Source organism: Mesorhizobium sp. M0894, assembly GCF_040319725.1.
Taxonomy (GTDB): Bacteria; Pseudomonadota; Alphaproteobacteria; order Rhizobiales; family Rhizobiaceae; genus Mesorhizobium.
This window is the reverse complement of record NZ_JAMYOG010000006.1, coordinates 1-56,195: the sequence shown is the minus strand read 5'-3', so window position 1 is coordinate 56,195 and position 56,195 is coordinate 1. Positions and strand designations below refer to the sequence as shown.

52 protein-coding genes are annotated in these 56,195 nt (G+C 63.3%); 22 read left to right on the top strand and 30 right to left on the bottom strand.

Going from position 1 to position 56,195, the window contains the following annotated elements:
- Window positions 1–51 precede the first annotated feature (51 nt).
- Window positions 52–1,377: a tetratricopeptide repeat protein gene (locus NKH91_RS13615; RefSeq protein WP_352847732.1), complete on the bottom strand. Its 1,326-nt coding sequence runs from the start codon at window positions 1,375–1,377 to the stop codon at window positions 52–54.
- 9 nt (window positions 1,378–1,386) lie between these two features.
- A complete protein-coding gene (locus NKH91_RS13610) occupies window positions 1,387–2,010 on the bottom strand; it encodes a LysE family translocator (RefSeq protein ID WP_352847735.1) in 624 nt (207 codons plus the stop codon).
- A 188-nt stretch (window positions 2,011–2,198) separates the two neighbouring features.
- On the opposite strand from NKH91_RS13610, the gene NKH91_RS13605 reads away from it, so the two are divergent.
- The 9 genes from NKH91_RS13605 to NKH91_RS13565 all read left to right on the top strand — a co-directional run bounded on the left by NKH91_RS13605 (window position 2,199) and on the right by NKH91_RS13565 (window position 9,595).
- On the top strand, window positions 2,199–2,963 hold the full coding sequence (locus NKH91_RS13605) for a L,D-transpeptidase (protein WP_352451607.1): 765 nt from the start codon (window positions 2,199–2,201) through the stop codon (window positions 2,961–2,963).
- 96 nt (window positions 2,964–3,059) lie between these two features.
- Window positions 3,060–4,226: a diphosphate--fructose-6-phosphate 1-phosphotransferase gene (locus tag NKH91_RS13600; protein ID WP_352451606.1), complete on the top strand. Its 1,167-nt coding sequence runs from the start codon at window positions 3,060–3,062 to the stop codon at window positions 4,224–4,226.
- Between the two features lie 16 nt (window positions 4,227–4,242).
- Window positions 4,243–4,968, top strand: a complete 726-nt coding sequence (locus NKH91_RS13595) for an MBL fold metallo-hydrolase (protein ID WP_352847737.1) — start codon at window positions 4,243–4,245, stop codon at window positions 4,966–4,968.
- A 368-nt stretch (window positions 4,969–5,336) separates the two neighbouring features.
- Window positions 5,337–6,875, top strand: a complete 1,539-nt coding sequence (locus NKH91_RS13590; protein ID WP_352847739.1) for a DegQ family serine endoprotease — start codon at window positions 5,337–5,339, stop codon at window positions 6,873–6,875.
- Window positions 6,876–7,008: 133 nt separating this feature from the next.
- Window positions 7,009–7,620: a molybdopterin-dependent oxidoreductase gene (locus NKH91_RS13585; RefSeq protein ID WP_352847741.1), complete on the top strand. Its 612-nt coding sequence runs from the start codon at window positions 7,009–7,011 to the stop codon at window positions 7,618–7,620.
- Window positions 7,617–8,363, top strand: a complete 747-nt coding sequence (locus tag NKH91_RS13580) for an FAD-binding oxidoreductase (protein ID WP_023718334.1) — start codon at window positions 7,617–7,619, stop codon at window positions 8,361–8,363. Before NKH91_RS13585 ends, NKH91_RS13580 begins: the two co-directional genes overlap by 4 nt.
- 443 nt (window positions 8,364–8,806) lie before the next feature.
- Complete coding sequence (locus NKH91_RS13575) at window positions 8,807–9,010, top strand: DUF680 domain-containing protein (RefSeq protein WP_023718335.1); 204 nt, start codon at window positions 8,807–8,809, stop codon at window positions 9,008–9,010.
- Window positions 9,011–9,081: 71 nt separating this feature from the next.
- A complete protein-coding gene (locus NKH91_RS13570; protein WP_352817130.1) occupies window positions 9,082–9,288 on the top strand; it encodes a DUF680 domain-containing protein in 207 nt (68 codons plus the stop codon).
- A gap of 67 nt (window positions 9,289–9,355) precedes the next feature.
- A complete protein-coding gene (locus NKH91_RS13565) occupies window positions 9,356–9,595 on the top strand; it encodes a DUF680 domain-containing protein (RefSeq protein ID WP_352817133.1) in 240 nt (79 codons plus the stop codon).
- 166 nt (window positions 9,596–9,761) lie between these two features.
- On the opposite strand, the gene NKH91_RS13560 is transcribed toward NKH91_RS13565, so the two are convergent.
- From NKH91_RS13560 to NKH91_RS13540, 5 genes are all read right to left on the bottom strand, one after another.
- The gene (locus NKH91_RS13560) at window positions 9,762–10,874 is read right to left on the bottom strand and encodes an ABC transporter ATP-binding protein (protein WP_352847745.1); all 1,113 of its coding nucleotides are present in this window, start codon (window positions 10,872–10,874) and stop codon (window positions 9,762–9,764) included.
- A 25-nt stretch (window positions 10,875–10,899) separates the two neighbouring features.
- Window positions 10,900–12,564 (bottom strand): beta-galactosidase BglA, encoded by a 1,665-nt coding sequence (bglA, locus tag NKH91_RS13555; RefSeq protein ID WP_352847747.1) that lies wholly within the window; start codon window positions 12,562–12,564, stop codon window positions 10,900–10,902.
- A 4-nt stretch (window positions 12,565–12,568) separates the two neighbouring features.
- Window positions 12,569–13,723 carry a carbohydrate ABC transporter permease gene (locus tag NKH91_RS13550; protein ID WP_023718340.1) on the bottom strand — a complete coding sequence of 385 codons (1,155 nt, stop codon included), beginning with the start codon at window positions 13,721–13,723 and terminating at the stop codon, window positions 12,569–12,571.
- A 1-nt stretch (window position 13,724) separates the two neighbouring features.
- Window positions 13,725–14,738: a carbohydrate ABC transporter permease gene (locus NKH91_RS13545; protein WP_352640567.1), complete on the bottom strand. Its 1,014-nt coding sequence runs from the start codon at window positions 14,736–14,738 to the stop codon at window positions 13,725–13,727.
- 227 nt (window positions 14,739–14,965) lie between these two features.
- Window positions 14,966–16,321 (bottom strand): ABC transporter substrate-binding protein, encoded by a 1,356-nt coding sequence (locus NKH91_RS13540; protein ID WP_352484360.1) that lies wholly within the window; start codon window positions 16,319–16,321, stop codon window positions 14,966–14,968.
- Window positions 16,322–16,683: 362 nt separating this feature from the next.
- Between NKH91_RS13540 and NKH91_RS13535 the strand changes: the two genes are divergently transcribed.
- Window positions 16,684–17,706: a substrate-binding domain-containing protein gene (locus tag NKH91_RS13535; RefSeq protein ID WP_352495219.1), complete on the top strand. Its 1,023-nt coding sequence runs from the start codon at window positions 16,684–16,686 to the stop codon at window positions 17,704–17,706.
- Window positions 17,707–17,783: 77 nt separating this feature from the next.
- Here the strand turns inward: NKH91_RS13535 and NKH91_RS13530 are convergent, their stop codons facing one another.
- On the bottom strand, window positions 17,784–18,692 hold the full coding sequence (locus NKH91_RS13530; RefSeq protein ID WP_352847749.1) for a LysR family transcriptional regulator: 909 nt from the start codon (window positions 18,690–18,692) through the stop codon (window positions 17,784–17,786).
- A gap of 81 nt (window positions 18,693–18,773) precedes the next feature.
- On the opposite strand from NKH91_RS13530, the gene NKH91_RS13525 reads away from it, so the two are divergent.
- On the top strand, window positions 18,774–19,268 hold the full coding sequence (locus NKH91_RS13525) for a DUF8737 domain-containing protein (RefSeq protein WP_352484362.1): 495 nt from the start codon (window positions 18,774–18,776) through the stop codon (window positions 19,266–19,268).
- A gap of 302 nt (window positions 19,269–19,570) precedes the next feature.
- Here the strand turns inward: NKH91_RS13525 and NKH91_RS13520 are convergent, their stop codons facing one another.
- The 4 genes from NKH91_RS13520 to NKH91_RS13505 all read right to left on the bottom strand — a co-directional run bounded on the left by NKH91_RS13520 (window position 19,571) and on the right by NKH91_RS13505 (window position 22,868).
- Window positions 19,571–20,008 carry a YybH family protein gene (locus tag NKH91_RS13520; protein WP_352847751.1) on the bottom strand — a complete coding sequence of 146 codons (438 nt, stop codon included), beginning with the start codon at window positions 20,006–20,008 and terminating at the stop codon, window positions 19,571–19,573.
- A 184-nt stretch (window positions 20,009–20,192) separates the two neighbouring features.
- Window positions 20,193–21,650, bottom strand: coding sequence for a S8 family serine peptidase (locus NKH91_RS13515; RefSeq protein ID WP_352847754.1), 1,458 nt, complete (start codon window positions 21,648–21,650; stop codon window positions 20,193–20,195).
- Window positions 21,640–22,308, bottom strand: a complete 669-nt coding sequence (locus NKH91_RS13510; protein ID WP_352484363.1) for an anti-sigma factor — start codon at window positions 22,306–22,308, stop codon at window positions 21,640–21,642. The genes NKH91_RS13515 and NKH91_RS13510 overlap by 11 nt, the downstream gene beginning before the upstream one ends.
- The gene (locus NKH91_RS13505; protein ID WP_352484364.1) at window positions 22,305–22,868 is read right to left on the bottom strand and encodes a sigma-70 family RNA polymerase sigma factor; all 564 of its coding nucleotides are present in this window, start codon (window positions 22,866–22,868) and stop codon (window positions 22,305–22,307) included. The genes NKH91_RS13510 and NKH91_RS13505 overlap by 4 nt, the downstream gene beginning before the upstream one ends.
- A 192-nt stretch (window positions 22,869–23,060) precedes the next feature.
- Between NKH91_RS13505 and NKH91_RS13500 the strand changes: the two genes are divergently transcribed.
- Together NKH91_RS13500 and NKH91_RS13495 are read left to right on the top strand one after the other, a co-directional pair.
- On the top strand, window positions 23,061–23,477 hold the full coding sequence (locus NKH91_RS13500; RefSeq protein WP_031193706.1) for an NUDIX hydrolase: 417 nt from the start codon (window positions 23,061–23,063) through the stop codon (window positions 23,475–23,477).
- A gap of 602 nt (window positions 23,478–24,079) precedes the next feature.
- Window positions 24,080–25,084: a zinc-dependent alcohol dehydrogenase family protein gene (locus tag NKH91_RS13495; protein ID WP_352885426.1), complete on the top strand. Its 1,005-nt coding sequence runs from the start codon at window positions 24,080–24,082 to the stop codon at window positions 25,082–25,084.
- Between the two features lie 81 nt (window positions 25,085–25,165).
- Here NKH91_RS13495 and NKH91_RS13490 read toward each other — a convergent pair whose 3' ends face one another.
- The 10 genes from NKH91_RS13490 to puuE form a co-directional block, all read right to left on the bottom strand.
- A complete protein-coding gene (locus NKH91_RS13490) occupies window positions 25,166–26,005 on the bottom strand; it encodes an alkaline phosphatase family protein (RefSeq protein ID WP_023718089.1) in 840 nt (279 codons plus the stop codon).
- A gap of 8 nt (window positions 26,006–26,013) precedes the next feature.
- The gene (locus tag NKH91_RS13485; protein ID WP_352847758.1) at window positions 26,014–27,684 is read right to left on the bottom strand and encodes an ABC transporter ATP-binding protein; all 1,671 of its coding nucleotides are present in this window, start codon (window positions 27,682–27,684) and stop codon (window positions 26,014–26,016) included.
- Window positions 27,684–28,511, bottom strand: coding sequence for an ABC transporter permease (locus tag NKH91_RS13480; RefSeq protein WP_023718087.1), 828 nt, complete (start codon window positions 28,509–28,511; stop codon window positions 27,684–27,686). Before NKH91_RS13480 ends, NKH91_RS13485 begins: the two co-directional genes overlap by 1 nt.
- 11 nt (window positions 28,512–28,522) lie before the next feature.
- A complete protein-coding gene (locus NKH91_RS13475; RefSeq protein WP_023718086.1) occupies window positions 28,523–29,482 on the bottom strand; it encodes an ABC transporter permease in 960 nt (319 codons plus the stop codon).
- 16 nt (window positions 29,483–29,498) lie between these two features.
- Window positions 29,499–31,085 (bottom strand): ABC transporter substrate-binding protein, encoded by a 1,587-nt coding sequence (locus NKH91_RS13470; protein WP_352464554.1) that lies wholly within the window; start codon window positions 31,083–31,085, stop codon window positions 29,499–29,501.
- Window positions 31,086–31,240: 155 nt separating this feature from the next.
- A complete protein-coding gene (locus tag NKH91_RS13465) occupies window positions 31,241–33,223 on the bottom strand; it encodes a CocE/NonD family hydrolase (protein ID WP_352847761.1) in 1,983 nt (660 codons plus the stop codon).
- An 85-nt stretch (window positions 33,224–33,308) separates the two neighbouring features.
- Entirely contained in the window at window positions 33,309–33,902 is a 594-nt protein-coding gene (locus tag NKH91_RS13460) for a nucleoside deaminase (protein ID WP_352847764.1), read from the bottom strand.
- Window positions 33,902–34,405: an ureidoglycolate lyase gene (locus NKH91_RS13455; RefSeq protein WP_023718082.1), complete on the bottom strand. Its 504-nt coding sequence runs from the start codon at window positions 34,403–34,405 to the stop codon at window positions 33,902–33,904. The genes NKH91_RS13460 and NKH91_RS13455 overlap by 1 nt, the downstream gene beginning before the upstream one ends.
- Window positions 34,402–35,250 carry a bifunctional allantoicase/(S)-ureidoglycine aminohydrolase gene (locus NKH91_RS13450; RefSeq protein WP_023718081.1) on the bottom strand — a complete coding sequence of 283 codons (849 nt, stop codon included), beginning with the start codon at window positions 35,248–35,250 and terminating at the stop codon, window positions 34,402–34,404. Before NKH91_RS13450 ends, NKH91_RS13455 begins: the two co-directional genes overlap by 4 nt.
- Before the next feature lie 63 nt (window positions 35,251–35,313).
- A complete protein-coding gene (gene puuE, locus NKH91_RS13445; RefSeq protein WP_352847767.1) occupies window positions 35,314–36,747 on the bottom strand; it encodes an allantoinase PuuE in 1,434 nt (477 codons plus the stop codon).
- 173 nt (window positions 36,748–36,920) lie between these two features.
- Between puuE and uraH the strand changes: the two genes are divergently transcribed.
- From uraH to xdhC, 4 genes are all read left to right on the top strand, one after another.
- Window positions 36,921–37,295 carry a hydroxyisourate hydrolase gene (gene uraH / locus NKH91_RS13440; RefSeq protein WP_023676223.1) on the top strand — a complete coding sequence of 125 codons (375 nt, stop codon included), beginning with the start codon at window positions 36,921–36,923 and terminating at the stop codon, window positions 37,293–37,295.
- Window position 37,296: 1 nt separating this feature from the next.
- A complete protein-coding gene (gene xdhA / locus NKH91_RS13435) occupies window positions 37,297–38,778 on the top strand; it encodes a xanthine dehydrogenase small subunit (protein ID WP_352847770.1) in 1,482 nt (493 codons plus the stop codon).
- Window positions 38,778–41,129, top strand: coding sequence for a xanthine dehydrogenase molybdopterin binding subunit (gene xdhB, locus NKH91_RS13430; protein WP_352847790.1), 2,352 nt, complete (start codon window positions 38,778–38,780; stop codon window positions 41,127–41,129). The genes xdhA and xdhB overlap by 1 nt, the downstream gene beginning before the upstream one ends.
- 62 nt (window positions 41,130–41,191) lie before the next feature.
- Complete coding sequence (xdhC, locus tag NKH91_RS13425) at window positions 41,192–42,154, top strand: xanthine dehydrogenase accessory protein XdhC (protein ID WP_352548003.1); 963 nt, start codon at window positions 41,192–41,194, stop codon at window positions 42,152–42,154.
- A 9-nt stretch (window positions 42,155–42,163) separates the two neighbouring features.
- Here xdhC and dps read toward each other — a convergent pair whose 3' ends face one another.
- The 4 genes from dps to NKH91_RS13405 form a co-directional block, all read right to left on the bottom strand.
- A complete protein-coding gene (dps, locus tag NKH91_RS13420) occupies window positions 42,164–42,652 on the bottom strand; it encodes a DNA starvation/stationary phase protection protein Dps (RefSeq protein WP_023718076.1) in 489 nt (162 codons plus the stop codon).
- Window positions 42,653–42,796: 144 nt separating this feature from the next.
- Window positions 42,797–44,050, bottom strand: coding sequence for an LLM class flavin-dependent oxidoreductase (locus NKH91_RS13415; RefSeq protein ID WP_352847772.1), 1,254 nt, complete (start codon window positions 44,048–44,050; stop codon window positions 42,797–42,799).
- The gene (locus NKH91_RS13410; RefSeq protein ID WP_352547946.1) at window positions 44,047–45,054 is read right to left on the bottom strand and encodes an LLM class flavin-dependent oxidoreductase; all 1,008 of its coding nucleotides are present in this window, start codon (window positions 45,052–45,054) and stop codon (window positions 44,047–44,049) included. The genes NKH91_RS13415 and NKH91_RS13410 overlap by 4 nt, the downstream gene beginning before the upstream one ends.
- A gap of 76 nt (window positions 45,055–45,130) precedes the next feature.
- Window positions 45,131–46,051: a LysR family transcriptional regulator gene (locus tag NKH91_RS13405; RefSeq protein WP_023718073.1), complete on the bottom strand. Its 921-nt coding sequence runs from the start codon at window positions 46,049–46,051 to the stop codon at window positions 45,131–45,133.
- A 139-nt stretch (window positions 46,052–46,190) separates the two neighbouring features.
- Here NKH91_RS13405 and NKH91_RS13400 point away from each other — a divergent pair, with 139 nt between their 5' ends.
- The 4 genes from NKH91_RS13400 to NKH91_RS13385 all read left to right on the top strand — a co-directional run bounded on the left by NKH91_RS13400 (window position 46,191) and on the right by NKH91_RS13385 (window position 50,765).
- Complete coding sequence (locus NKH91_RS13400) at window positions 46,191–47,408, top strand: urate hydroxylase PuuD (RefSeq protein WP_352847775.1); 1,218 nt, start codon at window positions 46,191–46,193, stop codon at window positions 47,406–47,408.
- Window positions 47,405–48,718 (top strand): guanine deaminase, encoded by a 1,314-nt coding sequence (gene guaD / locus NKH91_RS13395; protein ID WP_023718071.1) that lies wholly within the window; start codon window positions 47,405–47,407, stop codon window positions 48,716–48,718. The genes NKH91_RS13400 and guaD overlap by 4 nt, the downstream gene beginning before the upstream one ends.
- A 75-nt stretch (window positions 48,719–48,793) precedes the next feature.
- Window positions 48,794–49,300 (top strand): heme-degrading domain-containing protein, encoded by a 507-nt coding sequence (locus NKH91_RS13390; protein WP_352885425.1) that lies wholly within the window; start codon window positions 48,794–48,796, stop codon window positions 49,298–49,300.
- A gap of 199 nt (window positions 49,301–49,499) precedes the next feature.
- Window positions 49,500–50,765, top strand: coding sequence for a glycerate kinase type-2 family protein (locus NKH91_RS13385; protein ID WP_352789371.1), 1,266 nt, complete (start codon window positions 49,500–49,502; stop codon window positions 50,763–50,765).
- Between the two features lies 1 nt (window position 50,766).
- Here NKH91_RS13385 and NKH91_RS13380 read toward each other — a convergent pair whose 3' ends face one another.
- From NKH91_RS13380 to NKH91_RS13370, 3 genes are all read right to left on the bottom strand, one after another.
- Window positions 50,767–51,489, bottom strand: a complete 723-nt coding sequence (locus NKH91_RS13380; RefSeq protein ID WP_280940411.1) for a UdgX family uracil-DNA binding protein — start codon at window positions 51,487–51,489, stop codon at window positions 50,767–50,769.
- Between the two features lie 86 nt (window positions 51,490–51,575).
- Entirely contained in the window at window positions 51,576–52,997 is a 1,422-nt protein-coding gene (locus NKH91_RS13375; protein WP_352547943.1) for a glutamine synthetase family protein, read from the bottom strand.
- Window positions 52,998–53,011: 14 nt separating this feature from the next.
- Window positions 53,012–54,394 (bottom strand): aspartate aminotransferase family protein, encoded by a 1,383-nt coding sequence (locus NKH91_RS13370; protein WP_352847778.1) that lies wholly within the window; start codon window positions 54,392–54,394, stop codon window positions 53,012–53,014.
- Between the two features lie 89 nt (window positions 54,395–54,483).
- Between NKH91_RS13370 and NKH91_RS13365 the strand changes: the two genes are divergently transcribed.
- Window positions 54,484–55,005, top strand: a complete 522-nt coding sequence (locus tag NKH91_RS13365; protein WP_352640555.1) for a hypothetical protein — start codon at window positions 54,484–54,486, stop codon at window positions 55,003–55,005.
- 4 nt (window positions 55,006–55,009) lie between these two features.
- On the opposite strand, the gene NKH91_RS13360 is transcribed toward NKH91_RS13365, so the two are convergent.
- The gene (locus NKH91_RS13360) at window positions 55,010–55,984 is read right to left on the bottom strand and encodes a WD40 repeat domain-containing protein (protein WP_352847780.1); all 975 of its coding nucleotides are present in this window, start codon (window positions 55,982–55,984) and stop codon (window positions 55,010–55,012) included.
- Window positions 55,985–56,195: the final 211 nt, after the last annotated feature.

Here is a 56,195-nt window from a genome sequence, read left to right as displayed (position 1 = left end):
CACTCGAAAAAATCTTGCCGGGGCAGTTTTTAAGGCAAGATTTAGTCTTGGTCAATTCGCCGCGAGAGCGGTTGCGCGCCGTGAAAACAGTGCCGATAGCGGGCTGTCCGGCCGTGCCAGCGCGCGTTCCGCCGCAAGCGCCCGCGCCAGCGCGCCATTACCGGAACGCAATGCCGCCTCGATCAGCGTCAGGTCGATGACGTCGCGTTGGGCGTGGCTGCCGCCGAAGCGATGGGCGATCGCCCGAATCGGCCGGATCAGGCGTATCGTCTCGGCATAATGGCCGTCGCCGAACGCCTTGATGGCGAGCGTCAGGGGATGGCCGACATCCCTGGTGAAAGCAGCGTTGTCGTCTTTGCCCTGCATCGCCTCGCGCTGCGCCTCGAGCAAGCCGCGGGCCGGCGCTTCGAGGGCGGCGCCGACAAACGCCATCATCGCGTGGGCGTCGTTGAAGGCATAGTTGCCGGCGCTGGCCTTGGGCAACCAGTTGGCGGCCAGCGCCGTCCAGCGGTCGCCGACATCGACGCCGCCGAGATGCAGCCGCCACAGGATCGCCGAGGCATCGACCATGTTGAGCGCCAGCGTCGAGCGTTCGGCATAGATCGGCCCGTCGTAGAGCGTCAGCACCTCGTCGGTCTCGCCGAGATCGTAATGGAACAGCGCCAGATGCCACCAATTGTGCACCTGCAGAAAGCTTTCCCGCGTCCACGCTTCGGGGTTGGCGCGCATCCACAGAATGCCGTCCTTCTGCCGGCTCTGCATCTCCATGACGTGGGCGACGGCATGCTGGGCCCAGCCGTCGCGCGGCTCGATATCGACCGCCGTGCGGCCAAGTTTTTCGGCGCGCGCGTAGTCGCCCATTTCCTCCAGCCCAAAGGCCTGCATGCCGAGTATGGCGTGGTAGCCCGGCATGCCGCTCTGCCAGGACGGCAGCGCGCGGCCGATGCGGTCGCGCAGCATGCGGGCGTTGCCGGTGAAGAAGTCGATCTGGTGGCCGGTCTGCAGCGCCAGCGCATCGAGCGGGAACTCGATGGCGATATCCTCCAGCACGCGGGCGGCCTCGTGCCAGCGGCCCTCCGCAAGGTGGCCAAGCGCGGCGACATGCGCCTGCTCGCGCGTCGTCGCGGCAAGCGGCAGCGCTGCCTCGTGACATGCCTTGGCCACCGCCGTCGCTTCACGCTCGGTGGCGAGGCCAAAGAGATAACCCTTGAACACATGCGCCATGACGAAGCCGGGATCTTCGGCGATTGCCCGGTCAACGGAACCGACAGGATCGCCGATGAAGCACTGCAATTCGCGCACAGCCTGGCTGTAGGACGAAAACCCGGCCTCCGTCGCGCCAGACAGCGCTAGGCCAAATGCATCCCTGACCGCCATGGCTTGTCCTCAGTTGCCCGAGCGCATCGCCACCGTGGCGATGCCGGCGCCGACCAGCAGCGTGCCGCCGGTGCGGTTGAAGATGCGGATCGCCTTGGGATTGCGCACGACGTTGCGCGCCCTTGCCGCAATCAGCGCATAACCGAAGGCATTGGCGAAGGCGAGCGCCAGGAAGGTCGTCTCGAAGATCAGCATCTGTGTCCAGAAATCCGCATGCCGGTCGACGAACTGCGGCAGGAAGGCGACAAAAAAGGTGATGCTTTTCGGATTGAGCGCGGTAACCAGCCAGGCATGTGCCGTCATCTTGGCCGATGACACCGCATCGGTGCGCGCTTCGGCCCGCAGCGCGCCGCCGGCGCGAAACAGCTTGATGCCGAGATAGATCAGATAGCCGGCGCCGATCACCTTCAGCACGGTGAATACGGTGGCCGACGCCGCCAGCAGCGCGCCGATGCCCAGCATCGACAGTGTCATTGCGGTGAGGTCGCCGAGCGCCACGCCGACTGCCATCGGCAGCGCGGTGCGCCAGCCCTGGCCGAGCGCATAGGAAACCACCAGCAGGATGGTCGGGCCCGGAATGACCAGAAGGACTGCCGAGGCGGCGGCAAATGCGGCCCAGTCTTCGAAGGACATTTTCTTCTCCTTGAGCTCAAAGAGGAGGATAAATCCTTGGCCTCGCGAAGATGTAAAGAGGCAAAAACCGAAAAAGCCCCTCGTTAACGGCAGATGGCTGGCCTTCACGCTTTTTCAACCATGATTGGTGAAAATGCCTGCTATCCGGCCGGACCGTGTTTCCCGCCGATAGCGTGGGGTTTGGGTAAATGCGTGAGTTGCCGCACGGTCTGTCGCTGCCGCATAATGGCGACGCAATCGAAACCGAGATACAGCTTTCCCGCCGCACGGTGCTGTCCGGCGCCGGTGCGCTGGCGCTGCTTGGCGTCGCCGGCTGCAGCCAGACGCTGGATCTGCCGTCGCTTCAGCTCGACGACGTCACCACCGGCTCGATCCGGCCCGTCCGCCCGAGCATCAGCGTCGACAAGAACATCACCAGCCCAGACGTGATGTACGCTTCGCTCACCGACGGTGGCTTCAATGTGCCGGAGGTGCCCTACCTCAAGGTCAAGCCGGAATTCCGCCGCCAGATTGTCGTCGATCCGACCGGCGAGCAACCCGGCACGATCGTCGTGCATTCGCAAGAGCGGCTGCTCTATCTGGTGCAGCCCGGCGGCGAAGCGATCCGTTACGGCGTCGGCATCGGCAAGGACGGATTCCGCTGGTCGGGCCGCGCCAACATCCAGTATGGCAAGGAATGGCCGGTCTGGACCCCACCGGCCGAGATGATCGCCCGCAAGCCGGAGCTGGTGAAATGGCAGAGCGGACAGCCGGGCGGCCTCGACAATCCGCTCGGCGCGCGTGCCCTCTACATCTATCAGAACGGCAGCGACACCGGCTATCGCATCCACGGCTCGCCCGAATGGCGTAGCATCGGCCAGGCGATGTCGTCGGGCTGCGTACGCCTGATCAACCAGGACATCATCGATCTCTACAGCCGCGTCTCCAAGAAGAATCCGGTCGTCGTCGTCTGACCGGCGGCTTCGCTTTCAGCGATCACTCTGCCGTTGCGCGATGCCGCAAGACAGGCGAATGTGCCTGCGATTTTCATCGCCCGGGAGACGTGAACAATGGCCGGAACTTTTGTCATCGCGCAAGGCGGCGGCCCAACCGCCGTCATCAACCAGACGGTGGTCGGCGCCGCGCTCGAAATCCGCAAGCGGCATCCCGGCGCCAAGGTGCTGGGATCCATCCACGGCGTGCGTGGCATTCGTGACGGCAATTACGTCGATCTTTCCGCCATCCCCGAGGACCGTTTGCGGCTGATCGCGGCGACGCCGAGCGCCGCGCTTGGTTCGACGCGCGACAAGCCGGATGCCGCCTATTGCGACCTCATCCTCAACGGCTTGAAGAAAGCCGGCGCCGACGCCTTCATCTACATCGGCGGCAACGACACGTCGGGCACGCAGCAGATCCTGACCGACGCCGCCGGCGGCAAGATCGCCTTCGTGCACGCGCCGAAAACCATCGACAACGATCTCGAGGAGAACGACCACACGCCCGGCTTCATGTCGGCGGCCGAGTTCGTCGCCGGGGCGTTTCTTTCGGTCGATCTCGATTTCCGTGCTTTGCCGGGCATCTATGTCGGCATCGTCATGGGGCGGCACGCCGGTTTCCTGACGGCCGCGTCCGCGGCATGGCAGCTCGATCAGGACAGCGGCCCGCATCTCGTCTACGTGCCGGAGCGGCCGTTCTCGGCGGCCGGCTTCATCGACGACGTGCGCGCCACGCTCGACCGCCACAAGCGCTGCATCGTTGCCGTCTCCGAAGGCGTCAGCACCGCCGACGGCAAGGCGCTGGTCGAAAGCCTGGTGCCGCCGGAAAGGCTGGAGCGCGACCAGCACGGCAACGTCAAGCTGTCGGGCAGCGACCTGCCGGCAGCCTTGGAGCGCGCGCTGGCCGAGGGATTGCCGGGCAAGCGGGCGCGCGTCGATGCGCTCGGCTACATGCCGCGCGGCTATGTCGGCGCCATCAGCGCGGTGGACGCGCAGGAGGCCTTCGACGCCGGCGCCTTCGCGGTCACGGTCGCCGACGAGGGCGGCGGTTCGGTGGCGCTGCAATATGACGGCAAGAAAACCGTGCTGAAGAAGGTGCCGCTGAAGAACGTCGCCGGCAAGACGCGCCATATGCCGGATGATTTCATGCTGCCCGATGTCAACCGGCTGTCCGATGCGGGGATGGCCTATCTGAAGCGGCTGGTCCCGCAAAAATACAAGGTCGGCAAGCCGTTCGTCTGATGCCGGCCTTGATCTGATGGACAACTGGTTCAGCAAAACCATCGTCGACGCAGAGACGACCATGCTGACCGAGCCCTTCGTGCATGAATTCGTGTGCGCCAATATCTGGCATTTGCGCGGCCGCGACGTCGACCTGCTGGTCGACACCGGCATGGGGATCTGCCCGCTGGCGCCGCAGATCGACACGCCGGCCGGCAAGCCGCTGCTCGTCGTCGCCACGCATATCCATCTCGATCATGTCGGCTCGCTGCACGAGTTTCCGTTGCGGGCAGGGCCGCGCCACAGCGCCGCGCAGTTCGGCAGCATGGATGAAGCGATTACCTACGCCTACATGTTCCATGATCTGGAAGGGGCTGTCTCCAGGCTGCCGGCGGAGGGCTGGAAAGCCGCCGATTACAGGATTCCGCCGGCGCCGCTGACTAGGACCCTGGACGAGGGCGATAGGGTCGACCTCGGCGACCGCCAATTCCGCGTCCTGCATCTGCCCGGCCACTCTCCTGATTCGATCGCGCTGTTCGACGAGGCCGACGGCCTGTTCTTCGCCGGCGACGCCATCTACGACGCCACGCTGATCGACGACCTGCCGGATTCGGATCGTGCCGCCTACCGCCACACGATGCAGCGGCTGCTCGAGCTGCCGATCCGCATCGGCCATGGCGGTCATGGACCGAGCTTCGACGGCAGGCGGATGCGCGAGATCGCCACCACCTATCTCCGCCGGACCGACGGGACAGCGGCATAGGAAGCCTTGGCGGGGTAGTGAGGGGGCGGCACAAATCTGAAGCGATTTGTCTTGGGTAGGCTATTTTGTTCTTGTTTTGTGCCGGCAGCTATGCTACTAATTTGGGTATGGTGCTGATTCGCCCCAACAACCCGCCGCAAGGCGGGTTTTTGTTTTCGGGTTTCGGCGCCAGCCCGGCAAGGCGGCTGCCAGCCGGAAATTAAATCTTCGTAATATTATCTGGAAACCACGATCGGCGCCCTAGATGCGGGGCTGTCGATTCGGTCGGCCGCCGTGCCAGGCGAGACAGGCAAGGCCGACACGCCGATGGAGCGTTCCGGTGACGGAACGCTGCGGCGCCCGATCAATCTCTCGCCCGGACAACGGCCATGTCACCAATCCAGACCCTTCGCAGACATCGCGTCGCCGCTTTGCTGGGCGCCGCGCTGATCGTCAGCCCCTTCGCCCTGCCTCTCGCTCCCAGGCTGAATGATGTCCTGGCGGCAACAGTGACGCCACCTGTCACCGGCATGACCGCTCCCAGCGGTTCGTTCGCTCCGGTCGTGGCGGCCGACAAACCGGCAGTGGTGACCATCACGACGGTCATGAAAGCCCAACAGCCGGACACCATGAGCGACGCCTCTCCCTTCGGCGGAAACTCGCCTTTCGACGATTATTTCCGCCATTTCTTCGATGACCAGGGACAGCCCGCCCCCAAAACACCGCCGGAGCAGGCGCCGCGCACCGAGGCCCTCGGTTCAGGCTTCATCGTCGGCGCCGACGGCACCATCGTCACCAACAATCACGTCGTCGACGGCGCCCAGTCGATCAAGGTGACGCTCGACGACGGCACCGAGCTTCCCGCCGAATTGATCGGCCATGACGCCAAGAACGATCTTGCCGTGCTCGAGGTCAAAGCCGGCAAGCCCTTGCCGACCGTCAAATGGGGCGATTCCGACAAGCTCATGCCGGGCGATCAGGTGCTCGCCTTCGGCAATCCTTTCGGCCTTGGCACCACCGTCACGGCCGGCATCGTCTCGGCGCGCGGCCGCGACCTGCACAGCGGGCCGTTTGACGATTTCATCCAGATCGACGCACCGATCAACCGGGGCAATTCCGGCGGCCCGCTGACGGATGTGAACGGCAATGTCGTCGGCATCAACACGGCGATCTTTTCGCCGAATGGCGGCAGCGTCGGCGTCGGCTTCGCCATCCCCTCGGACCAGGCGCAAAAGGTCGTCGCCAAGCTGATGAAGGGCGGCTCCATCCAGTACGGCTATCTCGGCGTCCAGATCCAGCCGGTGACGCCTGATATGGCGAGCGCCATCGGCCTCGATCACCCCGCCGGCGTGCTGGTCGCGCAGGTCAGCGACGGATCGCCGGCCGCCAAGGCCGGCATCGAGACCGGCGATGTCATTACCAGCTTCGCCGGCCAGGACATAAAAGATCCAAGGGACCTGTCACGCGCCGTCGCCGACATTGCGCCCGGCACGAGGGAAGCGCTCAATGTCTGGCGCAAGGGGAAGGGCCTGCAGATCTCCGTCGAGATCGGGCGCAACGAAGACGATATGGCGACGGGATCGGTGGCCGGCGATCAGGGTCAGCCGCCGACGGGGCAGGGCCTTCGCGCACCAACGCTCGGTCTCGGCCTGATGGACGTCACCCCGGATGTGCGCCAGGCAATGAACCTGGCAGGCAACCAGCACGGCGCACTAGTCCAGCGCGTCGACCCGAACAAGGCGGCATCGGCTTCCGGCATTCAGCCCGGCGACATCATCGTCGCCGTCGACCAGCATCCGGTGAGGAGCGCCAGGCAGGCTAACCAGGCGATTTCTCAGGCTGCCAAATCCGGCAAGAAATCGGTGCTGCTGCTTGTCGAGCGCGGCGACGCCCAGATGTTTGTCGCCGTGCCCTTTGCCAGTGGCTGAGGCACGCGCCGCGCTGCCAAGATCGACGTAGAGCACTGCCGCCAGGCCGAGCCAAGAATTTCGGTTGCCCGCGGGCGCGTCTTCGAGAAAACTGACAAGGGTCGATTGGACCTTGCGCAAACGGATATTCTCGATGGTTACCCGAGGCTTCTCTTCCGGACGAAAGCCCCCGACGGATACGAATGCACGTATCCCGCCGGGGCAGTATCTCGAGCAAGGTTTCCCGGTCCTGTCGGCCGGCCCGACGCCGCATGTGCGCACCGAGGATTGGTCGTTCACGCTTAAGCACGGGCCGCGGCCGATCAAGAAGTGGAACTGGGCCGAGTTCAATGCGCTGCCCTTGACCAAGATGACGCGCGACATCCATTGCGTGACCGCATGGACCAAGTTCGACACGGCGTGGCAGGGCGTGCTGGTCGACGACATCCTTGCCGACGCCGGCATCGAGCCGCCCACCGCCTTCACGCTGGCGCTGGGTTTCGACGGCTATTCCACCAACGTGCCGACGAAGGATATCACCGGCGGCAAGGCGATGGTGGCACTGCTTTACGAGGGCAAGCCGATCACCCCCGATCATGGCGGGCCGGCGCGGCTGCTCGTTCCACATCTCTATTTCTGGAAATCGGCCAAATGGCTGAACGGGCTGCAGTTCACCGAGCGTGACGAGCCGGGTTTCTGGGAGTTGCGAGGCTATCATATCTATGGCGACCCGTGGCGCGAGCAGCGCTACACGAACGATCCATGAGCGACGCACCGGCGGCGCAGTCGCCCTGGCAGACAGTCACCATCACCCGCATCCAAAAGCGCACGCCGCGCGTCACCAGCTTTTTCCTGCAGCCATCGCGGCCCTTCGCTTACCGTGCCGGACAGCATGTCGACGTCAGGCTGACGGCGCCTGACGGTTATCAGGCGCGCCGCTCCTATTCCATCGCCTCGGCGCCGGAGACCGGCGAGACCATCGAACTGGCGATTGAAAAACTCGAGGACGGCGAGGTCTCGCCGTTCTTTCACGAGATTGCGGCGGTGGGCGACGACGTCGAATTGCGCGGGCCGCTCGGCGGCCATTTCGTCTGGTCCGACAGCGATGGCGGACCGCTCCTGCTCGTCGGCGGCGGGTCGGGCGTAGTGCCGCTGATGTCGATGGTCCGTCACCGGGCGATGCGGGGGTCGCTGGTCGCCGCCGCCTTGGTATTTTCCGCGCGGGTCTGGGACGAGGTGATCTTTCGCGACGAGTTGATCGACCTCGCCGAGCGCCGGGATGGCTTCGACCTGGTGCTGACGCTGACGCGCGAGCCGGCCCGCCGTCCGGCGGATTATGCGCGGCGGATCGACGCCGCGATGATGGTGCAAGCCATGACGAGGCTGCCCGCGCCGCCGAAGCTGGCCTTCGTCTGCGGCTCGAACGCATTCGTGACGGCCGCCGCCGAGGCACTGATCGATGCCGGCGTCCCGGCGGCACTCATCCGCACCGAACGCTACGGGGTCTGATCCGGTTCTGCTTGCTCCGTTGCAGTCTTCGCTGCCCGGCATAAACGGGCCGAAAACAGGTAGAACGGCAAGGTCGCGTTTGGCTGAAATGGTTAACGATTCGACAAACAACCCCCTGCTGCTACTTTTATCGGTTTAAAAAATCGAACCGAACGGTTCGTTTCTGTTGACAATGCGTGCAGGACGCTGTGAACGCTGTCTCTCCAAGTCACCTGGCGGCCAGACCGATGCTATGGGCTATCTACTTGATGTTTAGCAATAAAATTGTGGCGAAGGGAATCTCTGGCACAATTTCAAGGTGTAGATTCTTGGTCCACACCAAACAACTTCGTGATTGGAAACTGGCCATTGGCTTTCCCACATCGGGGCTGTCCGGACGACGCGAATTCCTCCCAAGACACGCCGCTAGACGGACCGAAAACTAAGATACTGGAGTACTAAAAATGAAAAAGATCGCTCTTGCCGCCGTCGCCGTTTTGGCCATCACCGGCAGCGCCTTCGCTGGCAGCGACAACTTTGGTTCCAAGGGTGCGAACCAGCCTGCCGCTTCGGTCGACAGCTCGTACACGGCTTCCATTCAGAAGCCGGCTCATGCTGACGAGCAGCCTGTCCAGGGCGCCGACCGCAACCTCTTCGGCAACAACTAACAGCCGATCCCAGCATCAGGGCGGCGGGCATTATCCGCCGCCCGGGACCCGAGAAATTCAGGAGTATTAAAATGAAAAAGATCGTTCTTGCTGCCGCCGCCGTTCTGGCCATCACCGGCAGCGCTTTCGCCGCTAGCGACAATTATGGTTCCAACGGTGCCAACCAGCCTACTGTCTCGGTCGACACCTCCTACACGGCTTCCGTCAAGACGTCGGACCAGGCTGAAAAGCAGCCGGTCGTCCAGGGCGCCGACCGCAACCTCTTCGGCAACAACTAACAGCCGATCCCAGCATCAAAGCGGCGGGTGAGCCCGCCGCTTGATTCGAAAATCCAGGAGTACCCAAATGAAAAAGATTGTTCTTACTACCGCCGCTCTCTTGATTGCCGCCGGCAGCGCCTATGCCCGCAACGATAACGTTGGCGGGACCGACATCAACAAGCAGTCGACCGTCAACGTCGACAACACGCAGACGTATTCAGTGCGTGACAGCAATTCGCCGATCTACAAACTGCTGAATTCGTCTGGCGATGTGCCCAAGTCCGCGCCTCAGGGCGCCGACCGCAACCTCTTCGGTAACAACTAGTGTGAAACGGTTTTCCGTCCGGAATTGCGTCAAAACAAAGAGATAGAGCGGTTCGGCGTTTCCGTGAAAACGATGAACCGCTCTAACAGCCGAACTGGAATTCCAAACAAGAGCGGCGGGCCATCCCCGCCGCTCTTGTCTTTTGCATGGCGGAAAAACGCCTGCTTCAAGCCGCCTTCGCTTCTGCTTCATGGAGCGCGAAAGAGCGCCCGTCCGCGTCGAAAATATGCAGGTCGCCGGCGTCCGCCGTCAGCCGCAGCGTCGCTCCGCGCTTGACCTCGACATTGCCCGGCAGCTTGGTCACCAGCGGCAGGTCGGCGCGGCCGATGTCGACATAGACGAGTTGGACCTCGCCGAGCTGCTCGACATAATCGACCGTCCCTTCGAACAAATAGTCGGCGCCGGTGGCAATCATCAGATCCTCCGGCCGCACCCCGAAGCTCACCGCAGCGCCTTTCGCCGAGGCAGGCGTTGCGATCGGCACCGTTGCCTTGCGGCCGCCGACATGGCTGACGACGGTGGGGTTGCCGGTCCTGTCGATCGTTGCCGGCAGGATGTTCATCGCCGGCGAGCCGATGAACTGGGCGACGAACAGATTGCCGGGCCGCTTGTAGAGCTCCATCGGCGTGCCGACCTGTTCGATATGGCCTTCCTTCAGAACCACGATGCGGTCGGCCAGCGTCATCGCCTCGACCTGGTCGTGGGTGACGTAGATCATCGTTGTGGCCGGCATCGATTCCTTGAGCTTGGCGATCTCGATGCGGGTAGCGACGCGCAGCGCCGCGTCGAGGTTGGACAGCGGCTCGTCGAACAGGAAGACCTTGGGATTGCGCACGATGGCGCGGCCGATGGCGACGCGCTGGCGCTGGCCGCCCGACATCGCCTTGGGCAGACGGTCGAGATATTTGGTCAGCTGCAGGATCTCGGCCGCCTGGCGCACCCGCTTTTCGATCTCGGCCTTGCTTTCCTTGCCGATCTTCATCGAGAACGCCATGTTGTCGTAGACGGTCATGTGGGGATAGAGCGCATAGGACTGGAACACCATGGCGATGCCGCGCTTCGACGGCGGCACGTCGTTGACGATTTCGCCGTCTATCTTGAGCTCGCCCGAGGTGATCTCCTCCAGCCCGGCGATGCAGCGCAGCAAGGTCGACTTGCCGCAACCAGACGGACCGACGAAGACGATGAATTCGCCCGACTTTATGTCGAGGTCGACGCCGTGCAGAATGTTGAGATTGCCATATGATTTCTTCACTTGCCTTAGCGTGACATCGGCCATGGTACCCTCCAGTTCTTCCTTGAATTCAGTCGATACGCCCGAACCAGGCGCCGTAGCCGCCCAGGCGGATAGTGCCAGCGTCAGTCTGTCCCGAAAACCCGTGTCCCGGCAAGGGGTGCAGTGAGCGGCCGCCGAGATCGACCTCGGCCGGCTTTGCTCCGAGATTGAAGGCGCAGACGATCTGCTCGTTGCCTTCGCGGCGCGTGAAGGCGACGGTGTCGCCCTCGCTTTCGATGAACTCGATATCGCCCTTGGCCAGCGCCGGATGGGCGCGGCGGAAAGCCAGGAAGCGCCGATAGTGCTCGAGCAGCGAGCCGTCGTCGCCCTGCTGCACATTGACCGCTTGCGCAAGATGCTTGCTGGGCACCGGCAGCCAGGGCTTTGCCGTCGAGAAGCCGCCATTGCGGGCAGCGCCGTCCCAGACCATCGGCGTGCGGCAGCCATCGCGGCCCTTGAATTCCGGCCAGAAGCGGATGCCGTATGGGTCCTGCAGATCCTCGAAGCTGAGCTCGGCCTCGCTAAGCCCGAGCTCCTCGCCCTGATAGATGCAGACCGAGCCGCGCAACGACATCAGCAGCGCCGAGATGACCTTGAGGTAGGCGGTCGGGTCGGGCTCGCCGGCTGCCCAGCGCGAGGCAGGGCGCATCACGTCATGGTTGGAGAAGGCCCAGCACGACCAGCCGTCGCTGGCCACCTTGCCGAAGGTTTCCAGCACCGAGCGCACCTTTGCCGCGCTGATCTTCTCCGGCGCCAGGAAGTCGAAGGAGTAGCACATATGCACGCGCTTGCCGCCGGCCGTATAGGCCGCCACCACTTCCAGCCCACGCTGCGAATCGCCGACTTCGCCAACCGCGGCCGTCGCCGGATATTCGTCGAGCAGGGAGCGGAAGCGTTCGAGGAAGCCGAGGTTTTCAGGCCGGCTCTTGTCGTAGAGATGGTCCTGGTAGTTGTAGGGGTTGACGGCCGGCGCCGTCTGGTCGTTGCGCTGCTCGGGCGGCAGCGGCGGATTGTCTTCCAGGCCTTGGCTGTGGAAGTAGAAATTGATGGTATCGAGGCGGAAGCCATCGACGCCGCGCTCCAGCCAGAAGCGGGTGACATCGAGCAGCGCGTCCTGGACCGCGCGGCTGTGGAAGTTGAGGTCGGGCTGCTCGGCCAGGAAATTATGCAGATAATATTGCTGGCGGCTGGTGTCCCACTGCCAGGCCGAGCCGCCGAAGATCGACAGCCAGTTGTTGGGCGGCGTGCCGTCCGGCTTGGCATCCGCCCAGACATACCAGTCGGCTTTTGGATTGCTGCGGCTCGAACGGCTTTCCTTGAACCATGGATGGATGTCTGCGGTGTGCGACAGCACCTCGTCGATCATCACCTTGAGGCCAAGCCGGTGCGCCTCTGCGGTCAGCGCGTCGAAGTCGGCCAGCGTGCCGAACATCGGATCGACGTCGCAATAATCCGACACGTCGTAGCCGAAATCCTTCATCGGCGATTTGAAAAATGGCGAGATCCAGATGGCGTCGGCACCGAGCGAGGCGATGTAGGGCAGCCGGCCGATGATGCCCCTGAGGTCGCCGATGCCGTCGCTGTTCGAATCCTGATAGCTGCGCGGATAGATCTGGTAGATCACGGCACCTCGCCACCAGTCGCGATCGATCGCGAGATCGGGCTTCGGGGTCGCCTTCAAAGCGGATTGCATGATTTCAACCTCCTTTCACCGAGCCGGCAAGCAGCCCGCGGACGAAATAGCGCTGCAGCGAGAAGAACACGATCAGCGGCACGATGATGGTGACGAAGGCCGATGTCGTCAGGATCTCCCAGTCGCCGCCGCGCGAACCGAGCAACGCATTGAGCTTGGCGGTCAGCACGATCTGGTCGCCCTCGGTACCGAGGAAAACCATCGCCACCAGCAGATCGTTCCACACCCAGAGAAACTGGAAGATGGCGAACGAGGCCAGCACCGGGAACGACAATGGCAGCACGATCTTGACGAAGATCTCGAAATCGCTGGCGCCGTCGATGCGCGCCGATTCCATGATCTCGCGTGGCAGGCCGGCAATATAACTCCTCAACAGATAGATGGCGAAGGGCAGGCCGAAGCCGGTATGTGCCAGCCAGATGCCGAGATAGGTTTTCGACGGCACGCCGAAGAAACTGCCGACGCCGTTGTAGAGCTTCAACAGCGGGATCAGCGACATCTGCAGCGGCACGACCAGGAGGCCGATGATGACGGCGATGAGCAGCGCCCGGCCGGGAAAGCGCATCCACGCCAAAGCGTAGGCGGCGAACGCGGCGATCAGGATCGGGATCACGGTCGCCGGAATGGTGACGGTCAGCGAATTCATGAAGGAGCGGCCGATGCCTTCCGAAAACAGCACCGTGTCGTAGTTGTCGGTGGTGAATTTCGGCGGCGCCGACGAGGCGTAATAGACGCGCTGGCCGCGTTCGCTTTCGAAAGCCTTCGGCGAGGTCATGACGAAACTGCCGTCGGCATTGAGCTGCAGGGTCACGCCGTCGCCGAGATCGGCTGTCGTGCCGGCGGGATATTGCGTCGGTGCGGCCGACTTGACGCCGAAGGCGCTGATGTTGCGGGCAGGACCGTCGCCGAAGATATTGCCTTGCAGGACGAACTTGCCGTCCTTCTCGACCTGCGCCGAAGCGGGCGGCAGCCGTCCGGCTTCCGTCTGGCTGGAACTGGTGAACGAGTTCCACCAGCCCGAAGCGATGATCTGGTCCTTGTCGCGCAGCGACGAGACCAGGATGCCGAGCGTCGGGATCGTCCAGATCGCAACGAAGATGAAGACGGCGATATGGACGCCGAAACGGCTGACAAAGGACTTTCCGGTCGCCACGGCCATCTCAATGTCCCTCCGTCTCTTTGTTCGCCTGGCGGATGTTCCAGACCATGATCGGAATGACCGCGATCATGATGATGATGGCGATGGTGGCGCCGCGGCCGAAATCGCCGCCGCCGCGGAACATCCAGTCGAACATCAGATTGGCCAGCACCTGGCTGTTCCACTGGCCGTTGGTCATGGTCAGCACGATATCGAAAACCTTCAGCACCAGGATGGTGATGGTGGTCCAGACTACGGCGATGGTGCCCCAGATCTGCGGCACCATGATCTTCCAGAAGATCTGGAAAGGATTGGCGCCGTCGATGACGGCGGCTTCCAGCGTCTCTTCCGGAATGCCGCGCAAGGCCGACGACAGGATGACCATGGCAAAGCCGGTCTGGATCCAGATCAGGATGACCATCAGGAAGAAGTTGTTCCAGAACGGCAGCGATATCCAGACCTGCGGCTGGCCGCCGAAATACTGGATGATGGCGTTGAGCAGACCGATCTGCGTCTGGCCGTCGCCGCGATACTCGTAGATGAATTTCCAGATGACGCTGGCGCCGACGAAGGAGATGGCCAGCGGCAGGAAGATCAGGCTCTTGGCGATGGTGCCCCACCAGATCTTGTCGGTGAGCACGGCGATGATCAGCCCGAGGAAGGTGCAGGCGGCCGGCACCACTGCCAGCCAGATGATGTTGTTGAGGATCGAGTTGCGGAACTCGCGGTCGCCGAACGCCCAGTGATAGTTGGCCAAGCCGACGAAATGGCCGCCGCCGCGATCGAGGAACGACAGCCTCAGCGTCTCCACCACCGGGTAGATCAGGTAGATGGTGAGGATGATCATCGCCGGCCCGACGAACAGCCAGGGCCGGATCACCCCCTGCCGCCGCAGATTGTTAATCGCCGCCTTGCCGGAAACGCCGCGTGCCGGAAAGATCGTATCGAGTGCCTTGTTGGCGCCCCAGAAATAGGCGACGCAGCCGCCCACGCCGATGATGATGACGAATATCGCCGAAAAAATCTGAGCCGCCATGGGTCCCTCCCCCTGCGCACGGATCCGCCAGTCGAGAATGGCTTTGGCGACGGGATCATGCGCCGATTCAGTTGTCTGGAGCGCGACCAGCCGAAAAGCAGGTCACTGGGCGCGCATCATGCCGGAATGCGTTGTGCTCACGACAATCGACGCGACGCCAAGCACCGGATAAGGTCCGGGCCGTTTGAGGCCCGGACCGCATCACATTGGGAACGCAAGCCGGCCGCTTACTTGATCGCGTCCCAGCTTTTCTGGATATCGGTGGCGACGTCCTGGGCGGACTTGCCGCCGACCAGGTCGATCATGCCGGTCCAGAAGGCGCCGGCGCCGATCTTGCCCGGCATCAGGTCGGACCCATCGAAGCGGAAGGTCGAGGCGTTGGCCAGGATTTCGCCCTGCTTCTTCAGCGCGTCGCTGGCATAGGCGTCCTTGTTGACCGACTTGAACGGCGTCACGAAGCCACCCTGCGCCATCCAGATCTCATGAGCGAGCGGCAGCTTCAGGAATTCGATGAACGCGCGGGCACTCTTGCTATCCTTGGTGATCATGGCGAGCGTGCCGGCGCCCAGCACCGGAGTGCCGAGATCGGGCTTGGAGGCGTAGGGCGGGTAATAGAAGAAGTCGGCATCCTCGCCGATCTTGGTGCCTTGCGGGAAGAAGGTCGGGATGAATGATGCCTGGTGGTGCAGATAGCATTTTGGCGGCACCGAGAAGAGGCCCTTCGGGCTGTCGCGGAAATCGGTCGCCGCAACCGCCTTTGCACCGCCCTCGACCATTTTGTCGTCGGTCGCGATCTTGCCGAAAATGTCGATGGCGTTGACCACGGCCGGATCGTTGAACGGAATTTCGTTCTTCACCCATTTGTCGTAGGTCTCGGGCGTCTGGGTGCGCAGCATGATGTCTTCGACCCAGTCGGTCGCAGGCCAGCCGGTGGCGCCGCCCGAACCAAGCCCGATGCACCATGGCGTGCCGCCGTCGGCGATGATCTTCTTTTCGAGCTCGGCAAGCTCTTCCTGCGTCTTCGGCACCTTGTAGCCGGCTTCCTCGAAATTATCCGGCGAGTACCAGACTAGCGATTTCACGTCGGCCTTGTAGGGGAACGCGAAGAAACCGGGCTTGCCGTCCTTGTCCTTGAAGGTGCCGAGGTCGACCCAGGATTGGCCGGCGCCGTAATTGTCCTTGACCCAGTTGGCGGTGTCGTCGCCGAGCGGCGTCAAAAGCCCCTTCGATGCCAGATCCTGGATCAGACCCGGCTGCGGCAGCACGGCGATGTTGGGCGGGCTGCCGGCCTGCGTGTCGATGACGATCTGCTGCTCGTAATTCTCCGACGAGGAGTACTTGATCTCGGCGCCGGTGGCTTCGGAGAAATAATCGAGAACGGTGCGGACAAGCCCTTCGTCCTCGCCGCGCCACGGTCCGAAGATCGTCAGCGTCTCGCCCTTGAGGTCGACCTTCTTGAGCTCCTCGTAGTTGGCCCAGTTGAAACGGGGATCTTCGCCCGGCTTGAACTTCAGTTCGGCTTGCGCCGGCATGGCCAGGGCGAGCGTGGCAAACGCAGCGCCCAGCAGAAGCATTTTCTTCATCGGTATTCCCTCCCAGTGGTGACAAACACCGAACGAAACCTCCATTCCGTCCGCCGGCGCTGCAGGACTGTGACTCAGTCGGAAAGGAACTGCAACCTTTCGTAGAGTCTTCCAAAGCGCTTTGGTGATTTTGATCACGCCACTGAATTGATCCGGAGTCAAGAGAAAGCCAAACTAATCGATTTAATTTCTGCGGTCGAGTGCCAGCGAAAGTGCGCTGCAGCACAGTTTTCTGGCGGTGCAGCAGCAAATTCGGCTTCAAACCGGTCCGAACCGTGCGTATGGTCATTGCGCTCGGCAAGGCGGTTCGTAGCGGCCAGCTCGATTCAGATTAAAAGCGCTTTGAGGTTTGGAGGCCTCCGGTGAACCTCAAGCAGCTCTCCCACATGCTGGCGCTTTCGCAGACCACGGTGAGCCGCGCATTGAACGGCTACCCGGAAGTCAACGAGGAAACGCGCCGGCGGGTGGTCGATGCCGCCAAGCGTCACGGCTATCGCCCCAATCCGAGCGCGCGCCGGCTGGCGACCGGCAAGACCGGCATGATCGGCTATGTGCTGCCGACGGGGACGACCGTCGACATCGACCCGCATTTCGTCGAGTTCCTGTCCGGCCTCGGCGACTATGCGCGTTCGCACGAGCTCGACCTGGTGCTGTCACCGGCCGATGCCGACGACCAGGAGACGACCTACCGCCGTATTGTCGCCAACCGGCAGGTCGACGCGGTCTATATCTCGTCGCCGAGGCCGGCCGACCGCCGGGTGGCGCTGGTCAATACGCTCGGCATTCCTTTCATCGTCCATGGCCGCAGCGAAGGCTTCGATTTCGACTATCCCTTCACCGACATCGACAATGAGGGCGCCTTCCACGAGGCGGCGCGGCTTCTCGTCCAGCTCGGTCACAGGCGTCTGGCGCTGATCAATGGCGACGATCGCGAGACCTTCGCCATCCACCGCGAGCGCGGCGTTCGGCGCGCGCTAGCGGCAAGCGGCCTGGTGCTTGGTGATCAGCATGTCTGTTCCCTCACCATGACCGAGGAGAATGGCTACCGCGCTGCCCGGCGCTTGCTGGAACAAAGCGACGCGCCGACGGCGATCGCCTGCTCCAGCCTGATCATGGCGCTCGGCGTGGTGCGCGCGGTGCGCGATCTCGGCCTGACCATTCCGGGCGACCTGTCGCTGATCGCCCATGACGACGTCTTTCCCTGGCTGAAGCCGGAGAATTTTTCGGTGCCGCTGTCGACGACGCGTTCGTCGATCCGCCTGGCCGGCGCGCGCATCGCCGAACGGCTGGCGGCGCGGATTTCCGGCCTGGAGGAGGGGGCTCGCGGCGAGGTCTGGCCGGTCGACCTGGTGGTCAGGGGATCGGTCGCCGGCGCACCGGCCTAGAGGTCAAAACTCGATCACGGGCGAGGTCGACGTTGGCGGCTGTCAGCCAGCGCCAGCGTTTGCTGTGCGTCCTGATCTCAGGCCGCGGATTTGAGGTGATCGATGAAGGCGCGCAGCTTCGGCAGGACTTGGCGCTTGCCAGGATGATAGAGGAAGACACCCGGCGTCGTCGTGGCGATGCTGTCCAGCACCGACTTGAGTTTTCCTTCTTCTATCAGACCTTCGGCGAGTGGTCGCGGTGTCTGCGCCAGCCCAACGCCCCGCGTCGCAGCCCCGACCAATGTCGAATAGTCGTGCGCGATCAGCGGGCCTGAGACGATCGCTTCGATCGCGCCATTGCCGTCGACGAAGGACCAGGGCGCGATAGCGCCATTCGAGCGGCGCAAGCGTAAGCAGGCATGGTGGCGCAAGTCGTCGACACGCTCGGGACGGCCGTGGTGCTCGAGATAATCAGGGCTGCCGACGACCACGAACGAGAACGGCGCTGTCAGCCGCACCGCGACCATGTCGGCGGCGATGAGCTGGCCGAGGCGGATGCCGGCATCGAACCCGCCGGTCGCCAGATCAACCATCTGGTCGCTCACGGCGATCTCCAGTTCGATCTCAGGATAGGCTTGGCAGAACGACGCGAGCACCGGCTCCAACATCAATGGCACGATGGCGCGGGGCACAGACAGACGCAGCAGACCGGTCGGCCGTTGGCCGATATCGCGGGCAGCCTCGCCGGCCGCGACGAGCTCTTCGAATGCAGGGCCGGCACGGTCGAGGAACCGCTGGCCAGGCTCGGTTAAACCGACGCTCCGCGTCGTGCGGACGAACAGCGCCGTACCCAGGCGAGCTTCCAGCGCGCGCACCGCTTGGCTCACAGCGGACGGCGTCACGCCGAGATCGGCGGCAGCACGGCGGAAGTTGCGGCGCCTGGCGACGGCCAGGAACGCCTCGACGCCCTCCAGCGCACCATGTCGGACTGTGTAGTTCTGCTTCATAGGTTGTTGTGATTACACCGGATAGTCGAATTGCGGTAGCGGGCTTAAAGCCGCGTGAATCAACTGTTGAGAGAAGGCCAAATGTCCACGGAAATAGTGTTCCAAACCCATCTTGTTCTCGGCTATGTCGCGTGGCTGCTTTGCTTCGGCGCATACGGTTTGCCGTGGCTCAGGTCGATGGACCGGGTCGCAGCGCAACGTGCTATCGCTACGCTGCACAGCTTCCGCTTCTTCGGGCTCGTCTTCATCGTTCCGGGCGTCGTAAGCCCCAATCTGCCCGCCGATTTCGCCGTGTTTGCCGCCTACGGCGATTTCGCGACTGGCGTGCTGGCCATGCTGGCGCTGCTCACGGTGAGGATACGCCCGCTCTTCTGGCCGTTGGTCGTCGCCTTCAACGTCGTCGGGACGGTCGACCTCATCGTCGACTATTACCACGCCATTCAGATCGGGCTTCCTGCACGCGCGGGGGAACTGGGCGCCACCTACGCGATCCCGATCATCTACGTACCGCTGCTGATGATAACGCACATCGCCGCATTCTATTTTCTGGCGCGTCCTCGGCAAAACGCGACTTGAGCCGTCGTAGTCGATCCGCCTGGCCGGCGCGCATTGCCGAACGGCTGGCGTCGCGAATCTCTGGCCGGAGCAGGCCGCGCGCGGCGAGGTCTGGCCGTTCGACCAGTGGTCAGGGCATCCAGGGCCGGCGCGCCGATGTAAAGGTCAAAACTCGATCACTCCCGGCGACCGAGTTCGACCCAGAGCGGCCGTCCGACCCTGCGAGCCCGATGACGCTGGCCAACCCTTAGCAGAAAACGGACTGAAGAATAGCCGCGCTGCAGCAGCAAAGGAGATCGATCGCTTCCCCAATACCACAACCGCTATCGGCGGAGTACCGAATCGGCCGGCTGAGCCGTCGTTATCGGATCGGCATGACGATGCACAATCTTCCACAGACCATCTTCTGGGCGAAAGACGCTCGTCGCGCGTAACGCAAGAGGCGTGACATCGCTCCGACCGCCAACCTTGGACCTGAGCCGCTCCACTTCGACGATGTATGCCAGCTCAGACGTCACACACTTCGCTATGTTCTCGAAGCCGCTAGCGTCGCCGTCCCTGTAGTTCGATGCCGCCTGCTCCATCGTCTCAACGACCTGCTTCCATCCATGAGCGAAAGGGCCAAAGGGATTGCCCAGTGTTACATCGTCTCGTTGGGAAAAGAGCTTCTTCGCTGGCGCGGGGTTTCCTTTCATGAACTCATCCAGAGCCAGGTGGTATTCTTCAACTGCTTGATCGAAGCCACTGGCGTCGAGGGACACGTCATCCTCCCTGTCGTTTTTATTTCTGATCCGGATTGGCGACCACAGGTCTACATTCTGTGCGCCCGCAGCGGTGAAGCATTTTCCCTACGGCGGCGTAGTGCAGGTTGGCTTGGTCATTATAGCACGGCGTGAGACAAGTTTCGCGACAGCGTTATGAGACGGCTCGGTTCAAACACGAGACTTAGTCCTTGGCCGCCTCGGCCGCCTTGGTGTCCAGCAGCCCAAAGCCGAAATCATTGTCCCGCCCCTTGGGGCCGAGATCCTTTGCCGTGGCGGCCAGTGCTTTCTCGACCCAGTCGGCCGAACGGTCGGGCGCGGCATGCAACAGGTTGGCGACCGCGCCGGTCACGATCGCCGCTGCAAAGGACGTCCCGGTCACCACATCCGAGCCGGCGCCGCTTGGCGCCACCATCTCGACGCCGGGAGCGGAGATGAAGACGTAGGCGCCGCGATTGGCCTGCGGCATCAGCCCGTCCTTGGCATCGGTGGCCGTCACCGCGATCACGCCGTCGAAGGCGGCCGGATAACCATAGGGCGCCTTCGGCCCGTTATTGCCGGCGGCGGCGACCAGCACGATGCCGAGCGCGCGCGCATTGCGGCAGGCGATGCCGAGCAGGTCGTTCTTCGGGCCGACGAAGCTCATATTGATGATACGGACATCCTGCTCCGCCGCCCAGTCGAGCGCCGAAAGGATGACGTCCATCGTCGACTTGCCGCCCTCGAAGGCGCGGGCGTGATAGATCCTGGCGCCCGGCGCCATGCCTTTGAACGCGCCGGTGCCGGCGATCAGTCCATCGACCGAAGTACCGTGGTCGCGTGCCTTGATCGGCACGTCGGGCATGGCATCGAACTGCTCGGCGATGACACCGGAGAGCGCGGGATTGCTGTCGTCGATGCCGGTGTCGATGACGCCGACGCGGACATTCTCGCCGCTGGCTTCCTTGGCGTCGAGCGCGATGCGCTCGAACGCATAATTGACGATGCTGGCCGCCTGCTGCAGCGAATAGACGTGGTTGGCCTCACGCCGCAAAGTGCGGCCGTCGGCGGCAAGCTGCGCCAGCACGACGCCGACTGGGCGGCCATCGGGAATGCCGAAGCGCACCAGCGTGTTGCCGAGCAGCCGCGACTGCCGCTGCGAGCGTATTTCGAGGCCGAACGAGGCGGCGATCTGCTGGACCGCGCCGGCATCGCCATTGACCGTGACCAGCACCTCGTCGGGCACGAAATCGCCGATCACGGCGCGCGGCGGCTCGGTTGCGACAAGATCGGTGGGTGCTACGATCGGACCGCCCGGCGCGGCCGCCGGTATTGCCGGCAGGCCCGAAGGCGGAGCGGTCGGCGGGGCCGCGGTATTGCCGGGAGGTATCGGCGCCTCGGTGACTAGGGCAGGATTGGGGAACAAGTCGACGATCAGCGCGGGAAGAAACACGGCACTCACCGTTGAAGCCTTAGCCGGCGTTTTACCGCCGCTATCCTTCCCGTCGTCGCCGTCCTTGGCGCAGTCGGTGCCGGCGGCACTTGCCCGGTTCAGGCAGTCGATCTCCGCCTGGGTGAGGTTCGGGTCGTTGGTCTGCGCCATCGCGGACGTGGCGAAGATTGTCATCGCCGCCGTCAATCGAATGACCGCCTTAGCCGCCATCAGCCGGTTTCCTTCCCTCCAGGGCAGCTTCGGTGAAAGGCTGGGCGGCAATAAGGCCAAGCAGCTTCTGATAGTCGGCGGCGGTCTTGGCCGGAACGCCGAGGCGGAAGACACCGTCGGCGGTCGGCCCGCCGGCGATCTTCAACTGGTTCTGGTCGAGAAAAGCGACGATATCGGACAGCTTCGCATCCGGTTTGAACTTCACCAGTGCAAACGGCATTTTGGCCAGATCGTCTGCCGATCCGGCAATCTTGAAGTCGCCACCTCTGCTGCCGGTCTGGACAAAGGATTGCGCGACGACCAGGGCCAGCAGCACCGCGGCCGCGGCCCAGGCGACGCCGGCCGGCACCGCCATGAAGCGGCTCCAGGCCTGCGCCAGCCAGGGCGACGCCGCCGGCGCGCGGGCCGGGCCGGCCTCGGCGTCGAGCGCCTTGGCAAAGCGGCTGAGCGCATCGGCCGGCGGGCGGATTGCCTCGTTTGCGGCAGCAGTGCCGGAGAATTCGGCCTCGGCCTCGCCAAGCGCGGCCATCGCCGCCGGATCGCTCTCCAGCCATTCCTCGATGGCTTCCAGCTCGGCGCCTTCCAGCGAGCCGTTCAGATAAAACGGCAGCAGCATTTCCATTTCGTCGCGGCGTGACATTTTTTCAGCGGCGCTCATGGCCACCCCCTGTCGTAACCGGCGGCCTTGAGAGCTTCGCCGAGTTTCTTGCGGGCGTAGAACATCCTGGTCTTGACCGTGGCGACCGGAATACCGAGCACCTCGCCGATCTCGCTCACCGATTGCCCGTGATAATAGGCAAGGTCGATCACCGTGCGATGCTCTTCCGGCATGGCATCGATGAAGCGTCGCAAGGCAGCGGCCTTGTCTTCCTTCATCGTCACGACTTCCGGCGTGTCGGCACCGTCGGCGACCTGGGCCGCGTCATCGTCGTCGATCCAGTCTTCCTTCTTCCTGCGTAGCAGGGACAGCGCCTTGAAGCGGGCAATGCCGAGCAGCCATGTCGAGACCTCCGAGCGCCCCTCGAAGGCCGGCGCCTGCCGCCAGAGCTCGAGGAACACCTCGTTCGCGATATCGTCGGCCATCAGTTCCGATCCCGTCTGGCGTGCCACGAAGCGGTAGACCCGCGCGTGGTGGCGCATGAACAGGAGCCGCACGGCTGCACGGTCGCCCTTCGCGACCCGCTCGACGAGCGCGCGATCGGTCTCCGCGGCTGTCATCGCCGGTCGAGCCGCCTGGCTCCTGCCTGCTCTGTCGCTGATCGGCCCAAAAAGGTTCACCGCCTCCGCCGGATATTTGCGGAGGCTAACCGAAGAGCGGAGAGGTTGCCAGAGGTGCGCTTTCTCCTTCTCCCTGCGGGGGAGGGAAGACGCCGCCTTTGCAAACATCGCTGCAGCGAATACGCTCCGCAAATGATCAGGAATCCCACAGTTACGGTCGGTGCATTGCTGGTGAACCACGACCGGAAGGTCTTGATGGGTCTTCGCGCTGCCTGGAAGAGCGCGTGGCCTGGGCATTGGGACACGATCGGCGGCCGCGTTGAAGCCGGAGAGACGCTGGAAGAGGCACTCGTTCGCGAGATTCAGGAAGAAATTGGAGTGACGCCAACAGATTTCGGTTGGATGCGGTGCATTGGAGAGCGCCATCCCGAGCTCTATGGGAAGGCGTTGCACCACGTTTTCAAGGTCATCGGCTGGGAAGGCGGGGATCCAAGCAACATTTGCGAGGAACACACCGAGATCCGGTGGTTTGATGTCGAGGAACTTCAGCGCCTCCCCAATCTGGTGGATTGCGATTATCGCCGGCTCGCAAAGCTCGCCGCGACGTGACCTCCCGAAAGTACCCGTTCTCGCACGTGATCCGCCCACCGATCCTCGGCATTTCCCGTGACGCGAGGGAATCCCTAGGTGCTCAATTTCCCGCGCTTGCCATCCGCCGTCCCTTGATTCGCCTTCTCCAGCCCGCCGATCTCCACTTCGGGCATCTGTCGCTGATCGGCCCAAAAAGGGTTCACCGCCTCCGCCGGATATTTGCGGAGGCTAACCGAAGAGCGGAGAGGTTGCCAGAGTGTACCGTTCTCCCCCTTTTTAGCGATACTGTCTCGGCCGTCAGGCTCGCAATGACGGCGGCCACAAGGCGGCTCATAACCATCGGGTAAGGTGCAGTCGTTCAGCCTCGGGCGAGGCGTAATTGGACGCCATCGCCGTGCAGGGATTCCCGACAGTTTTGTAACTCAACAGTCCGCTGCCGGGCGACTAAGGTCCCGATCGCAAATGGCAATCCAGCCTGAAGAAACGAAATGTCATGACCAACAACAGCTTTGCGGCCGCGATTCTCGTGGATCAGTCGCCCATGGCGGTGTTCGCCGCGGTCAAGCGTCCACGCGAGTGGTGGGGCGCATGAAGCCTTGCGCGGTCGGAAGGAGCTTTCCATGAGATTGATTAGGCTGAAAGCGCCGGGAGGCTTGGAAAATCTCAAGCTGGTCGAGGAAGATTGCCCAGAACCAGGGCCGGGTGAGTTGCTTGTCAGGATACGAGCGTGTTCGTTGAATTTCCACGACAGTATGGTGGCGCTGGGAAAGAAACCGTGCGCCGATGGCCGTATCCCGCTGTCCGATGGCGCCGGAGAGGTGGTTGCGGTCTCAGACGATGTCCAAGAATTCAAGGTCGGAGATGCCGTCGTCAGCACCTATTGGCCCCATTGGCTGGCAGGCGAACCGACGCCAGCCAATAAGAAGGGCGAATTGGGAGATGATGTTGACGGCTATACCCGCGAGTATGTGTGCATGCCCTGGCATGCCTTCACAAGGGCACCGGCAGACTTCACGCATGTGGAGGCGGCAACGCTTACTTGTGCCGGCGTCACCGCCTGGAAAGCCCTGATGGTGTGCGGCCAGGTGAAGCCTGGTGATACGGTGCTGGTCCTTGGCACGGGAAGTGTATCGCTGTTCGCGCTGCAATTCGCAAAAATTGCAGGCGCTCGGGTTATTGCCACCTCCTCATCGGAGGAGAAGCTGGAAAAGTTAAAGCGATTTGGAGCCGACATTGTCGTCAATTACAAGGCGGTGCCGGATTGGGGCCAGAAGGCAAGGGTATTGACGGACGGACGCGGCGTCGATCATGTGATCGAGGTTGGCGGGCCCGGCACATTGGCGCAGTCGATAACAGCTTGCAGGATGGGCGGCCACATCGCACTGATCGGTGTCTTGACTGGTTTTGCCGGGCAAGTTTCGATCCCGGCCCTGTTTTCCAATCAGATCAGGATCAGCGGAATCTCGATTGGCAGCAGGGCAGACCAGAACGACATGATCCGTGCCATAGAGGCCAACCGTTTGAAGCCTGCGATCGACCGCGGTTTTCCCCTGCAGGAGATCGCCAATGCCTTCAAGCACTACGAGTCCCAAAAGCATTTTGGCAAGGTCTGTCTCGAACTTTGACTCCTGTATCTGGCCTCCATTTGGCGTCGCGCATTTCGACCGGCTTTATGTTCTCCGCAAGCAAAGCAGGCCAGGCACCAATCAGTCGAGAAATGGCTTTGCCTTCATCGTCGCCGGCACCGGCACGCCGAGGCGCGCAAGCACCGTTGGCGCGAGCTGCAGCTGATCGAGCAGCGTCTTGGCTTCCGGACCCTCGCCGGATCCGAAGTAGTAAAGTGCGAAATCCTGCATCTCCTCGTCGTGGCCGCCATGATGGCCGCGATCGGTCTGGCCATGATCGGCGGTGACGATCACCTCGTAGCCGGCCTCCCGCCAGCGCGGCAGGAAGCCGGCGAGCATGGCGTCCATTGCATAGACGGCATGATCCATCTCATGGCAGTCATGGCCGAAGCGGTGGCCCATCGAGTCCAGCGTGCAGCTGTGCAGGATGCCGTAGTCGATGCCGTAGCGCCTGGTCAGCATGGTCAAGGTAGCGAACAGGTCGACGTCGCTCGGCGTCATCTGGTTCCTGGCATTATAGCCGGTCATGGTGTGGAACCGGCCGTGGCCGATCGGCCCGCCCGGCTCGTCGAACTCCATGTCCTCGACCAGGTCGAACGGATAGGCCCGGAAGAATTCGGACCAGTAGGAATGGGTGACCGCACCCGTCTTGCCGCCGGCCCTGCTGACTTCGGAAAAAATGTCCGGCTGTTCGACGCGAAACCGGTTCTCGTTCGACAGGATACCGTGCACTTGGGGCGGCACGCCGGTGTGGATCGAGGCGTAGCAGGATGCCGAGGTCGACGGCAGGACGGAGCGCATTTTCCATACGCGGGCTTCGCCTGATTGCACCCAGCCTTCGAGATTGCCCATCAGCCGCCGCCAGTTCCGGTAAGGCACGCCGTCGAGGATGATGACCAAAAGTTTTGTCTTGAGCGCCACGGGAGTGTCTAATTTCCCGCGCTGGCCATGCGCCGTCCCTTGATCGCCTTTTCCAGCCAGCCGATCTCCATTTCGGGCACCGACGACAGCAAAAGATCGGTGTAGGCATCGAAGGGTGGCGTCAGCACGGTGCTCTTGGCGCCGTAGCGCACCACCTCGCCGCGATACATCACCGCGATTGAATCGGCGATCGACTTGACCGTGGCCAGGTCGTGGGTGATGAACAGATAGGCGACGTTTTCCTCTTTCTGCAGCCCGAGCAGCAGCTCCAGTATGCCATGGGCGACCAGCGGGTCGAGCGCCGAGGTCACCTCGTCGCAGATGATCAGCTTCGGCTTGGCGGCGAGCGAGCGGGCGATGCAGACGCGCTGCTTCTGGCCGCCCGAAAGCTCGGCCGGATAGCGGTCGATATAGCCTTTGCCCATTTCAATCTTGTCGAGCAGTTCGGCGACGCGTTTGTCGCGCTCGCGCCCGCGCATCCCAAAATAGAATTCCAGCGGCCGGCCGATGATGGTGCCGACCGTCTGGCGCGGGTTCATCGCCACATCGGCCATCTGGTAGATCATCTGCAATTGGCGCAGATCCTCTTTCGGCCGGTCGGCAAGCCGGTTGGCGAGCGGCCGCCCGTCGAAGGTGACGGTGCCTTGTTCGGGCGGCAAGAGGCCGGTGATGGCGCGCGCCAGCGTCGATTTGCCGGAGCCGGACTCGCCGACCACCGCCAGCGTCTGGCCCGGGAAAATATCGACCGAGACGTTCTTCAACACCTTGATGTGGCTGCGGCCATAGGCGGCGGTGATGTTCTTGACCGACAGGAACGGGCTCGTGCCGGGCTTCTGCTCCTGATGTTCGATCTCATGCACTGAAACCAGCGCGTTGGTGTATTCCTGGCGCGGCTCCTTGATGATCTGGCGCGTGCCGCCCCATTCGACCAGCCGGCCGTGGCGCAGCACCATGATCTCGTCCGATACCTGGGCGACGACGGCAAGATCGTGGGTGATGTAGAGCGCTGCGACATGCGTGTCGCGGATGGCATCCTTGATCGCCGCCAAGACGTCGATCTGCGTCGTCACGTCGAGCGCCGTGGTCGGCTCGTCGAAGACGATCAGGTCGGGCTCCGAGCACAGCGCCATTGCCGTCATCACGCGCTGCAGCTGACCGCCCGACACCTGGTGGGGGAAGCGCTCGCCGATGCTTTCGGGGTTCGGCAGGCTGAGCTTCTTGAACAGCGCCACGGCGCGCTTTTCGGCTTCGGCCCGCGTCGCCGTGCCGTGCAGCAGTGCTGCCTCGACCACCTGGTCCATCAGCCTGTGCGCCGGGTTGAAGGCAGCTGCCGCCGATTGCGCGACATAGCAGACCTCGCGGCCGCGCAATTTGCGGAACCCTTCGTTGCCGCCCTTCAGGATGTCGCGGCCATTGAGGATGACCTCGCCGCCGGTGATGCGCACGCCGCCGCGGCCGTAGCCCATCGACGACAGGCCGATGGTCGATTTGCCGGCGCCGGACTCGCCGATCAATCCGAGCACCTTGCCCTTTTCGAGCGTCAGCGAGACATCGTGCACCAGCACGATGTTCTTCGGCGCCTCGCCCGGCGGATATACCGTGGCCTCGATGCGCAGATTGCGGATGTCGAGCAGCACGCCGGACCTCGGTTGCCCGGGCTTAGGTTGCTTGTCAGCCATTACCCGCGTCCTCCCTTCAGGCTTGTCGTGCGGTTGAGCACCCAGTCGGCGACGAGATTGACGGAAATCGCTAGCGCTGCGATCGCCGCCGCCGGAATGAGGGCGGCGCCTATGCCGAAGACGATACCATCCTTGTTTTCCTTGACCATACCGCCCCAATCGGCGTCCGGCGGCTGTACGCCAAGCCCAAGGAAGGACAGCGTCGACAGGAACAGCACGGCATAGATGAAGCGCAGGCCGAGTTCCGAAACCAGCGGCGACAGCGCATTGGGCAGGATTTCGCGGAAGATGATCCAGCCGCTGCCTTCGCCGCGCAATTTGGCCGCCTCGACGTAATCCATGACGTTGATGTCGACGGCGACCGCCCTCGACAGGCGGTAGACGCGGGTCGAATCCAGAACGCCCATGACCAGGATCAGCGTCACCAGATTGGATGGCAGCACCGAAAGCACGACAAGGGCCATGATCAGCGTCGGGATCGACATCAGGAGATCGACGAGACGCGACAGAAGCGTGTCGAACCAGCCGCCGAAAACCGCCGCCGAGAAGCCGAGTATGGCGCCGAGCGAGAACGATAGCGCGGTCGCCAGCACCGCGATGAACAGGGTGATGCGGGCGCCATAGATCATGCGCGACAACAGATCGCGGCCCAGATTGTCGGTGCCCAGCCAATGCGCCGCCGACATCGGTTCCCAAGGGACGTCGCTGACGATCTCGGCATTGCCATGCGGCGCGATCCACGGTGCAAAAATCGCCGCCAGAACGAACAGCGCCGTCAGCACAATGCCGATCAATGCCGGGATGGGGATGCGTTTGATGACGAGCATACCCGACCCCTTCATTTCGGATGTCTAAGGCGCGGATTGGCGACTATCGCCGCTATGTCCGCGATGATGTTCAGGCTGATGTAGACGGCGGCGAAGATCAGCCCAACCGCCTGAACCACCGGCACGTCGCGCTTGGTGACGTGGTCGACGAGGTATTGTCCCATGCCTGGATAGACGAAGATCACTTCGACAACGACGACGCCGACGATGAGGTAGGCGAGATTGAGCATGACGACGTTGATGATCGGCGCAATCGCATTGGGGAAGGCATGCCTGCGGATGACGGCGAAGGCCGAAAGCCCCTTGAGTTCGGCGGTTTCGACATAGGCCGACTGCATGACATTGAGGATCGCGGCGCGCGTCATGCGCATCATATGGGCGAGCACCACCAAGGTCAGCGCCGCCGCCGGCAGTGCTATGGCCTGGATGCGCTCGCCGAACGGCATTCCGTCATAGACGGTGGAAATGGCGGGAAACCATTGATGTTGCACCGCGAAGAAAAAGACGAGCACATAGCCGACGAAGAATTCCGGGAAGGACGTCGAGGCCAGCGCCAGTCCCGAGATCAGCTTGTCGACCCAGCCATTGCGGTAGCGCACCGCGATCAGCCCGAGGATGATCGCCAGCGGCACCGCGACGACCGCCGCCCAGAAGGCGAGGAACAGCGTGTTCCACAGCCTTCCCTTGATAGAGGTTGCGATATCCTGACCGCTCGACATAGCCGTGCCGAGATCACCGGTCAGAATGCCGCCGAGCCAGCGAAAATAACGGATGTAAGCCGGATCGTTGAGCCCGAGCTGTTCGCGCAGATTGGCGAGCGACTCCGGTGTCGCCGACTGCCCGAGAATGGCTTGCGCAACATCGCCGGGCAGGATCTGGGTGCCGGCGAAGATCAGGACCGAAACGGCCAATAGAAGGATGATGCCCAGCGCAATGCGCTGGGCCACCAGTTTCACGATGGGTGAGGACATATCCGCAAGGCCGGGCTCAGGCTTCGAGCCAGCACTTCGCGAGAGCATATCCGTTCATCAACTCCTGATGCGGATCATCCACCCAGCCGGCAACCTTGGCGCCCGTCGCGTCGATGAACTGATTGAACATCGGCAGGATCAGGCCGCCCTCGTCGCGCACCATCACAGCCATGTCGTGGTACATTGCCTTGCGCTTGGCCTCGTCGAGCTCGGCGCGAGCCGCCAGCACCATCTTGTCGAAATCCGGACGCTTGAACCGTGTGTCGTTCCAGTCGGCCGTCGACAGATAGGCAGTCGAGTACATCTGGTCCTGCGTCGACCGGCCGCCCCAGTAGGAGGCGCAGAAGGGCTGCTTGTTCCAGACTTCCGACCAGTAGCCGTCGCCCGGTTCGCGCTTGATCTCCAGCTTGATGCCGGCCTTGGCCGCGCTTTGCTGGAATAGCTGTGCGGCATCGACGGCACCGGGGAAGGCGACGTCCGACGTCCGGAGCAGGACGGCACCGTCATGGCCCGACTTCTTGTAGTGGAACTTGGCCTTGTCGGGATCGTATTTGCGCTGCTCGATCTCGGTGAATAGCGGGTACGATGCATTGATCGGGAAGTCGTTGCCGAGCGAGCCATAGCCACGCAGCACCTTGTTCAGCATCTCCTCGCGGTCGATCGCCAGCTTCAGCGCCATGCGCAAATCGTTGTTGTCGAACGGCGCGGTGTTGCAGTGCATGATGAAGACGTAGTGGCCGGGTCCCGAATGGTTGCGGATGGTGACGCCGGGCACACGCTTGATCAGGTCGACGATCTTCGGCTCGACGCGGTTGATCATGTGGACCTGGCCGCCCTGCAGGGCCGCCGTACGCGCCGTGGCGTCGTTGATGACGATGATCTCGATCTGGTCGGCATGGCCCATCTTGTCGCCCTGCCAGTAGTTGGCGAAGCGCTCGCCGCCATGGCGCACGCCGGGCTCGTTGGTGGTGACCTTGTAAGGACCCGCCGAGATGCCGGCATCGGCCTTGTCCTTGCCGCCGTTCGGCTGGATGATCAGGTGATAGTCGCTAAGCAGATAGGGAAGATCGGCATTCGGCTCCTTCAGCGTCAACACCACTTCCTTGCCGCTGGCCTTGATGCTCTCGATGCCTTTCATATAGCCGAGCGCGCCGGATTTCGACTTCTCGTCCGAATGGCGTTCGAGGGTGGCGGCCACGTCCTCTGCAGTCACTTTCTTGCCGTTGTGGAACTCGACGCCGTCGCGGATCTTCAGCGTCCAGGTCTTGGCGTCGTCCGACGAGCCGATCTCCTCGGCAATGCGGTTCTCGAGCTTGCCTTCGGGAGACAGCTCGACGATCAGTTCGCCCCACATCTTGCCGAAGGCGAACGGCACCTGCGTCATGAACAGCGCCGGATCGAGGCTGTTGGTGGATTCGCCACCGACGAGGCCGGCCTTGAGCGTGCCGCCCTTGACCGGACCCGCCGCGCGGGAAGCGCTGGAAAGCAGCGAATTGGCGAAGGTTGCGGTGACGCCGAGCGCTGCCGCCCGGCCGAGAAAATCGCGACGGCTCAGCTTGCCGGACGCAACGCGCCGGCTCAGATACTCCAGTTCGTTCGACATGTTGAGTTCCTCACTCTGTTGGTCCGACCTTATGGTCGTTTTTTCTCATTTCAATCGGGAGAATAATGACCGTAAGGGAAAGGGGTAAGCAAGACCGAATGCGACATGCCGTGGCGTAAATCGTGCGTCGCAATTGGACCAATCGCTATAAGCGCTCAAAGCAGTACCCGCGGGATATTCTCCTCGAAGTCGCGCTCGAAGACCAGTTTCTCGCCTTCATAGGCTTCAATTCTGGCGCTAACCATGAAGCTTTGCGCGTCGGAGCGCATTTCGGCGAAGGTTTCGGTGCGCACCGACCATTCATTTCGCGACAGCGTCTGGGTCCAATGCGTCTTGCCCAAGGCTGACAGCGGATTGTCAGGACGGATCGCCCATGTCTCTCTGGCGATGCTCCCGTGGGCGAGGCCATGCTCCAGGTCGCGCACCTCACCGAAATCGTCGACGATAGAAAGCGTGATCATTCCGGTCTTTTCGTCGCGATCGACATGACGCTCGGAATTGGCGGCGCGGACCGTTTCGGTTGCCCAGGGCGTGGCGCCCTCGGGAGCGGGGAAGACCACTTCGTCACCTGGCGCCAGCGGGCGCAGCGGCAGCATCAATGTCGCGGCCGACAATTCCAGCCGGACAGGCTCCGGCGACGGCCAGATCATCGGCCAATAGCTGTTGGAGATGGCAACACGCAAGCGGTGGCCGGCCGGCACGCGATAGGCGCATTGGTCGAGGACCACCCGGGCGCTGACGGTTTCGCCGGGCACCAGCGCTTCGGGAAATTCGTGCGAGTTGCGATGCGTCAGGTTGAGCACGCCGTAGGAGATCAACTCCGACGCTCCGTCCGGATGGACGTCGCACAGCCGAACCGCGATGTTCGCCTGGCGCCGGTCCGACGAGACCCTGACCACAACTTCGGGAGCACCGACGATGTCGACCGCTTCGGTCAGCACCGGCTGGTCGAAGCACACCGACAGCGCATCGTCGGTGCGCTGGTCACCCGGCAGTTCCGGTCCAAAGGTGAAGGGGAAATATTCGCCACCGGCAAGGCCGCAGCTTTGCGGCGAAGTGACGATAGCGTGGTTGCCTTCAGCGATAAGCTCAACCTCTTGCGTCTTGATGTTGGGTGACGGCCATTCCGTTTCAGCGACCCAGCGGCCCGGCCGCTCGGGATGCCAGCGCGCCGGACGCACGCTGTCCATCACATAGGCGCGGTAGGCCGGGTCGGCCTCTACGCCGGTGTCGAGGTCCTTCAGCCAGCGGTCCCACCAGCGCAACGCCTCCTGCAGGAAGCCGATGCGCGGTTCGGGCGCGGCGTAATGCGGGTATTTGTGGATCCACGGGCCGACGATGCCCTTGACCGGCGCCTCGATATTGGCGGCGAGATGGGAAATCGTATTGCGATAACCGTCATGCCAGCCGCCGATCGACAGCACCGCGGCATGAATGGCGGAATAGTCCTCGCAGATCGAGCCGCGTTTCCAATAGGCGTCGCGATGCTGGTGCTTCAACCACAGCGGCGCCAGGGAGGGCTGGTTCTCCAGCCGGGTCAGCCACAGCTCGCGCCATCTGTTGTCGCCGGCCAGCAACGGATCCGGCGGCCGCGACGAATAGGACAGCATGGTCGAAGCCCAGCCGAAATTCTCGATCAGCAGGCAGCCGCCCTTGTAGTGGATGTCGTCGGCGTAGCGGTCGACTGTCGAACAGAGACTGATAACCGCCTTCAGCGCCGCCGGCTGCTTGGCTGCTACCTGCAGGCAGTTGAAGCCGCCCCACGAAATGCCCATCATGCCGACATTGCCGTTGCACCAGGGCTGCGCCGCCGCCCAGGCGATGACGTCGCAAGCGTCCTGCAATTCCTGCTCGGAATATTCATCGTCCATCAGCCCTTCGGAATCGCCATTGCCGCGCATGTCGACGCGGATCGAGGCGTAGCCGTGGCCTGCGAAATAGGGATGCGTCAGCTGATCACGATAGATCGTGCCGTCGCGCTTGCGATAGGGCAGATGTTCGAGGATTGCCGGCACCGGATCGTCGGCAGCATCGGCCGGCATCCACACCCGCGCCGACAGCCGGCAGCCGTCGGGCATGACGATGCCCATATCAGGAAATTCGACGATCTTTCGTGGGAATTCAGTGACGATTTTCATGCGGGCAGACTCCAGGAGCGCCAGATGATGGAGTCCGCAGGATGTCGTCGTGGGCCAGCCAACGAATTCGGCTGGTCAATCCGCGTCAATTCAACGGGATGTCGTTTTCGGCCTTGCTCGCCTGGTAAGCGCCGGACAGTTCGTCGTAGATTGCCGAGACGGCGCTGATCCGCGCCCCCAGCCGCTCGCGCTCAGGCCCCGACAGCGATCGTACCAGTCTGCGGATCGAAAAGCTCTTCCAATAGGCATTCTCGGCATTGTAGCCGCCGGGATCGAGGGTGAAGACCTCTTTCAGGATCTTCAAATCGTGCGGGATAGCGAAACTGTCGCGCGAATCCTCGTGGCTGAACAGATAGTAGAAATTGTCGAAGCCGGTCCAGGTGATCGCCGACAGGCAGAGCGAGCAAGGTTCGTGCGTGGCGAGAAAGATGGCATCCGCGGTGTCGACGCGCTCGGCCTTCGGCATTTCGTAGAAGCGCTTCAGGCAATGCACCTCGCCGTGCCACAGCGGGTTTTCCGTCTCATTGTTGGTTTCGGCAAGCACCAGCGAGCTGTCGTCCTTGCGCAGGATCGCCGCGCCGAACAACTTGTTGCCATGCGCGACACCCTTCGCCGTCTTCGGCACGATGTCGTGCTCTATGACGTCGAGCAGGCGGTCGATCAGCGAAATGTCAGCCATCACCGGCTCCCATCGGGAAGATGAATCTCATAGGCGTGCGAGAAGTGGCACTCTTCGAGGTTGGAGCCGTCGCCGCCCCGGTCGACGACCAGGAAGTCCTGGGGCTCGCCGATCGGCGTCAGCACGCCGTGCCACAAATTGCGCGGATAGTTGACGCCTTGCCCGGGCGCGGTGATGAACGCATGCGGCTCGCCCGGGCCTTCCTCGCCGTCATGGCAGACGATGACCAGGAACGGCCGTGGTGACAGCGGAATGAAGGCCTGGCTGCCAAACGGATGGCGCTCGACCATGGTAAGCTTCAACGGCAGCTCATAGGGCGTGCCACGCACCATCGAGATCAGCACGTGCGCATTCGGGCCTCGTGCTTCAGCGGTGGCGAGATCGTGATAGCGCTCGGCCTTGCCGCCATTGATCGGATAATGGTTGTCGCCGCCCATATCGATGACGTCGCCGAATTCGGCGAAATTCTCGCGGGTCAGCGGCCGCGCGACGATGCGGATCACCGCGCGCGACCCTCGATGCCCACACCGCCGAGCTTGGCGTGGCGGTTCACGTCCTTGTAGAGGAGGTAGCGGAATTTGCCTGGCCCGCCGGCATAACAAGCCTGCGGGCAGAAGGCGCGCAGCCACATATAGTCGCCGGCCTCGACTTCGACCCAGTCCTGGTTGAGACGGTAGACCGCCTTGCCCTCCAGCACATAAAGCCCGTGCTCCATGACATGCGTCTCGGCGAAGGGAATGACCGCGCCCGGCTCGAGCGTCACGATGGTGACATGCATGTCGTGGCGGATGTCTTCAGGATCGACGAAGCGCGTTGTTGCCCAGCGGCCTTCGGTACCTGGCATCGGCGTCGGTACGATATCCTGTTCGTTGGCGAAGAACGCTTGCGGCAGCTCGATGCCGTCGACCGCATCGTAAGCCTTTCGGATCCAGTGGAAGCGGACGGCAGCGCCGCTTTCGTTGCGCACCGTCCACCCGCTCGCTGGCGGCAGAAACGCGAACCCGCCCGGCCTGAGCACATGCTTCTTTCCGGCTAGCGACACGCTCAGCTCGCCTTCAACCACGAATATCGCGCCCTCGGCATCATCATCCGGTTCTGGCCGGTCGCTGCCGCCGCCGGGCGCGAGCTCGACGATGTATTGCGAAAACGTCTCGGCAAAACCCGACAGCGGCCGCGACAGCACCCAGACCCGTGTCCCATCCCAGAACGGCAAGGCGCTGGTGACGATGTCCTGCATCACGCCTTTGGGGATTACGGCATAGGCCTGTGTGAACACGGCGCGTCCGGTCAGCAATTCACTCTGGCCGGGATGTCCGCCCTGCGGCGCATAATAGGTTCGCTCGGCCATTTTCATCATATCCATAAATTCAAGCCTGTTGCGGAAGCCAGGGCCCATCGCGGCAGCCAAAGCCTATTGTGGAAGCATGTCCTTGAGACGAAGCAGCGCGATGCGCTCGACCTGTCTGCAGGCGGTTTCGAATTCGACATCGCGGCTGTTGCCGATACGCGTTTCGAACTCGGCCAGGATGTCCTCCTTGGTCTTGCCCTTCACCGCAATGATGAACGGGAAACCGAAACCGGTGACGTAGGCGGCATTGAGCTTTGCGAACAGCTCGCGCTCGTTGTCGGTCAGCGCGTCTAGCCCGGCCGAAGCCTGTTCCCTGGAGGATTCCGCGGTTAGCCGCTTGGCCTGCGCCAGTTTTCCGGCAAGGTCGGGGTGGGCATTGAGCACGGAAAGCCGCTCGGCCTCGCTGGCCGCGCGAAAGACGCGGCAGAGCGCGTTGTGCAGGCCGCCGGCACTGTCATGCGCCGGGCCGAGTTCCAACTCGTAGGCGCGCTCGGCAATCCACGGCGAATGTTCGAAGACGCCGCCGAATGCGTGGACGAAGGCCTCGAATTCCATTTTCGACGGGCGCAATGCCGGCAACCGGAACGGATGCGTCTCCTGCCAATGTTTTGCAATGTCGATGCGCCGTGCCAGCCAGACCTTGTCGTGTGATTTGACGTAGTCGATGAAGCGCTTCAGTGCCGCGACCCGGCCCGGCCGCCCAACCAGGCGGCAGTGCAGGCCGATATTCATCATGCGCGGCCGCCCTGCCTTGCCCTCGGCATAGAGCGTGTCGAAACTATCCCTGAGATAGGCAAAGAACTGGTCGCCGGAGTTGAAGCCCTGCGGCGTGGCAAAGCGCATGTCGTTGGCGTCGAGCGTATAGGGGATGACCAGCTGCGGCTTCGCCGACCCGTTCGGTGTCACATGCTCGAACCAGTAGGGCAGTTCGTCGTCATAGGTGTCCGACACATAGTCGAAGCCGCCTTCTTCCGCCGCCAGACGCACCGTGTTGATCGACGTGCGGCCGGTGTACCAGCCGGCCGGCCGCGCGCCGGTCACCTCATAATGCAGCCGTATCGCCGCTTCCATGTCGCGGCGCTCGTCTTCTGGCGCGTGGTCGCGGTAGTCGATCCATTTCAGCCCGTGCGAGGCGATCTCCCAGCCGGCCTCCTGCATCGCTGCGACCTGGTCGGGCGAGCGCGCCAGGGCCGTGGCGACGCCGTAGCAGGTGACCGGCACCTGTGCCGCGCTGAACAGGCGCAGCAATCGCCAGAAGCCGGCGCGGGCGCCGTATTCGTAGATCGATTCCATGTTCCAGTGGCGCTGGCCGGGCCAGGGCGCGGCGCCGACGATCTCCGACAGGAAAGCCTCCGAGGCCTTGTCGCCGTGCAGGACGCAATTCTCGCCGCCCTCTTCGTAATTGACGACGAACTGGACCGCGACATGCGCCCCGCCGGGCCATTTCGGATCCGGCGGATTGGCTCCGTAGCCGCGCATGTCTCGTTCGTAACGCATTCTCGCTCCTGCCGGAAATTGTGATCAGGATAGTCGAAAGGAGTGCCTGCGCATTCCCCCGAAATTTTTGAAAGTGTTTTTGTCGCGCTCCGCTCGACCGGGACTTATGCATCGCCTTTAATTGGCGCACAATTCATGAATAGTGTTCGACTGTGCAGGGAATGGAGCAGCCAGTGGCGGAAACGTCGAAAGCCGAAGGCGGGCGCCTGACGACCCATGTCCTCGACACCGCGGCCGGCAAACCGGCGGCCGGTCTGTCGATTGAGCTCTATCATCTTGACGGCCAGGCCCGGACGCATCTGAAAACGGTCGTCACCAATGATGACGGCCGTTGCGATGCTCCGTTGCTTGCCGGCGCGGAGTTCCGTACCGGCGAATACGAATTGGTCTTTGCGGCCGGCGATTATCTGCGCCGGCAGGGAACAAAACTGCCGGAACCGGCCTTCCTCGACCATGTGCCCATCCGCTTCGGTATGGCCGAGCCGATGCACTATCATGTGCCGCTGCTTCTGTCGCCGTACGGCTATTCGACCTACCGGGGAAGCTGAGATGGCCGGGATCAAGACACGCAACGAAATCCGGTTCATCCTCAATGGCGAGGACGTCGCGCTCGGCACGGTTGCACCCGACCAGACACTGCTCGACTGGCTGCGGCTCGACCGCTCGCTGCGCGGCACCAAGGAAGGTTGCGCCGAGGGCGACTGCGGCGCCTGCACGGTGCTGGTCGGCAGGCTCTCCGGTGGAACACTGGTCTATGAAAGCGTCAATGCCTGTATCCGCTTCCTTGGCTCGCTAGACGGCGCGCATGTCGTGACCATCGAGCATCTGCGCGGCGACGCAGGAAAACTGCACCCCGTGCAGCAGGCGATGATCGATTTCCACGGCTCGCAATGCGGCTTCTGCACGCCGGGTTTCGTCATGTCGCTTTATGCGCTGTGGATGCGGTCGCCGGAGCCGTCGGACGCCGCCATCGAAAAGGCACTGCAAGGCAATCTCTGCCGCTGCACCGGCTACGAGGCGATCATGCGCGCCGCACGTGCCATCTCCAGCTACGGCAAGGCGGCAAAGGATCCGTTGGCGGCCGAGCGCAAGGCAGTCACGGCCAAGCTCGACGCGATGAAGGACGGTTCGCGCATTGAGATCGGCTCCGGCAACAAGCGGCTGATCGTGCCGGCCAATGCCGACGATCTCGCCAGCGTGCTGGTCGAGGAGCCGGGCGCCACTATCGTCGCCGGTTCGACCGATGTCGGCCTTTGGGTGACCAAGCACATGCGCGATATTTCGCCGGCGGTTTTCATCGGCAATCTCGATGGTCTGTGCGGGATGTCCGAGGACAAGGGCGTCATCTCGATCGGCGCCGGTGTCACCTATAGCGAAGCCTTCTCGACGCTGGCAAAATGCATCCCGGCGCTAGGCCCGCTGTTCGATCGCATCGGCGGCGATCAGGTACGCAACATGGGCACCATCGGCGGCAATATCGCTAACGGTTCGCCGATTGGCGACACGCCGCCGCCGCTGATCGCACTCGGTGCCCGCATGACGCTGCGTCGCGGCCACAAGCGGCGGACGATCCCACTCGAAGATTTTTTCATCGCCTATGGCCGACAGGACCGGCAGCCCGGCGAATTCGTCGAGGCCGTGCATGTTCCGCTGCCGGGCAGCGAGACGAAATTTGCCGTCTACAAGATCACCAAGCGCCGCGACGAAGACATCACCGCAGCGCTAGGCGCGTTTTTCCTGACGCTGGCCGCGGACGGCACGGTGGCGGAGATACGCATCGCCTATGGCGGCATGGCGGCAACGCCGAAGCGCGCCTTTGGCGTAGAAAAGGCATTGCTTGGCAAGCCCTGGACGGAAGCGACGGTCGAGGCGGCGATGGCCGCGTACGCCGGCGATTTCACGCCGCTGACCGACATGCGGGCAAGCGCCGAATACCGGGCGCTGGCGGCGCGCAACCTGCTGCTGCGCTTCTTTGCCGAAACCATGGGCACCCGGGCGCCGATCCAGGTATCACGGCACGAGGCGGCATGATGAACAAGCACGCCACTCCGAACTTGAAGGCGCAAAAAATCGCCGGCGGCGTCGCCACCGATCAGCGCCATGATTCCGCGCACAAGCATGTCAGTGGCACGGCCGTCTATATCGACGACATGCCGGAACCGGCCGGCACGCTGCACGGCTGTCTTGGGCTTTCGGCGGCGACGCATGCCACCGTCACCAGCATGGACCTGTCGGGGGTCCGCGCCGCACCCGGCGTCATCGACGTGCTGACGGCGAGCGACGTGCCCGGCGAAAACGATATTTCGCCGACCGGCCGCCACGACGAGCCGGTGCTTGCCGACGGCAAGGTGCAATTCTTCGGCCAGCCGATCTTCTGCGTCATCGCCGAAACCCGCGAGCAGGCGCGCCGGGCGACGAGGCTGGCCAAGGTCGAATACAAGGAATTGCCGTTCGTCGCCGATATTGGCGAGCTCGATCCCCGGAAAGACAAGCTGGTCACGCCGCCGCTGACCCTGAAGCGCGGTGATGCAGCGGCTGCGATCAAGGCAGCGCCACGCCGGCTGAAAGGGCAGATGCGCATCGGCGGCCAGGAGCATTTCTATCTCGAGGGTCATATCGCCTTGGCCATCCCTGGCGAGGACCACGACGTCACCATCTATTCCTCGACCCAGCACCCGAGCGAAATCCAGCACATGGTCAGCCATGCGCTCGGTGTTCCGAGCCACGCGGTGACGGTGGAAATCCGCCGGATGGGGGGCGCTTTCGGCGGCAAGGAAACGCAAGGCAATCAGTTTGCGGCATTGGCCGCTATCGCCGCGAAGAAACATCATCGGGCCGTGAAAATCCGGCCCGACCGCGACGACGACATGATCGCCACCGGCAAACGCCACGATTTCCTCGTCGACTACGAGGTCGGCTTCGACGATGAGGGCAATATTCTCGGCGTAGATTTCATGTTCGCGGCGCGCTGCGGCTTCTCGGCCGACCTCTCCGGCCCGGTCACCGACCGCGCGCTGTTCCATTGCGACAACACCTATTTCTGGCCGGCGGTGCACGCGCAATCGGCGCCGCTCTACACCAATACGGTATCGAACACCGCCTTTCGCGGCTTCGGCGGCCCGCAAGGCATGGTCGGCGCCGAGCGCGTCATCGACGAAGTCGCGTTTGCCGTCGGCAAGGACCCGCTCGAAATCCGCAAGAAGAATTTCTACGGCACCAGCGACCGCAACATCACGCCCTACCACCAGACGGTCGAGGACAACATCATCCACCGCATCGTCGCCGAGCTGGAGGCGAGTTCCGACTATGCAAGGCGCCGCCGCACCATCGATGCTTTCAATGCCAACAGCCGCTTCATCAAGCGGGGACTGGCGCTGACGCCGGTCAAGTTTGGCATCTCGTTCACCGCCACCCATTACAACCAGGCCGGCGCGCTGGTGCATGTCTATACCGATGGTTCAGTGCACCTGAACCACGGCGGCACCGAGATGGGGCAGGGCCTCTATGTCAAGGTGGCGCAGGTTGTGGCGGAAGAGTTCCAGATCGACCTCGATCAGGTCAAGATCACCGCGACGACGACCGGCAAGGTGCCGAACACCTCGGCCACTGCCGCGTCTTCCGGCTCCGACCTCAACGGCATGGCGGCGCAGAACGCCGCCCGCCAGATCAAGGACCGGCTGACCAATTTCGCCGCCGAGAAATTCCAGGTGCCGCGCGACCAGGTGCTGTTCCTGCCAAACCGGGTGCGCATCGGTAACCAGGAGATCGCCTTCGCCGATCTCGTCAGGCAGGCCTATATGGCGCGCATCCAGCTTTCGGCGGCTGGCTTTTACAAGACGCCGAAAATCCATTGGGACCGCGACAAGGGCGAGGGTCGCCCCTTCTATTATTTCGCCTATGGCGCGGCTTGCTCGGAAGTTTCGGTCGACACGCTGACCGGCGAATATGTCGTCGAGCGCACCGATATTCTGCACGAAACCGGGCGTTCGCTGAACCGCGCCATCGACCTCGGCCAGATCGAGGGCGGCTTCATCCAGGGCATGGGCTGGCTGACCACGGAGGAACTGTGGTGGGACGACAAGGGGCGGCTGCGCACCCATGCGCCGTCGACCTACAAGATCCCGCTCGCTTCGGACCGGCCGAAGATTTTCAACATCACGTTGGCCGACTGGGCGGAAGCAGGCGAGCCGACGGTGCACCGCTCCAAGGCGGTCGGCGAGCCGCCCTTTCCGCTCGCAATGTCGGTGCTGCATGCGCTGTCGGATGCGGTGGCGAGCGTTGCTGGCCACAAGATCTGCCCGCGCCTTGACCCGCCTGCCACGCCGGAACGGGTGCTGATGGCGATCGAACGGCTGAAGCGAGAAGCCAGGACCGGCACTTGAATCCCGGAAAACGTGCAATTCAGGCCGAAAAACTCTATATTTCCCAACAGGGAACGCGAATGATGAACGCGAAAATGCAGAGCCTGAAAGCCTTTCTTGCCGGTGCCTGCCGGGTCGCCTTGGTTGAGGTGGCCGGGACAAAAGGCTCGACGCCGCGCGAGAGGGGTGCCTTCATGCTCGTCTCAGGATCGGCCACTTTCGGCACGATCGGCGGCGGCCAGCTCGAATATATGGCGATCGACAAAGCGCGGCAGATGCTTGGTCGATCGGCCTCAGGTTCTGGCGAATCTGTCGAGGCTGGCGCCGCCCCTCATCCGCCTGCCGGCCCCTTCTCCCCGTATAGTTACGGGGAGAAGGGGGCTGGCCGCAACGCTGTCGCGACGCTCGACGTCGCGCTCGGCCCGGAGATCGGGCAGTGCTGCGGCGGCAGGGTCGAGGTGCTGATCCGGCTGGTTGACGCCGCGCTTGAGGCCAAGTTGGTCGCGGCGGCGGAAGCCGAGGAGGCGCAGCTGCCGCATGTCTACATCTTCGGCGGCGGCCATGTCGGCCATGCGCTGGCCTCGGCGGTGGCTTTGCTGCCGGTGCATGTCGTCATTGCCGAGACGCGAGCCGAAGCGCTGGAGGGCATGCCAGACACGGTCGAAACCTGTTTGACGCCGATGCCTGAGGCGACGGTGCGCGAAGCCCCGGCTGGATCCGCCTTCGTCGTCCTTACCCATGACCACGCGCTGGATTTCCTGATCGTCGCCGAGGCGCTGAAACGCCGGGATGCCGCCTATGTCGGCATGATAGGCTCCAGAACCAAGAAGGCGACGTTTCGGAACTGGTTCCTTAAGTCGGCGGACGGAAGCGAGGCGGAATTTGACCGCCTCGTCTCGCCGATCGGCGGCGATGCCGTCAAGGACAAGCGCCCGCAAGTGATCGCCGCACTCGCCGCAGCCGAGATCATGACGGCGTTGGCCGCCCACGCGATAGAACCGGCAGCTCCGTCCAAAGCACGTCGTGGCAAGGCGATGGCGGGCTGACGTTTCCTTCTATTCCTGTTCCTGCGTGTGTGCCTCGAGGAACCACAGCAATTTGTCGAGCGAGCGTGAATAGGCGGTGAAGATGTCGGCGGTGTCGGCGTCGCCCGCTCCCGCCGCTTCGTCGATCGCCGCGCGTGCCCGCTTGGCGGTCGCGGCATAGCGGTCGATCAGCGCCGCCAGATGATCTCGGGTCTTGTGGATGTCGGTCGGATAGGCCTCGAGCATAGTCGCCTTCGACACCTCCTGCGATGTGCCGAGCGCCGTGCCGCCGAGCTGTACGGCGCGCTCGGCAATGGTGTCGACATGTCCGTCGATCTCCTCGCGAAACGTGTCGAGCATCTCATGGATGGCGATGAATTGCGGCCCCTTGACGTTCCAGTGCGCCTGCTTGGTGATCAAGGCCAGATCTATGGCGTCGGCGAGGCGGGCGTTGAGAAGATCGATACACTCTTTCTTGGCATTGGATTGCAGGTCGTTGCGGGTGGCGATGGCATCCATGATCGGCTCCTGTGGCGGTTGCGTCCGCGTGGTTTGAAGAGGGCGAAGTTTGTGGAAGGTCAATCGAGCATGCGCGCAGACGCCCTCATCGCCGCGGCACAGCATCCCAAAACGGCGATCTCCGACTTTCGTTCCGCTCTTCGTTTACGCCGGCCTTTTCAAGCCCAGATGGTCGCGCAGCGTGCTGCCGTCATAATCCGTACGGAACAGACCGCGCCGCTGCAGCTCCGGCACGACAAGCGTGGCAAAGGCATCGAGTTCGCCGGGAAAATAGGATGGCATCACGTTGAAACCGTCTGCCGCGCCGCCCTCGAAGCGTGCTGCGAGCTGGTCGGCGATCTGGGCCGGAGTTCCGACGACGCGCCAATGGCCGCGCGCGCCGGCGAAATGACGGGCAAGCTGGCGAATGGACAGGTTGTCGCGGCGCGATTGCTCGATGACGAGCGCCTGCCGGCTCTGCATGCCTTCGCTGGCCGGCAGCTGCGGCAGCGGTCCGTCGATGGGATAGCGCGAGAGATCGGATATGCTGAGATAGCTGGAAAGCAGCGCAACGCCGACATCGTCCGGTATCAGCTCCTGCAGTTCATCATGTTTTGCCCGGGCTTCCGCTTCGCTTGCCGCGACGACCGGCGCCACCCCAGGCATGATCTTGAGGTCGTCCGGCTTGCGCCTATAGGCAGCCAGCCGTCCCTTGAGGTCGTCGTAGAAGGCCTTCGCTTCCTCGAATGTCTGCGCCGCCGTAAAGACCACGTCGGCGGTCCGGGCGGCGAGGTCACGACCCTCGTCCGACGCTCCCGCTTGCACCATGACCGGTGCACCTTGTGGCGAGCGCGGCAGATCGAGCGGGTCACGCACCGAAAAACTTCTGCCTTCGTGTCCACCCTGGCCTCGCCAAAGGCCGGCAACCACGGCAGCGAATTCGCGCGCCCGCCCGTAACGGTCCGCATGCGGGCGCAGACCGGTCGAGCCGAAATTGGCGGCCTCGATCTGGCTGGCCGAAGTGACAAGGTTCCAGCCGGCACGCCCGCCGCTCAGATGGTCGAGCGACAGGAAGGTCCGCGCCAGCCCGTAAGGCTCGTTGTAACTCGTCGATGCCGTGGAGACGAGGCCGATGCGCTCCGTCTGCACCGCGAGCGCCGCAAGCAGGCTGATCGGCTCGAAGCCAATCGAGCGCGACGTTTGGCTGGCGATGTCGACATTGGCCTCGCGCACACCGGCGGCGTCCTCGCAGAAGATCATGTCGAACTTCGCCGCTTCCGCCGTCCGCGCCAGCTGGATGTAATGATCGATGTCGATGCCAGCCGTGACATGCGCCTGCGGATGGCGCCAGGCGGCGATGTGGTGGCCTGTCGCCCATAGGAAGGCGCCGAGCTTCATCTGGCCTCGACCGGCGCTCATTGCCGATCCTCCCCTGCAAGCCCGAGATGGGCCCGCAGTGTCGCCGCGCTGTAGCCGGACCGGACAAGGCCGCGGCGGCGAAGCTCCGGCAGCACGAGACCGATGAAATCGTCGAGCGCCGACGTGAGCGGCACGGCGATGTTGAAACCGTCGCAGGCTTTCGAGCGAAAGCACTCTTCGAGCCTATCCGCAAACAAATCCGGCATGGCGGCCATCTCGCCATCCGTGACAACATTCATCAGCACCTTCAGCCCCTCCGGCCTGCGCCCGAAGGCAAGCGCACGGCGCTTCAGATCGTCAGCCCAGTCGATCGATCGCTGGTCTAGCAGGACAACATCGGCGGTGCGGGCGGCGATATCCATGTCGGGCTCGGACAGGCCGGACATGACCAGCACCGGCGTGTCCTGCGGCGACCGCGCCACGTTGAGCGGCCCGCGCACAGAAAAATATTCGCCCCTGTGGTCGAGAAGGTGCATCTTCTCGGGATCGAAGAAGCGGCCGCCACTTTTGTCGAACAGAAGCGCGTCTGCGTCCCAGCCTTTCCACAAGCCTTGCACGATGCCGACGAATTCCTCGGCGCGCAGGCGGAATGCGTCGCCGGAAAACCCTTCCGGTCGGCTGAAATTGGCCGCCTCGCGCGGGTCGGGCATCATGCTGGCGTTCCAGCCGGCGCGGCCATGGCTGATAATGTCGAGCGAAGCGAAACGGCGCGCGAGATTATAGGGCTGGTGGGCGACCATTGACGCCGCGGCGATGAGACCGATCCTGCTTGTCACCGTCGCCAGCGCTGCCAGCAAGGTCGTTGCTTCGAAGCGCATTTGCCGGTTCGGTCCGCCTGCAACCGGCGCGGAATCGGCGAGCAACACCATATCCAGGCCGGCCGCTTCGGCTTTTTGCACGGACCGCGTCAGCAGACTGAAATCCGGAACGACGTCGGACGGAGAGGAGGGAGCAGTTTCCGGAGCTAGTGAAACGGCTAGATGCATTGTGGCGCCGCTGGCCATCGGTCTTCCCTGGTGAGTGAGATTCCATAAGAAATATCTTCGCCGGCTGGACGGAAAGCAACCGGCCAGCCGGCGATCATTTGCCGGCCAGAATATCCCTGATCAGCCGCTGGCAGCGCTCGGCCATGAAGTCGAGCAGCAGCCGCACCTTCGGATCCTGCAGCTTCTTATGCGGGTAGACGGCGGCGAATTGCACCGGCGTCGGCGGCGTTTTGCTCAGGATCACCTTCAGCCGCTGGTCGCGGATAAACGGCTCGACCTCGAAGCGCGGCTTGTTGATGATGCCGCGGCCGGACAGCGCCCAGCCGGTCAGCACGTCGCCGTCATCGGTATCGTAGGGGCCGTGCACTTCGAACTTTTGCGGCCCGTTCCGCGTCTGCAGGGTCCAGACATATTCGCGCGCGCCGGAATAGCGCAGCATCAGGCAATCGTGCTTCTTGCCGATCAACTCGCTCGGCTCGCTCGGCTCGCCGCGCGCCTCCAGATATTGCGGAGCCGCCACCAGCACTCGCTCGCAGTCCATGATGCCGCGCATCCTGAGGCTGGAATCCTCGATGATGCCCAGCCGGAACGCAACGTCGATGCCTTCCTTCATGATATCGACATTGTGGTCGGAAAGCCGGAGCCGCACCTCGATATCTGGGTATCTGTCGTGGAAATCCGGGATGCCGGATGCCACCAGTCTCCGCCCGAGGCCGAGCGGCGCTGTCACCTTTATGGTGCCGCGCGGCTGGCCGGATAACGCGCTGACCGCAGCTTCGGCCTCGGTGACCGCCTCGAGCACCTGCTTGGCGCCGGAATAGAACACCGTGCCGTGCTCGGTCGGCATCAACTGCCGCGTCGTGCGGTTGAACAGCCTGACACCGAGATGCTTCTCGAGCTCCTTGATCCGGTTGGAAGCGACCGCCGGCGAAATGCGCATGTCGCGCCCAGCCGCCGACAAATTGCCGAGTTCGACGACGCGAACAAAAACGGCGATGTTATCGAGATAGGCCATGCGGCTTTCGGGGCTCTCATGTGGCTGCGTATGATCAGCCTAGTATTTTCCAATTTTTTTTGAAAGTCATCGTGCACCTCAGCCCTTTCCGTTTGCGCTCCAGTCCGTAAAGTCAGTCGATCGGCAGGGACGATTTTTCATGATGGATTTCGCGATATTCTGGGATTGGCTGAGTTTCGCCGTGCGCTGGCTGCACGTCGTCACCGGCATCGCCTGGATCGGCTCGTCCTTTTATTTCGTCGCGCTCGACCTCGGCCTGCGCCAACGCCCGGGCATGCCTGCAGGCGCTTTCGGCGAGGAATGGCAGGTGCATGGCGGCGGCTTCTACCACGTGCAGAAATATCTGGTGGCACCGGCCGAAATGCCCGAGCACCTGACCTGGTTCAAGTGGGAATCCTACGCCACCTGGCTGTCAGGCTTCGCGATGCTGTGCGTGGTCTATTATGCCGGGGCGGACCTGTTCCTGATCGATCCGAATGTGCTTGCCATGTCGGTGCCTACAGGCATCTTGCTGTCGCTGGCGACGATCGGCGTCGGCTGGGTGGTCTACGATCTCCTGTGCCGTTCGCCGCTCGGCAACAGCGACACCGGCCTGATGCTGGTGCTGTATGGGGTGCTGGTATTCATGGCCTGGGGACTGACCCACCTGTTCACCGGCCGCGCCGCGTTCCTGCATCTTGGCGCCATCACCGCGACGATCATGTCGGCCAACGTCTTCATGGTCATCATCCCCAACCAGAAGATCGTCGTCGCCGACCTGATCGCCGGCCGTAAGCCCGATCCGAAATACGGCAAGATCGCCAAGCAGCGCTCGCTGCACAACAACTACCTGACGCTGCCCGTTTTGTTCCTGATGCTGTCGAACCATTATCCGCTGGCGTTCGGGACAGAGTTCAACTGGGTCATCGCCTCGCTGGTGTTCATCATCGGCGTGCTGATCCGGCACTATTTCAACACCAGGCATGCCCGCAAAGGCAATCCGACCTGGACCTGGCTGGCGGCGGCCGTGCTGTTCTTGGTCATCATCTGGCTGTCGACGGTGCCGAAGTTGCTGACCGGCGAGGCGAAGGCGTCGGCGGCGGCCCAGGTCTACGTTGCCTCGGCGCATTTCCCTGCCGTGCGCGATACGGTGCTTGGCCGCTGTTCGATGTGCCACGCCGCGGAGCCGTCCTACGAGGGCATCTACCACGCGCCGAAGGGCGTGATGCTCGACACCGATGCCGGCATCGCCGAGCACGCCGGCGAGATCTACCTGCAGGCCGGCCGCAGCCACGCCATGCCGCCCGCCAACATCACCCAGATCACCGACAAGGAACGGGCGCTGCTGGTGGCATGGTTCGAAGGCGCAAGGAAATGACCAGCACGCTCCTGCGCGGCCGCACGCTGTCGTTTTTGCGCTGGCCCGAAACCGTCGACGACCATTCCGCCTGGCGCTACGAGCAAGATGGCGGCCTGCTGCTCCGCGATGGTAGGATCATTGCCGCCGGCGCCTATGCCGAGGTCGAGAAAAAGGCGGGCGAGGGAACAAGAAAGGTCGACCATCGGCCGCATCTGCTGCTGCCCGGGTTCATCGATGCGCACGCGCATTTTCCGCAGATGCAGGTCATCGCTTCCTTCGGCGCCGAGCTGCTCGACTGGCTGAACACCTACACTTTTCCGGAAGAGACAAAATTCGGGAACGCTCAGCATGGCCGCCGTATCGCCAGGCTGTTCCTGGATGAAGTATTGCGTCATGGCACGACGACTGTCGCCGCCTATTGCTCGGTACACAAGGAATCGGCCGAGGCGTTCTTTGCCGAGTCGCATGACCGCAACATGCTCAACATCGCCGGCAAGGTGATGATGGACCGCAACGCGCCGGACGGCGTGCTCGACACGCCGCAATCGGGTTATGACGACAGCAAGGCGCTGATCGAGGAGTGGCACGGCAAGGGGCGCCAGCACTATGCCATCACCCCGCGCTTCGCCATCACCTCGTCACCCGAGCAATTGGAAACGGCGGGCGCGCTCTGCCGCGAATATCCGCAATTGCATATGCAGACGCATCTGTCGGAAAACCACGCCGAGATCGCCTTCACGCAGCAGCTTCATCCGCAGGCGCGCGACTATACCGATGTTTATGAGCATTACGGGCTGCTCGGGCGCAGAAGCCTGTTCGGCCATTGCATCCATCTGTCGGAACGCGAGGCGGATGCGCTTTCCGATAGCGGCTCGGTGGCGGTGTTCTGCCCGACCTCCAACCTGTTTCTCGGCTCGGGCCTGTTCGATTATCAGCGCTATCGCCGCCGCGAGAAGCCGCTCCGCATCGCCGCCGCCACCGATGTCGGCGGTGGCACCAACTATTCGATGCTGCGCACCATGGACGAGGGCTACAAGGTGATCGCGCTGAATGGCGAGAAGCTCAATCCGTTTCAGTCATTCTGGCAACTGACCCGCGGCAATGCTGAGGCGCTGTCGCTTGTGGAAAAGATCGGCACTCTGGAGGAAGGCAGCGACGCCGATATCGTCGTGCTCGACGCCCGCGCCACGCCGGCGATGCGGCTGCGGGTGGAGACGGCGGACACGCTCGCCGAGGAATTGTTTCTGCTGCAGACGCTCGGCGACGACCGCGCCGTGCACGAGGTCTATGTCGCCGGTCGGGCAGCTAAGGCGGACATGGCGACCTAGCTGGTCCCGGCGTCCCGGCTTGACCGAACGGCAGCCATCGGCCAAAGCGTGCGGCGAGATTGACAGGGGAACGACATGGCCGTTGCGGACGACATCGCTCTGATCAAGAAACGGGAAGCCGCGCTTGTTTTCTCCGCCTTCGACGAGGCTGTCGCTTTCGAGATCGGCTCGGCGATCCGCGACCGGGCTTTGACCGAGAACCTGCCGATCATCATCGATATCAGAACCTTCGATCGGCCGCTGTTCTATGCGGCAATGCCCGGCTCGAACGCTTCCAATCCGGACTGGGCGCGGCGCAAGATCAACGTCGTGCGGCGATTCCTGAAAAGCACCTACCGCATGGTGCTAGAGCAGCAGCGCCCCGACCGCAGCTTCAAGCCTGGCGAGGGGCTGGACATTGTCGACTACGTGCTGGCCGGCGGCGGCTTTCCCATCACTGTCAAGGGCGCCGGTGTCATCGGCGTGATCGCCGTCTCGGGCCTGCCGGAGCGTGAGGACCATGGCGTGGTCGTCGATGCGCTGTGTAGCTACTTGGGCGTCGATAGCCAGGAGTTGGTCCTGCCGCCGGAAGCAACATCGTGACGTTGGCGCCGCCCCTCATCCGCCTGCCGGCACCTTCTCCCCGTGTAGCGACGGGGAGAAGGGAAGCGCTCCAACGCTGGCGTGTCCAGTTGATAGATGGGTGGCGACCCCCTCTCCCCGTCTCTAGACGGGGAGAGGGTAAGGGTGAGGGGCAGCGCAGACGCCGCAGAAGTTCGCAGAACGTCGGTGGCAGCTCAGTATGACCATTCTCGACCCGAAATCCTTCCTTATATCCATCTTCAACGCCGCCGTTGCCGCCGCCGATCCCCAGAGGACGATCAAGAATCATTTGCCGGCAAGGCCGAAGGGCCGCACGATCGTCATCGGTGCAGGAAAAGGCTCGGCGCAGATGGCGGCTGCTTTCGAGGAAGCGTGGGACGGGCCGATCGAAGGGCTGGTCGTCACCCGCTACGGCTATGGCGCGGTCTGCCGGCGCATCGAGATCATCGAGGCGGCGCATCCGGTGCCGGATGCCGCCGGGCTGGAAGCTTCGCGGCGGCTGCTCGAAAAAGTCCAGGGACTGACTGCGGACGACCTTGTCGTGGCGCTCATTTCCGGCGGCGGCTCGGCGCTGCTGCCGTCACCCGCCGAAGGTCTGACGCTGGCCGATGAGATCGCCGTCAACGAGGCGCTGCTCGCCTCCGGTGCGCCGATCACCGCGATGAACACGATCCGTAAGCACCTTTCCACCATCAAGGGCGGCAGGCTGGCGGCCGCCGCATATCCGGCCAAGGTGGTCTCGCTGGTGGTATCAGACATTCCGGGCGACAATCCGGCTCTGGTCGCTTCTGGTCCGACCGTGCCGGACATAGGCAGCCGTGAGGACGCACTGGCGTCGATCGCTGCCTATGGCATGAAGCTGCCGGCTTCGGTCATGGCGCATATCAAGTCGCCGGCGGCCGATGCGCCACGTCCGGACGATCCGCGTTTTATCCGCAACGAGGTGCATCTGATCGCTTCGGCCGGCGTCTCGCTGGAAGCAGCAGCGGCCGAAGCGAAGCGCCGAGGTATTCAGGCCGTCATTCTCTCCGATTCCATCGAGGGCGAGGCACGCGAGGTCGGTGGCATCCACGCCGCAATCGCGCGCGAGGTGGCGACGCGCAGCCGGCCATTTGCAAAGCCGGTGCTGATCCTGTCGGGCGGCGAGACGACGGTGACCCTGCGCGCGAAAGGCAAAGGCGGCCGTAACTCGGAATTCCTGCTCGCCTTCGCCATCGGCATCACCGGCATGGCGGGCGTGCACGCACTGGCCGCCGACACCGACGGCATTGACGGTTCGGAAGACAATGCCGGCGCCTTCGCCGACGGCTCGACAGTTTCGCGGATGCGCGCGGCGGGCGTCGATGCCAAGGCCATGCTTGCCGGCAACAACGCCTGGACGGCATTCAATGCCGTAGATGACCTTTTCGTACCCGGTCCGACCGGCACAAACATCAACGATCTCCGGGCGATATTGATCAAATAGCTCAGGCCGCCATCAGCCTTTTCACCGCTCTCATATCCTGCAGGAACCGCTCGCGTTCGGCCCGCTTGTCCGCCGGCTCGCGAATGCGCAGAATGAAGGACGGGTGGATGGTGACGAAGACACGCAAGCCATCGTCGCGCTCCACTACCGCCCCGCGCATCTTCATGATCGGCACCACCTTGCCGAGCAGCGCCTGCGCTGCAGTGGCGCCGAGTGCCACCGCCAGGTTGGGCTTGATCAGATCGATCTCTTTGTCCAGCCACCAGCGGCAAGCCTGCACCTCGCCGGCATTCGGCTTGGAGTGGATGCGCCGCTTGCCGCGCGGCTCGAACTTGAAATGCTTAACCGCGTTGGTGACGTAGACTTTCAGCCGATCGACGCCGGCATCATCCAGGATCGCGTCGAACACCTTCCCGGCCGGACCGACGAAAGGCTTGCCCGCCAGGTCCTCCTGGTCGCCCGGCTGTTCGCCGACGAAGATCACCTTGGCTTTATCAGGACCCTCACCGAACACGGTCTGCGTGGCATCGCGCCATAGCGGACAGCGGCGGCAGATCTTGGCCGTTTCGCGCAGTTCAGGAATCGTCCTGGCGTCGATTTCTGTCGTGTCCGGGGACTTGCTTGCAGGCAAGCCTCTCGACTGCACCTTGGCATGGTGCGGCGTCGGGGTTGTCTGCATCCTGGCGATCATGACTAAGGCGGCCTTGTTCGCTCCTGCAATCAGACACGCAATGAGCAAAGCCCGCCGAAGGTTCCGCTGAAATTATTCCGCATGGGCCTTCACCGGCAGATGGCCGACGATGTGAAGCCCTAAACCTCGTGCAGATAGAGGTGATAATCCAGTTCGCTGACCGTGCGCGCCACGCGCAGATATTCCGACTGCTTGATCGCCACGAATGTCCGGTGCAGGTCTTCGCCCAATGCGCCCTTGAGGAAGGTCGACGCCCTTGCCGCCTCGATCGCGGCACGCCAGTCGACCGGCATCGTCGTGCGCGTGACGGCGGATTCGTAGCCATTGCCGGTGGTTTCAGGGCCGGGGTCAAGACCTTCGTCGAGACCCCTAGTGATGCCGGCCAGCACCGTTGCCGCGACTAGATAAGGGTTGGCGTCGACGCCCGATGGCCGGTGCTCGATGCGGCGGTTCTTGGCATCGCCGGCTGGCACACGCAGCGCCACCGAACGGTTGTTGACGCCCCAGGTCGGCGCCACCGGCGCATAGGATTGCGATACGAAGCGCCGCCATGAATTGGCGTGCGGCGCGAACACCAGCATCGATTCCGCCATCGTCTGGATCAGTCCGCCGAGACCGCGCAGCAGCGGCAGCGACCAGCTTTCGCCGCCGGCTTCGGCAAAGACGTTCTTGCCGGCATCATCCAGCAGCGAGACATGAAAATGCATGCCAGAGCCGGCATACTTCTCGATCGGCTTGGCCATGAAGCAAGCGGTGACACCATGACGGCGTGCCTGCGCCCGCACCAGCCGCTTGAGCATGACGAGATCGTCGGCCGCCCGCATCACGTCCTTGCGGTAATTGAGCGTCAGTTCGTACTGGCCGGGCGCATATTCCGAGATGACCGTCTCGGCCGGGATGCCTTGCACCTTGGCCGCGGCATAGATGTCGGAAAACAGCGGCTCCATGCCGTGCAGATGGTCGACGGAATAGACCTCTGTCTTGGCCGAGCGGCGGCCGTCGAGCACCGCATGCGCCGGCTGCACCTTGCCTTCGGCATCGCGCTCATTGGCGAGCAGGAAGAACTCGAGCTCGAAGGCGCCGGCCGGATGCAGGCCCTTGGCCGCGAGGATATCTACCTGGCGGGCGAGCGCCAGCCGCGGGTCGGACGACATCGGCTGGCCATCGAGATGGTACATCGCCATCAACACCTGGCCGCGCGGCGGCTGGGTGCCGAACAGCGGCACCAGCGTGCCGGGGATCGGCCACGCCCGCAGGTCGCCGTCGCCGGTCGTCCAGATCAGCCCGGTCTCGTGAACATCCTCGCCGGTGATGTCGAGGCCGAGGATCGAGATCGGCATGTGCCGGCCGCCCTCGAAGATGCTCATCAACTCATGTCGGCGCACGATCTTGCCGCGCCCCACGCCATTGGCGTCGGTCAGCACGATGTCGAACGCTTCGATCTCCGGATGGGCGTCGAGAAAGGCCTGCGCCTCGGCGGGCGTCGAGCCCGAAGGGGATGCCGTGACCAGGTTCAAACTTTGCTTGGGCGCTTGTTTCATGCTGCCAGCTTGTCTCATGCCGTAAGCTTTGCCGCAACCGCGCCGAAGGCGGTGATCAGCCGGTTCACCTGGGCGGCGCGAGTTGCCGGCGAGATCAGCATCATATTGTGGAACGGTGCGATCAGCACGCCGCGATTGACCAGCGCGACATGCATCGCCGCTTCGAGCTCCGGCGCATGCGCCCTCTCGGCTTCGCCGCCATTCCTCAGCGGGCCTGGCGCGCAGATGAACTCGACGCGGGCGCCGACCCGAGCAACATGCCAGGGCAGGCGATAGCGATCGATAACGGCAGTCAGCCCGGCGTCGAGCCGCCGCGCCAGATGGTCCATATGGCTGTAGTTCTCGTCGGTCATGACGTCTTCGAGCGTGGCACGCATCGCCGCGAATTGCAGCGGATTGGCCGACAGCGTTGTCCCCATGCCGGAATAGCCGGGCTCTTTCCGGCTGATATAAGCGGCATAGCGCGCCGCAACGCCTTCGCTCATGCCCCACACACTCGCCGGTATGCCGCCGGCAATCGGCTTGCCGAGCACGAACAGGTCCGGCTCCAGCCCGTATTTGCTTGTATAGCCGCCGGGACCGGTCGAGATCGTATGCGTCTCGTCGATTAGAAGCAGCGTGCCGGTCGCACGGGTGAGACGCCGCAGGCCGTCATGAAAGCCGGCTTCGGGCAGCACCATGCAGGAATTGGTCAGCACCGGCTCGGCGATGACGCAGGCGACATCGTTGCCCTGAAGTGCGGCCTCAAGCGCCGGCAGATCGTTGAACTCGACGATATCAGTTGCCCGCGTCAGGTCGCGGAATTCGCCGGCCAGTCCCGGTCGGTTCACCGCTTTGCCGTCGACCAGCCGGACCATCGTCTCGTCGACCGAGCCATGATAGCAGCCGTTGAAGACCAGGATCTTCTCCCGGCCGGTAACGGCACGGGCAACCCGCAGCGCGAAGCGGTTGGCGTCGGTTGCCGTCGTCGCGATCTGCCACAACGGCAGACCGAAGCGCTGTTGCAGCAGCGGGCCGATGGCGAGCGCGTCCTCGGCAGGCAGCATGTAGGTCAGACCGCGTCCGGCCTGCCGGCGGATGGCGCGGGCGACCGGCGGCGGCGAATGACCGAACATCGAGCCGGTGTCGCCGAGGCAGAAATCGTCGAGCCGGTTGCCGTCGATATCTCTGATGGTGGTGCCTTTGGCCTTATCAACGAGGATCGGGAACGGCGTCGGCCAGTCGTTCATCCAGTGCATCGGCACGCCGCCGAAGAAGCCGGGCAGGCCATTGCCGATTTTCGCCATCGATTTCGGCCGCGCCTGGCGGAAGGCTTCTGCCTCGGTCTCGCGCAACTCGGCAATCCGGGCCGGGCCGATGCCGCCGATGGAGGTCTTTGAATGGTCGATGACGTTCATGGCGGCCCTCTCCGCCGCACTTTAGACAATCGGCATCCGCCACCGCAATTGGCGGGCGGCTGCCCTGTGTTGGGTCAGCGGTCATTTGAATGGAACAGGCGCTTGACCGCGAGCCGCCTTCGGGCGCCAATGGCACTTCGGCTGGAGGGGACACGATGGTGCGGGCGATCATCTGCGCGGCAACGCTGCTGTCGTCGGTTGGTGCGGCTTTGGTATCCGGCGGCATCTGGTGTTCCGCCGAGGATGCAGCCGTCAAATTTGAGGTCGATGCCGGGGTCACCAGAGGCATGGGCGGGCCGACCTTCAATTTTCGCGGCGAGCTCGAAATTCTGGGCAGGCCAGTCGGCGACAGTCTGCGCAAGACTGTGTTCGAGGATCAGAACCTCACGCAATATTGGCTCGACAACAAGGAATTGCGGCTGCTCGTCTATCGCGAACGGCAGGTCGAAAACGCCTACGACTATGTCGAACTGGCGATCCTGACCAAGGCCAGCGACGAAGGCGTCTATGACGGCCGCTATTTGCTCTCAATCTATGATGTAACGGACGATGCCGAAAAGGATGGCAAGCCGGCTGAATTGACCGGCAAAGTATCTTGCGGAGCCGACTAACGGGCTAGGCGGAAATGTCGATGACGCCGCAATCGCCGGCGGCGCTGCCGAACGCGACGCGGCGCTCTTCCTTGTCCCACATCATCGATGTGATGGCGCCCTTGCCTGGCCGGCGCAGCAGCACTTCCCTGGCGTCGGCGAAGCGCACCGCCATCACCATGCCGTCATCATACCCTACCGCCACTACATCTTGGCTCGGATGGCAGGCGACGGAGGTGACCATCGCACTGCCGCGCGTGCCGAGTTCCAGCGGCGCCTTGCCCATCGGCCCATCCTTGCCCGAAAACGGCCAGACGATCGCCGCCGGCGCGCCGGAACTCGCCAGCCATTTGCCCTTGGCGCTCCACGACAGGCTTTTGACCTTGCCGGGATAGCCGGACATCCGCATGTGCTTGCCGTCGGCGAGTTTCCAGCCATGCAGCGCGTTTTCCTGCATTGTGGTGACGACGAAGCCGCCGTCCGGCGAAAACGTGATGCCGGTGTGGGCGCCGGCCCATTCGAGCTCGACCGGCTTGCCGTCGGCGGCCGGGAAATGCAGCGTCGCGCCATTGTAGCGGGCAACGCCGAAGCGCATGCCCTTGGGCGAGAAGGCCAGCCCCTCGACCGAGCGCGGATGCGAGAATTCCCTGGTCTTGCCGTCAGCAAAACGCACATAGGCAATTTTGCCCGAAGCATAGGCAACAGCGCCTTGCGGCCCGGCGGCCACGCTGGTGATCCATTTTTTGCCTGCGGTCGCCAATTCCGCAGTATTGCCGCCTGCGGTCACGGCAAAGATCTTGCCGTCCTCACCGCCGGTGATCAGCCGGTCGTTTGCGCCATCGTGAAAGGCGGCGAGCAGCCCGTCATTGGCCTGCACCGTCTTGTGCCCATGGTCGAGCCGATGGATTGTGCCGTCGGCCAGCGCGAAATGCGGCACGTCGCCAAGGAACACGGCGGCGAGGCAGTGGCCTTCGAGATCGAGCGGGGCGACTGTCGGCATGAGAGACCATTCCGTTCGAGATTTCTGCTGCCCCACCCTTAAGAGGTTGAGCTGCGGGTCTCAACCCGTGCTTCGGATCGTCGTGAGGAGAGAGCGCCAGCGTTGCGGGCGCCCCTTCTCCCACAAGGGACCTGTTGCGCAGTCATGAGCAAAAGCTTGCGGCGGCGGGGTTGCGGCGGTTGTTCGCTTGTTTGCGGGGGATTTGACGTCT

Excerpts from the sequence above, each read along its gene's own strand:
- NKH91_RS13615 (WP_352847732.1), bottom strand. The coding sequence starts at position 1,377 with ATGGCGGTCAGGGATGCATTTGGCCTAGCGCTGTCTGGCGCGACGGAG.
- NKH91_RS13610 (WP_352847735.1), bottom strand. The coding sequence starts at position 2,010 with ATGTCCTTCGAAGACTGGGCCGCATTTGCCGCCGCCTCGGCAGTCCTT.
- NKH91_RS13605 (WP_352451607.1), top strand. The coding sequence starts at position 2,199 with ATGCGTGAGTTGCCGCACGGTCTGTCGCTGCCGCATAATGGCGACGCA.
- NKH91_RS13600 (WP_352451606.1), top strand. The coding sequence starts at position 3,060 with ATGGCCGGAACTTTTGTCATCGCGCAAGGCGGCGGCCCAACCGCCGTC.
- NKH91_RS13595 (WP_352847737.1), top strand. The coding sequence starts at position 4,243 with ATGGACAACTGGTTCAGCAAAACCATCGTCGACGCAGAGACGACCATG.
- NKH91_RS13590 (WP_352847739.1), top strand. The coding sequence starts at position 5,337 with ATGTCACCAATCCAGACCCTTCGCAGACATCGCGTCGCCGCTTTGCTG.
- NKH91_RS13585 (WP_352847741.1), top strand. The coding sequence starts at position 7,009 with ATGGTTACCCGAGGCTTCTCTTCCGGACGAAAGCCCCCGACGGATACG.
- NKH91_RS13580 (WP_023718334.1), top strand. The coding sequence starts at position 7,617 with ATGAGCGACGCACCGGCGGCGCAGTCGCCCTGGCAGACAGTCACCATC.
- NKH91_RS13575 (WP_023718335.1), top strand. The coding sequence starts at position 8,807 with ATGAAAAAGATCGCTCTTGCCGCCGTCGCCGTTTTGGCCATCACCGGC.
- NKH91_RS13570 (WP_352817130.1), top strand. The coding sequence starts at position 9,082 with ATGAAAAAGATCGTTCTTGCTGCCGCCGCCGTTCTGGCCATCACCGGC.
- NKH91_RS13565 (WP_352817133.1), top strand. The coding sequence starts at position 9,356 with ATGAAAAAGATTGTTCTTACTACCGCCGCTCTCTTGATTGCCGCCGGC.
- NKH91_RS13560 (WP_352847745.1), bottom strand. The coding sequence starts at position 10,874 with ATGGCCGATGTCACGCTAAGGCAAGTGAAGAAATCATATGGCAATCTC.
- bglA (WP_352847747.1), bottom strand. The coding sequence starts at position 12,564 with ATGCAATCCGCTTTGAAGGCGACCCCGAAGCCCGATCTCGCGATCGAT.
- NKH91_RS13550 (WP_023718340.1), bottom strand. The coding sequence starts at position 13,723 with ATGGCCGTGGCGACCGGAAAGTCCTTTGTCAGCCGTTTCGGCGTCCAT.
- NKH91_RS13545 (WP_352640567.1), bottom strand. The coding sequence starts at position 14,738 with ATGGCGGCTCAGATTTTTTCGGCGATATTCGTCATCATCATCGGCGTG.
- NKH91_RS13540 (WP_352484360.1), bottom strand. The coding sequence starts at position 16,321 with ATGAAGAAAATGCTTCTGCTGGGCGCTGCGTTTGCCACGCTCGCCCTG.
- NKH91_RS13530 (WP_352847749.1), bottom strand. The coding sequence starts at position 18,692 with ATGAAGCAGAACTACACAGTCCGACATGGTGCGCTGGAGGGCGTCGAG.
- NKH91_RS13525 (WP_352484362.1), top strand. The coding sequence starts at position 18,774 with ATGTCCACGGAAATAGTGTTCCAAACCCATCTTGTTCTCGGCTATGTC.
- NKH91_RS13515 (WP_352847754.1), bottom strand. The coding sequence starts at position 21,650 with ATGGCGGCTAAGGCGGTCATTCGATTGACGGCGGCGATGACAATCTTC.
- NKH91_RS13510 (WP_352484363.1), bottom strand. The coding sequence starts at position 22,308 with ATGAGCGCCGCTGAAAAAATGTCACGCCGCGACGAAATGGAAATGCTG.
- NKH91_RS13505 (WP_352484364.1), bottom strand. The coding sequence starts at position 22,868 with ATGACAGCCGCGGAGACCGATCGCGCGCTCGTCGAGCGGGTCGCGAAG.
- NKH91_RS13500 (WP_031193706.1), top strand. The coding sequence starts at position 23,061 with ATGATCAGGAATCCCACAGTTACGGTCGGTGCATTGCTGGTGAACCAC.
- NKH91_RS13495 (WP_352885426.1), top strand. The coding sequence starts at position 24,080 with ATGAGATTGATTAGGCTGAAAGCGCCGGGAGGCTTGGAAAATCTCAAG.
- NKH91_RS13485 (WP_352847758.1), bottom strand. The coding sequence starts at position 27,684 with ATGGCTGACAAGCAACCTAAGCCCGGGCAACCGAGGTCCGGCGTGCTG.
- NKH91_RS13480 (WP_023718087.1), bottom strand. The coding sequence starts at position 28,511 with ATGCTCGTCATCAAACGCATCCCCATCCCGGCATTGATCGGCATTGTG.
- NKH91_RS13475 (WP_023718086.1), bottom strand. The coding sequence starts at position 29,482 with ATGTCCTCACCCATCGTGAAACTGGTGGCCCAGCGCATTGCGCTGGGC.
- NKH91_RS13470 (WP_352464554.1), bottom strand. The coding sequence starts at position 31,085 with ATGTCGAACGAACTGGAGTATCTGAGCCGGCGCGTTGCGTCCGGCAAG.
- NKH91_RS13465 (WP_352847761.1), bottom strand. The coding sequence starts at position 33,223 with ATGAAAATCGTCACTGAATTCCCACGAAAGATCGTCGAATTTCCTGAT.
- NKH91_RS13460 (WP_352847764.1), bottom strand. The coding sequence starts at position 33,902 with ATGGCTGACATTTCGCTGATCGACCGCCTGCTCGACGTCATAGAGCAC.
- NKH91_RS13450 (WP_023718081.1), bottom strand. The coding sequence starts at position 35,250 with ATGGCCGAGCGAACCTATTATGCGCCGCAGGGCGGACATCCCGGCCAG.
- puuE (WP_352847767.1), bottom strand. The coding sequence starts at position 36,747 with ATGCGTTACGAACGAGACATGCGCGGCTACGGAGCCAATCCGCCGGAT.
- xdhA (WP_352847770.1), top strand. The coding sequence starts at position 37,297 with ATGGCCGGGATCAAGACACGCAACGAAATCCGGTTCATCCTCAATGGC.
- xdhB (WP_352847790.1), top strand. The coding sequence starts at position 38,778 with ATGAACAAGCACGCCACTCCGAACTTGAAGGCGCAAAAAATCGCCGGC.
- xdhC (WP_352548003.1), top strand. The coding sequence starts at position 41,192 with ATGAACGCGAAAATGCAGAGCCTGAAAGCCTTTCTTGCCGGTGCCTGC.
- dps (WP_023718076.1), bottom strand. The coding sequence starts at position 42,652 with ATGGATGCCATCGCCACCCGCAACGACCTGCAATCCAATGCCAAGAAA.
- NKH91_RS13415 (WP_352847772.1), bottom strand. The coding sequence starts at position 44,050 with ATGAGCGCCGGTCGAGGCCAGATGAAGCTCGGCGCCTTCCTATGGGCG.
- NKH91_RS13410 (WP_352547946.1), bottom strand. The coding sequence starts at position 45,054 with ATGGCCAGCGGCGCCACAATGCATCTAGCCGTTTCACTAGCTCCGGAA.
- NKH91_RS13405 (WP_023718073.1), bottom strand. The coding sequence starts at position 46,051 with ATGGCCTATCTCGATAACATCGCCGTTTTTGTTCGCGTCGTCGAACTC.
- NKH91_RS13400 (WP_352847775.1), top strand. The coding sequence starts at position 46,191 with ATGATGGATTTCGCGATATTCTGGGATTGGCTGAGTTTCGCCGTGCGC.
- guaD (WP_023718071.1), top strand. The coding sequence starts at position 47,405 with ATGACCAGCACGCTCCTGCGCGGCCGCACGCTGTCGTTTTTGCGCTGG.
- NKH91_RS13390 (WP_352885425.1), top strand. The coding sequence starts at position 48,794 with ATGGCCGTTGCGGACGACATCGCTCTGATCAAGAAACGGGAAGCCGCG.
- NKH91_RS13385 (WP_352789371.1), top strand. The coding sequence starts at position 49,500 with ATGACCATTCTCGACCCGAAATCCTTCCTTATATCCATCTTCAACGCC.
- NKH91_RS13375 (WP_352547943.1), bottom strand. The coding sequence starts at position 52,997 with ATGAAACAAGCGCCCAAGCAAAGTTTGAACCTGGTCACGGCATCCCCT.
- NKH91_RS13370 (WP_352847778.1), bottom strand. The coding sequence starts at position 54,394 with ATGAACGTCATCGACCATTCAAAGACCTCCATCGGCGGCATCGGCCCG.
- NKH91_RS13365 (WP_352640555.1), top strand. The coding sequence starts at position 54,484 with ATGGAACAGGCGCTTGACCGCGAGCCGCCTTCGGGCGCCAATGGCACT.
- NKH91_RS13360 (WP_352847780.1), bottom strand. The coding sequence starts at position 55,984 with ATGCCGACAGTCGCCCCGCTCGATCTCGAAGGCCACTGCCTCGCCGCC.